The 55435-nt window shown below is 65.8% G+C and carries 57 protein-coding genes, 1 pseudogene and 1 riboswitch (2 of these 59 only partly in view); of the genes and pseudogenes, 29 read left to right on the top strand and 29 right to left on the bottom strand.

What is annotated here, in order from left to right; translation table 11 throughout:
• Window positions 1-458, bottom strand: partial view of a universal stress protein gene (locus tag ACETK3_RS10450; protein WP_236819619.1) — the 5' portion only. It extends 394 nt beyond the left edge of the window; only the first 458 of its 852 coding nucleotides appear in the window; it begins with the start codon at window positions 456-458; the stop codon falls past the left edge of the window.
• Window positions 459-559: 101 nt separating this feature from the next.
• On the opposite strand from ACETK3_RS10450, the gene ACETK3_RS10445 reads away from it, so the two are divergent.
• Complete coding sequence (locus ACETK3_RS10445) at window positions 560-1999, top strand: DUF5129 domain-containing protein (protein WP_373992844.1); 1440 nt, start codon at window positions 560-562, stop codon at window positions 1997-1999.
• Window positions 2000-2165: 166 nt separating this feature from the next.
• Here the strand turns inward: ACETK3_RS10445 and ACETK3_RS10440 are convergent, their stop codons facing one another.
• Window positions 2166-2438, bottom strand: a complete 273-nt coding sequence (locus ACETK3_RS10440; RefSeq protein WP_236819615.1) for a YegP family protein — start codon at window positions 2436-2438, stop codon at window positions 2166-2168.
• A gap of 182 nt (window positions 2439-2620) precedes the next feature.
• Complete coding sequence (locus ACETK3_RS10435) at window positions 2621-3328, bottom strand: DUF4386 family protein (RefSeq protein ID WP_236798536.1); 708 nt, start codon at window positions 3326-3328, stop codon at window positions 2621-2623.
• Window positions 3329-3487: 159 nt separating this feature from the next.
• Between ACETK3_RS10435 and ACETK3_RS10430 the strand changes: the two genes are divergently transcribed.
• Window positions 3488-3847 (top strand): hypothetical protein, encoded by a 360-nt coding sequence (locus ACETK3_RS10430; RefSeq protein ID WP_373992843.1) that lies wholly within the window; start codon window positions 3488-3490, stop codon window positions 3845-3847.
• Window positions 3848-3947: 100 nt separating this feature from the next.
• Here the strand turns inward: ACETK3_RS10430 and ACETK3_RS10425 are convergent, their stop codons facing one another.
• From ACETK3_RS10425 to ACETK3_RS10400, 6 genes are all read right to left on the bottom strand, one after another.
• Window positions 3948-4337, bottom strand: coding sequence for an STAS/SEC14 domain-containing protein (locus ACETK3_RS10425; RefSeq protein WP_373992842.1), 390 nt, complete (start codon window positions 4335-4337; stop codon window positions 3948-3950).
• A 154-nt stretch (window positions 4338-4491) separates the two neighbouring features.
• Window positions 4492-5196: a DUF998 domain-containing protein gene (locus ACETK3_RS10420; protein ID WP_373992841.1), complete on the bottom strand. Its 705-nt coding sequence runs from the start codon at window positions 5194-5196 to the stop codon at window positions 4492-4494.
• Window positions 5197-5323: 127 nt separating this feature from the next.
• Window positions 5324-5638, bottom strand: coding sequence for a hypothetical protein (locus ACETK3_RS10415; RefSeq protein WP_373992840.1), 315 nt, complete (start codon window positions 5636-5638; stop codon window positions 5324-5326).
• A 9-nt stretch (window positions 5639-5647) separates the two neighbouring features.
• Window positions 5648-6319: a hypothetical protein gene (locus ACETK3_RS10410; protein WP_373992839.1), complete on the bottom strand. Its 672-nt coding sequence runs from the start codon at window positions 6317-6319 to the stop codon at window positions 5648-5650.
• A 91-nt stretch (window positions 6320-6410) separates the two neighbouring features.
• A complete protein-coding gene (locus ACETK3_RS10405) occupies window positions 6411-6881 on the bottom strand; it encodes a GyrI-like domain-containing protein (protein ID WP_236798530.1) in 471 nt (156 codons plus the stop codon).
• 55 nt (window positions 6882-6936) lie between these two features.
• Window positions 6937-7305 (bottom strand): DUF5655 domain-containing protein, encoded by a 369-nt coding sequence (locus ACETK3_RS10400; RefSeq protein WP_236798529.1) that lies wholly within the window; start codon window positions 7303-7305, stop codon window positions 6937-6939.
• Window positions 7306-7545: 240 nt separating this feature from the next.
• Between ACETK3_RS10400 and ACETK3_RS10395 the strand changes: the two genes are divergently transcribed.
• The 4 genes and pseudogenes from ACETK3_RS10395 to ppsA all read left to right on the top strand — a co-directional run bounded on the left by ACETK3_RS10395 (window position 7546) and on the right by ppsA (window position 14916).
• A complete protein-coding gene (locus tag ACETK3_RS10395) occupies window positions 7546-9378 on the top strand; it encodes a heavy metal translocating P-type ATPase (RefSeq protein WP_373992838.1) in 1833 nt (610 codons plus the stop codon).
• 46 nt (window positions 9379-9424) lie between these two features.
• A complete protein-coding gene (locus ACETK3_RS10390) occupies window positions 9425-9886 on the top strand; it encodes a universal stress protein (RefSeq protein ID WP_236798527.1) in 462 nt (153 codons plus the stop codon).
• On the top strand, window positions 9883-12444 hold the full coding sequence (locus ACETK3_RS10385) for a cation-translocating P-type ATPase (protein WP_373992837.1): 2562 nt from the start codon (window positions 9883-9885) through the stop codon (window positions 12442-12444). The genes ACETK3_RS10390 and ACETK3_RS10385 overlap by 4 nt, the downstream gene beginning before the upstream one ends.
• 40 nt (window positions 12445-12484) lie before the next feature.
• Window positions 12485-14916 (top strand): annotated as a pseudogene (ppsA, locus tag ACETK3_RS10380) (phosphoenolpyruvate synthase).
• A gap of 41 nt (window positions 14917-14957) precedes the next feature.
• On the opposite strand, the gene ACETK3_RS10375 reads toward ppsA, so the two are convergent.
• The 4 genes from ACETK3_RS10375 to ACETK3_RS10360 all read right to left on the bottom strand — a co-directional run bounded on the left by ACETK3_RS10375 (window position 14958) and on the right by ACETK3_RS10360 (window position 19333).
• Window positions 14958-15380 carry an Hsp20/alpha crystallin family protein gene (locus ACETK3_RS10375; RefSeq protein ID WP_272910793.1) on the bottom strand — a complete coding sequence of 141 codons (423 nt, stop codon included), beginning with the start codon at window positions 15378-15380 and terminating at the stop codon, window positions 14958-14960.
• A 13-nt stretch (window positions 15381-15393) separates the two neighbouring features.
• The gene (locus tag ACETK3_RS10370; protein ID WP_373992836.1) at window positions 15394-17913 is read right to left on the bottom strand and encodes an HAD-IC family P-type ATPase; all 2520 of its coding nucleotides are present in this window, start codon (window positions 17911-17913) and stop codon (window positions 15394-15396) included.
• 24 nt (window positions 17914-17937) lie between these two features.
• Window positions 17938-18804, bottom strand: coding sequence for a universal stress protein (locus tag ACETK3_RS10365; protein WP_236798523.1), 867 nt, complete (start codon window positions 18802-18804; stop codon window positions 17938-17940).
• 70 nt (window positions 18805-18874) lie between these two features.
• Entirely contained in the window at window positions 18875-19333 is a 459-nt protein-coding gene (locus ACETK3_RS10360; RefSeq protein WP_373992835.1) for a pyridoxamine 5'-phosphate oxidase family protein, read from the bottom strand.
• Window positions 19334-19603: 270 nt separating this feature from the next.
• On the opposite strand from ACETK3_RS10360, the gene ACETK3_RS10355 reads away from it, so the two are divergent.
• Window positions 19604-21334: a GAF domain-containing protein gene (locus ACETK3_RS10355; RefSeq protein WP_373992851.1), complete on the top strand. Its 1731-nt coding sequence runs from the start codon at window positions 19604-19606 to the stop codon at window positions 21332-21334.
• 9 nt (window positions 21335-21343) lie between these two features.
• Here ACETK3_RS10355 and ACETK3_RS10350 read toward each other — a convergent pair whose 3' ends face one another.
• A complete protein-coding gene (locus ACETK3_RS10350; protein ID WP_373992850.1) occupies window positions 21344-21967 on the bottom strand; it encodes a response regulator in 624 nt (207 codons plus the stop codon).
• Window positions 21968-22314: 347 nt separating this feature from the next.
• Between ACETK3_RS10350 and ACETK3_RS10345 the strand changes: the two genes are divergently transcribed.
• Window positions 22315-22815, top strand: coding sequence for a universal stress protein (locus ACETK3_RS10345; protein WP_373992834.1), 501 nt, complete (start codon window positions 22315-22317; stop codon window positions 22813-22815).
• A gap of 91 nt (window positions 22816-22906) precedes the next feature.
• Here the strand turns inward: ACETK3_RS10345 and ACETK3_RS10340 are convergent, their stop codons facing one another.
• Genes ACETK3_RS10340 through ACETK3_RS10330 form a run of 3 tightly spaced genes read right to left on the bottom strand, consistent with a single transcriptional unit; the run spans window position 22907 to window position 24023 of the window.
• A complete protein-coding gene (locus ACETK3_RS10340; RefSeq protein WP_373992833.1) occupies window positions 22907-23413 on the bottom strand; it encodes a hemerythrin domain-containing protein in 507 nt (168 codons plus the stop codon).
• Window positions 23410-23727 (bottom strand): DUF3040 domain-containing protein, encoded by a 318-nt coding sequence (locus ACETK3_RS10335; RefSeq protein ID WP_373992832.1) that lies wholly within the window; start codon window positions 23725-23727, stop codon window positions 23410-23412. Before ACETK3_RS10335 ends, ACETK3_RS10340 begins: the two co-directional genes overlap by 4 nt.
• Before the next feature lie 41 nt (window positions 23728-23768).
• Window positions 23769-24023: an SHOCT domain-containing protein gene (locus ACETK3_RS10330; protein ID WP_236819604.1), complete on the bottom strand. Its 255-nt coding sequence runs from the start codon at window positions 24021-24023 to the stop codon at window positions 23769-23771.
• A 239-nt stretch (window positions 24024-24262) separates the two neighbouring features.
• Between ACETK3_RS10330 and ACETK3_RS10325 the strand changes: the two genes are divergently transcribed.
• On the top strand, window positions 24263-24925 hold the full coding sequence (locus ACETK3_RS10325) for a hypothetical protein (RefSeq protein ID WP_236798517.1): 663 nt from the start codon (window positions 24263-24265) through the stop codon (window positions 24923-24925).
• A gap of 26 nt (window positions 24926-24951) precedes the next feature.
• Here the strand turns inward: ACETK3_RS10325 and ACETK3_RS10320 are convergent, their stop codons facing one another.
• The 5 genes from ACETK3_RS10320 to ACETK3_RS10300 all read right to left on the bottom strand — a co-directional run bounded on the left by ACETK3_RS10320 (window position 24952) and on the right by ACETK3_RS10300 (window position 32089).
• A complete protein-coding gene (locus tag ACETK3_RS10320) occupies window positions 24952-27723 on the bottom strand; it encodes a cation-translocating P-type ATPase (protein ID WP_373992849.1) in 2772 nt (923 codons plus the stop codon).
• Between the two features lie 94 nt (window positions 27724-27817).
• Window positions 27818-28285 carry a universal stress protein gene (locus ACETK3_RS10315; protein WP_237428260.1) on the bottom strand — a complete coding sequence of 156 codons (468 nt, stop codon included), beginning with the start codon at window positions 28283-28285 and terminating at the stop codon, window positions 27818-27820.
• Between the two features lie 88 nt (window positions 28286-28373).
• A complete protein-coding gene (locus ACETK3_RS10310) occupies window positions 28374-29909 on the bottom strand; it encodes a DUF4389 domain-containing protein (RefSeq protein WP_373992831.1) in 1536 nt (511 codons plus the stop codon).
• Window positions 29910-29972: 63 nt separating this feature from the next.
• Window positions 29973-30836 (bottom strand): universal stress protein, encoded by an 864-nt coding sequence (locus ACETK3_RS10305; protein ID WP_373992830.1) that lies wholly within the window; start codon window positions 30834-30836, stop codon window positions 29973-29975.
• 107 nt (window positions 30837-30943) lie between these two features.
• Window positions 30944-32089 carry an AI-2E family transporter gene (locus tag ACETK3_RS10300; protein ID WP_237428257.1) on the bottom strand — a complete coding sequence of 382 codons (1146 nt, stop codon included), beginning with the start codon at window positions 32087-32089 and terminating at the stop codon, window positions 30944-30946.
• A gap of 131 nt (window positions 32090-32220) precedes the next feature.
• Here ACETK3_RS10300 and ACETK3_RS10295 point away from each other — a divergent pair, with 131 nt between their 5' ends.
• The 4 genes from ACETK3_RS10295 (at window position 32221) to ACETK3_RS10280 (ending at window position 35619) form a co-directional block, all read left to right on the top strand.
• Window positions 32221-32652 carry a hypothetical protein gene (locus ACETK3_RS10295; protein WP_237428256.1) on the top strand — a complete coding sequence of 144 codons (432 nt, stop codon included), beginning with the start codon at window positions 32221-32223 and terminating at the stop codon, window positions 32650-32652.
• Between the two features lie 63 nt (window positions 32653-32715).
• Window positions 32716-33225, top strand: a complete 510-nt coding sequence (locus ACETK3_RS10290; RefSeq protein ID WP_237430512.1) for a DUF664 domain-containing protein — start codon at window positions 32716-32718, stop codon at window positions 33223-33225.
• Complete coding sequence (locus ACETK3_RS10285; RefSeq protein ID WP_237428255.1) at window positions 33218-34153, top strand: ribonuclease Z; 936 nt, start codon at window positions 33218-33220, stop codon at window positions 34151-34153. The genes ACETK3_RS10290 and ACETK3_RS10285 overlap by 8 nt, the downstream gene beginning before the upstream one ends.
• Complete coding sequence (locus ACETK3_RS10280) at window positions 34150-35619, top strand: YdiU family protein (RefSeq protein ID WP_237428254.1); 1470 nt, start codon at window positions 34150-34152, stop codon at window positions 35617-35619. Before ACETK3_RS10285 ends, ACETK3_RS10280 begins: the two co-directional genes overlap by 4 nt.
• Window positions 35620-35728: 109 nt before the next feature.
• Here the strand turns inward: ACETK3_RS10280 and ACETK3_RS10275 are convergent, their stop codons facing one another.
• Window positions 35729-36568 (bottom strand): LysM peptidoglycan-binding domain-containing protein, encoded by an 840-nt coding sequence (locus ACETK3_RS10275; RefSeq protein ID WP_236798507.1) that lies wholly within the window; start codon window positions 36566-36568, stop codon window positions 35729-35731.
• 3 nt (window positions 36569-36571) lie between these two features.
• Window positions 36572-36772, bottom strand: a riboswitch (cyclic di-AMP (ydaO/yuaA leader).
• Between the two features lie 260 nt (window positions 36773-37032).
• On the opposite strand from ACETK3_RS10275, the gene ACETK3_RS10270 reads away from it, so the two are divergent.
• Genes ACETK3_RS10270 through ACETK3_RS10260 form a run of 3 tightly spaced genes read left to right on the top strand, consistent with a single transcriptional unit; the run spans window position 37033 to window position 38384 of the window.
• Window positions 37033-37392 (top strand): TraR/DksA C4-type zinc finger protein, encoded by a 360-nt coding sequence (locus ACETK3_RS10270; protein ID WP_237428253.1) that lies wholly within the window; start codon window positions 37033-37035, stop codon window positions 37390-37392.
• Window positions 37389-37919 (top strand): DNA alkylation repair protein, encoded by a 531-nt coding sequence (locus ACETK3_RS10265; RefSeq protein WP_373992829.1) that lies wholly within the window; start codon window positions 37389-37391, stop codon window positions 37917-37919. Before ACETK3_RS10270 ends, ACETK3_RS10265 begins: the two co-directional genes overlap by 4 nt.
• Window positions 37920-37940: 21 nt before the next feature.
• The gene (locus ACETK3_RS10260) at window positions 37941-38384 is read left to right on the top strand and encodes a DUF1810 domain-containing protein (protein ID WP_237428251.1); all 444 of its coding nucleotides are present in this window, start codon (window positions 37941-37943) and stop codon (window positions 38382-38384) included.
• A 37-nt stretch (window positions 38385-38421) separates the two neighbouring features.
• On the opposite strand, the gene ACETK3_RS10255 is transcribed toward ACETK3_RS10260, so the two are convergent.
• Entirely contained in the window at window positions 38422-39315 is an 894-nt protein-coding gene (locus ACETK3_RS10255) for a glucose 1-dehydrogenase (protein WP_373992828.1), read from the bottom strand.
• A 164-nt stretch (window positions 39316-39479) separates the two neighbouring features.
• Window positions 39480-39986: a metallophosphoesterase gene (locus tag ACETK3_RS10250; RefSeq protein WP_237428250.1), complete on the bottom strand. Its 507-nt coding sequence runs from the start codon at window positions 39984-39986 to the stop codon at window positions 39480-39482.
• Between the two features lie 72 nt (window positions 39987-40058).
• Between ACETK3_RS10250 and ACETK3_RS10245 the strand changes: the two genes are divergently transcribed.
• On the top strand, window positions 40059-40250 hold the full coding sequence (locus ACETK3_RS10245) for a DUF1918 domain-containing protein (RefSeq protein WP_142133702.1): 192 nt from the start codon (window positions 40059-40061) through the stop codon (window positions 40248-40250).
• A 53-nt stretch (window positions 40251-40303) separates the two neighbouring features.
• The gene (locus tag ACETK3_RS10240) at window positions 40304-40819 is read left to right on the top strand and encodes an NUDIX domain-containing protein (protein ID WP_237428249.1); all 516 of its coding nucleotides are present in this window, start codon (window positions 40304-40306) and stop codon (window positions 40817-40819) included.
• Window positions 40820-40872: 53 nt separating this feature from the next.
• Here ACETK3_RS10240 and ACETK3_RS10235 read toward each other — a convergent pair whose 3' ends face one another.
• The gene (locus tag ACETK3_RS10235) at window positions 40873-41550 is read right to left on the bottom strand and encodes an endonuclease/exonuclease/phosphatase family protein (protein WP_236798500.1); all 678 of its coding nucleotides are present in this window, start codon (window positions 41548-41550) and stop codon (window positions 40873-40875) included.
• A 157-nt stretch (window positions 41551-41707) separates the two neighbouring features.
• Between ACETK3_RS10235 and ACETK3_RS10230 the strand changes: the two genes are divergently transcribed.
• From ACETK3_RS10230 to ACETK3_RS10215, 4 genes are all read left to right on the top strand, one after another.
• Window positions 41708-42511, top strand: a complete 804-nt coding sequence (locus ACETK3_RS10230) for a thioesterase family protein (protein ID WP_236798499.1) — start codon at window positions 41708-41710, stop codon at window positions 42509-42511.
• Between the two features lie 75 nt (window positions 42512-42586).
• On the top strand, window positions 42587-43129 hold the full coding sequence (locus ACETK3_RS10225) for a PadR family transcriptional regulator (protein WP_237428248.1): 543 nt from the start codon (window positions 42587-42589) through the stop codon (window positions 43127-43129).
• An 8-nt stretch (window positions 43130-43137) separates the two neighbouring features.
• Complete coding sequence (locus ACETK3_RS10220; RefSeq protein WP_237428247.1) at window positions 43138-44853, top strand: AarF/ABC1/UbiB kinase family protein; 1716 nt, start codon at window positions 43138-43140, stop codon at window positions 44851-44853.
• 106 nt (window positions 44854-44959) lie between these two features.
• Window positions 44960-45709, top strand: a complete 750-nt coding sequence (locus ACETK3_RS10215) for a lipoate--protein ligase family protein (protein WP_236798497.1) — start codon at window positions 44960-44962, stop codon at window positions 45707-45709.
• Window positions 45710-45755: 46 nt separating this feature from the next.
• Here the strand turns inward: ACETK3_RS10215 and ACETK3_RS10210 are convergent, their stop codons facing one another.
• Window positions 45756-46013, bottom strand: a complete 258-nt coding sequence (locus ACETK3_RS10210; RefSeq protein ID WP_236798496.1) for a mycoredoxin — start codon at window positions 46011-46013, stop codon at window positions 45756-45758.
• Window positions 46014-46145: 132 nt separating this feature from the next.
• Here ACETK3_RS10210 and ACETK3_RS10205 point away from each other — a divergent pair, with 132 nt between their 5' ends.
• Window positions 46146-46919: an SOS response-associated peptidase gene (locus ACETK3_RS10205; RefSeq protein ID WP_306969139.1), complete on the top strand. Its 774-nt coding sequence runs from the start codon at window positions 46146-46148 to the stop codon at window positions 46917-46919.
• A 13-nt stretch (window positions 46920-46932) separates the two neighbouring features.
• Here ACETK3_RS10205 and ACETK3_RS10200 read toward each other — a convergent pair whose 3' ends face one another.
• Window positions 46933-47355, bottom strand: a complete 423-nt coding sequence (locus ACETK3_RS10200) for a VOC family protein (RefSeq protein WP_373992827.1) — start codon at window positions 47353-47355, stop codon at window positions 46933-46935.
• Between the two features lie 19 nt (window positions 47356-47374).
• Between ACETK3_RS10200 and ACETK3_RS10195 the strand changes: the two genes are divergently transcribed.
• Window positions 47375-47695: a chorismate mutase gene (locus ACETK3_RS10195; RefSeq protein WP_373992826.1), complete on the top strand. Its 321-nt coding sequence runs from the start codon at window positions 47375-47377 to the stop codon at window positions 47693-47695.
• A gap of 24 nt (window positions 47696-47719) precedes the next feature.
• On the opposite strand, the gene ACETK3_RS10190 is transcribed toward ACETK3_RS10195, so the two are convergent.
• On the bottom strand, window positions 47720-48109 hold the full coding sequence (locus ACETK3_RS10190; RefSeq protein ID WP_236798494.1) for a hypothetical protein: 390 nt from the start codon (window positions 48107-48109) through the stop codon (window positions 47720-47722).
• Window positions 48110-48240: 131 nt separating this feature from the next.
• On the opposite strand from ACETK3_RS10190, the gene ACETK3_RS10185 reads away from it, so the two are divergent.
• The 5 genes from ACETK3_RS10185 to pgsA all read left to right on the top strand — a co-directional run.
• Window positions 48241-48591, top strand: coding sequence for a hypothetical protein (locus ACETK3_RS10185; protein WP_236798493.1), 351 nt, complete (start codon window positions 48241-48243; stop codon window positions 48589-48591).
• Between the two features lie 11 nt (window positions 48592-48602).
• A complete protein-coding gene (locus ACETK3_RS10180) occupies window positions 48603-52094 on the top strand; it encodes a DNA polymerase III subunit alpha (protein WP_306969135.1) in 3492 nt (1163 codons plus the stop codon).
• A gap of 138 nt (window positions 52095-52232) precedes the next feature.
• Complete coding sequence (gene thrS / locus ACETK3_RS10175; RefSeq protein WP_236798491.1) at window positions 52233-54242, top strand: threonine--tRNA ligase; 2010 nt, start codon at window positions 52233-52235, stop codon at window positions 54240-54242.
• A gap of 18 nt (window positions 54243-54260) precedes the next feature.
• Window positions 54261-54848, top strand: coding sequence for an HIT domain-containing protein (locus ACETK3_RS10170; RefSeq protein ID WP_306969134.1), 588 nt, complete (start codon window positions 54261-54263; stop codon window positions 54846-54848).
• A protein-coding gene (gene pgsA, locus ACETK3_RS10165) for a phosphatidylinositol phosphate synthase (protein WP_236798489.1) crosses the window boundary here: on the top strand, window positions 54838-55435 show its 5' portion. 26 nt of this gene lie beyond the right edge of the window; the window shows 598 of its 624 coding nt (coding positions 1-598); the start codon lies at window positions 54838-54840; its stop codon lies off the right edge, out of view. Before ACETK3_RS10170 ends, pgsA begins: the two co-directional genes overlap by 11 nt.

Here is a 55435-nt window from a genome sequence, read left to right as displayed (position 1 = left end):
ACGACCGGCCCGTCCGGGTGGAGGTCCTGCCGGATCACGGCGACGGGGCAGGCAGCGGTGGCTGCCAACTCCAGGCTCACGGAACCCACGAGCAGGCCCAGGAAACCGCCCAGGCCGCGGCTGCCGACAACCAGAAGTTCTTCTCCCCTGGAAACACGGGCCAGAAGCTGTGCAGGCACTCCGTGAAGCAATGTGCTCCTGACCTGAAGGCCTGGAACCTCTGCTGCCGCCTGTGCCACGCCCTCTTCCAGGACGGCCTGGGCTGACTGTTCCAGGCCACTGCCTGACACGCCCGGAACCGGACCCAGGTGCCTGGTGAGCAGCGGCCATAGTGAACAATGCACCACGTGGAGCCGGCGGTTCACCGCCCGGGCGTGCCTGGCTGCCCAACGGACAGCGGCCGCGGCCTCATCCGATCCGTCATAGCCGACCACCACGGCTCCGGGTTCCTGCGTCATGTGACTCCGCTCCCATCAGACCGAGCCTCACCAGCGGGACCTTCGGCCCTTTGGCGGCCCTGCACGTTGGCCCATCCTGATTCTAAATATTGGGGAGGGATATGGGCAGCGTGGTCAGCCGGATTGCCGCGATGATGCTTGCCCTGGCTGCCCTGCTCCTGGGGTTCGCTGTCCCAGGCAGCGCAGTGGCACCCGTGGCTGTCATTGTGGAGGACACCGCAGGGGTGCTTGACCAGAACACGCTGCTGCCCGCCGTCGAACGCATCCAGTTCTACGAGCCCACCCGCGTTGCCGTCTTCACCTACAACGGAAAAGCGGAGGACAACCTCAACGAAGAAGTGCTGAAGTTTGCCCGGTCCAGGCATCCCGAATGGATCAGTGCCGACGGCCAAAAATGGGCCGACGGGCTGTTCATTTTCGCGCTGGACCCTGTGGGCCGCCACGTGGGGACCTACATGGGCGAGGACCGGAAGGTGTCGCTGGAACAGCGCAGCGACATCCAGGACGCGTCGAAGGAACTGTTCCGGGACGCCCAATGGACCGAAGGAACGGTGGCAGGCATTCGACGTGGCGCCGAGCTGATCAACCAGCCGTGGTACAGGTCCGCCGCGTTCACGATCACGGCGTGGGTCACCGGCGGCATTGCGGTGCTCGGTGCCGCCGCATGGCTGATCGTCCGGGCCGTGACCAGAAGCACCTGCCGGAAACACATCGAACGCGGGGACCGCAGCTACTCCAACGTCAGTATGGACCTGGACGTGACGGAACTGAATAGCGGGACCATCCCGGAATCGTCCCGCTATGGGAGCCAGGTCCTGGAGAAACACCGCACCTTCCTGAGCCGGTACGCCGCCGTCACAGAGCTGTCCAACCAGGTGCACGCAATGGGCAGGCGATCCTTGAGTAGCCGGAAGAACCTCAAGCTTGCCCGCCAGTTCGCGGACAGCGCCGCCGAACTGGATGCGCTGGATGACGTCATCGCGGACAGCAACGCCCTGCTGAACCGCGCCGACACGTGGCCCACCGCCTGGGACCGGCAGCTTGCCCCGTTCCGCAGGGACTTGGCCGGACTCGAGCAGCTCCTGGCCAAGCGGCACGGACAGGGGGACTCCGCAACGGCCGCCGCGTTGCGGTCCTTCCGCGACGAAAGCCTGCGGGAGATCGAGCGGTGGACCGCAGAACTGGCAGACGGACGGATCTCGCCGGAGGAGGCCCTGGACCGGCTGTACAAAGCACGTACCCGGCTCTCCGAGTTGCTGGAGAACCACGCGGAAACGGTGATCGAGGGCTTTGCCAGGAATGAGCGGGAGGCACACCTGATGCGGGAGCAAATGGAAACCGCCCACGAAGGCCGGGACCACCATAAACAGGGGCTTATGAACCAAGCATCCTGGGGAGGTCTACCCGTCGTACCAGTTTTTCTCCGTCGCCACCTTCAACTCCGGATTCAACACAGGGGTCAGCAGCGTCAATTCGGCCAGGGGCGGCGGCAGCACCACCGGTTACGGCAGCAGCGGCGGAAGCTTTTCCGGCTCCGGTAGTTCGTCCGGCTTCTAGATTCCCCTGGGGGTAGTGGACGCCCGCTCGGCTTTGGCGCCGCGTGGCCGGCAGCAGACGCACAGGAGTGGGGCCCATCGTCAGCGATGGGCCCCACCGGTCTTCCTGGTCAAAGGGCCGTCCGCCCTGAGGCCTTGGACGGCGCTTATCTTATGCTGCCCCGACAGAGTTGAGCAGGCGGGTCCCGCGGCGTACCGCATATCGCGGATGCGGTACCGAAGCATGGAGAACGCCCGGCGGAGGCGGCGCCACATCCCGGATCAGGCCGGTGCCTGCGCATTCACGTACCTCTTCGATGGCGGCGGCCGCCGCCTGCTTGTCGGTGAACTGTCCGGAAACCGCCAATACATGTCCATCGGGCATCACTAGCCGGAACCGAATCTGCGAATCATCATCGACAAACAGTTCGAACGTACCTGCCATAAGCCTGGTTCTCCTCCATCGTCCTGCCTCCGTTGGTGAGGCTACGTCCTGCGCCGGTATCCGGCGCAGCGAAATGCTGGTGCACAACCACGGCGTTGTGCACCGTTCGACCTGAACAACCATCCCAGAAGCCCGGTCCGGCTTTTAGGGACCAAGGTCCCGGATTGCAAAGGTGGGGGATGCTAGGCAGCCAGGCGCGAAAGGCGGATCAACACAATCCCTGTGGCAATGAACCACACCCAGAGCAGGATGCCGTAGCCCCAGTAGAAGTCCGGGACAGCCTGCCGAAGGACCTCACTGACCACTCCCAAAGCACCGGTGCCGATGCCGAACCACGCCAGGAACTGCGGGAAGGGCGCCCTCGCCGTCACCATCGCCAGTCCCATCAGGAGGATCCCGAAGGCGGAGAGGACGCCCACGATGGCAGGTGTGTTGTTCTCGGCGATGATTGCTTCAGCAGCGGTAGCGTAAGCGCGGCGTTCCTCGTCCCTCCCGGTGGCCATGTAGCGGTCGCTGAGGTAGACGAGGTTGAGGGAGCCCCTGCTGGTGACCGGGACGGCAAGCAGGAGCGCCCAGGGCAGGGCGCCAAAGATCAGCGCGATCAAGGGCAAACTCTTCCGGAAGGGCATAAGCGCCACGAAGAGTCCTGTGAAAACAAGCACCGGGAGGATGTTCGGCAGGATCCACAGGACCTGCTCGGCCACGTAGTTCGCCTTATTCGCCGCAATGAACTCCAGGGTGGCGGCTCCGCCGTGCACCGGCGGAGGCGCCAGGAAGTCAAGCACCAGCGCGGCTACCAACAACAGGACGAACAGGATCGATGATGCCCCCGCCGTGAGATAGAGGAGCCCCCATTCCCGCTGGGCCCGGGGAGCGCCGTGCCGTTTCATCCCTGGAGCCTGCCATCCGTAGGGCGCGTCCGGTAGTGCCGATGGGCCCGGTAGACGGGGCACCATTGCTGCCACCGGTGACCAACGGCCCTGTTCCGCCATGCCAGTCCTTGGCAAACTGCCTTTTTGAATACCGATTACGTTCGCCGGGAGTGAGACATGTCCGTAAATGAGCCGCACACAGGCAACGGCACGGAGGAGCATCTGCGGATAGAACTGGAGGACGCCGCATCGGTGAAATGGTGGGTACGAATCCTCTCCACCCTTGGCTCGCAGTACGGACGCACCCAGCTTCGGTTCGTTGGCAGGACGGAGGACGGCCGCAGGCTTTATGTCAGTGACACGTTCCCCGGGCCGCCCCTGAACGCCACCCCTCCCGCAGAAGCCTGGGCTCCAGGCCTGGAGGCGAGCCTCAGCCAGTTGCGCGGGGAAATTGCCCGCGACGGTTGGTCGGAGACCAGCCAGGGGGCGCAGCCGTGGGAGTTAACCTATGTCCGCCGCAAGGGCTTGTTATCTTGACTCTTCTCCCATGGAGGAATTGTGTGTCCCGGCGGCGCAGGTGCGCCGGACCAGGCGTCCAAGGCGCGAAGACCAGATCCCGGCATGGATAAGTTGGGGGTTACCGGGTGCCGCCGAGCAACGTTCCAGCCTCGTCCGAGGGTTTCAGCAGCCAGTCCCGCGCCTTGTCAGCGGACGTGAAGTACCGTATCGGGAACCCGGCAGAGATCAGGGACAGGCGGAACATGGCGATGACGCGGTCAACGGGTGAGGTTCCCAGAAGTGCCATGCGCGAGATGCTGGATGCATCGGGGAAGAGTTTCCGGGCGGCCGCGGAGTGGGTGACGCCCTGAATTTCGACCAGCATTCGCAGCCTGGCGCCCCGCGTCAGGGTGGAGATGGCTTCCAGGGCGGCCTTGGCGACGTCGATGCCGATGTAGACTCCCGGATTCCAGCGCAAGTGCAGGACCCCATCGGACAGCTCCACCGTGCCCTTGCCTTTGATCTCCACCGCGCTCCTCCCTCCCTTGTCCTGACCCGAATCCAGCCTTGACGGTAGCCGAACCGAACGGCACCTGCACCGGGACACTCCCGAACGTCGTCGGGCCGGAGACCTTTCATCTGCTCATATAGCCTAGGTGCAGCGCTCATGGGGGTAACAGGAATCAGTGCTTCCCGCGTCGAGCGCGACTGTCGCCCAACCCTGTTTTGCGCTGTGTCGCAGGGCGGATGAGCAGCAGCGCGAGCACCACGACCCACGCAAGGGTCGTCATGATGTTGACGCGCTCCCAGAGCCCCGCCCACGGCGTCGGCAGGTTGGCTTGGAGAGCCGGGGCATCCCCGGCGGTGAGTACGCCGAAACCGATGAGAAGCAGGATTGTGGCTGTGGTGTACAGACGGAACCACAGGTTCAATGCAACGGCTGCGGAGATCATTGCCGCCATCATCAGCGCACTGGTCACCGACACGATGATCAAATGCGCTGTGTCGGCCGCAGTGGCGCCGCCGGCGGCCAGTACTTCGCGGGTGTGCATCGAGGCGAACGGGTAGGCCAGTCCGGCCAGCACGTAGGCGGCCAGGAGGATGGCGGACACGCGAAGCGACTGGCGTCGGCTTCCGGACTGCCAGACGCCGGCTGCGAACGCAGCCATCAGGGCGCTCCACAGCAACCCCAGCCATACCCACAGGGTCCTGGTGGGGACATCCCATGCCGAGAGCTCGCTGACCGTCTGCGAGATGGGGTCGTACCCGGGATACCGAATCAGCCAGATCATGACTCCGTAGAGCACAGAGGCAGCAGGTCCGCACAACAGCAACGACCTCCGCCGGGTAGCGGTCGCGAGCAGGGAGTGCTGGCCTGAACTGTACATGCCTACCTCCGGGCCTCGGCCTCGGTGTTAATGAACCTTGTGAATTTCCTGCCTGAGCCACTGCCGCCGGCACGCCTCTTTTTCGGTGCGTTTGATTTCATTGGTGGAGGCCCTGCCATGTGTCCTGCTACTGGTACCCAGCGACAGCGGAATACATGATCACGCCCGCCGCTACCGCCGCGGCAAGGGCGGCCGAGGTGGTGAGCCAAATCAGGACCGAGCGTTCCTTGTAGTGAATGATGCTGACGAGCCCGAGTGCCGCTGCTGCGGCTGCGGGTCCCGCGAAGGCCTGCCCAAGGGCGTGCCACACCCAAGTGGCAGACGGGAAGCCCATCATGGGCAGCAGAACGATCCATGCAAGGAGGGTCGCCAGCACGGTGATGGCAGCGAAGAGCAGGCTCCGGCGCCCGGCTGCCGACTTTGGTGTGATTGCGGGTGACATGTCTTCTGCTTACGGGTGCGGTGTGAACATGCTGATGAAGAAGGCGAGGTCAAAGACGGCCAGCTGCGCCGGGCCGGCGACCAGTGCGGTAGCTGCCAGCACCAAGCAGTCCCGGTAACTGATGATTCCGGCCAGCGCGAGGGCCGGACCAGCCCCTGCCACCGGTGTCAGGACGGCCCACGGGCTATATGAGAGAACCAGACCGACCGCCAGGAAGGCCGCGGCCCACCACCCTGCCGGTGTCGTCGGCAGGAATCGGATCCTATCCCGGTCAGCCCGGAACGCCGCGAGGATGAACAGCACGGCCGCCACAGTGAGGGCATAGGACGCGCCGGAGATCAACACGTCCGGGGTCACAGGCAACTGCGTGCCCGGCGTGAAAACTATCGAGGCAGCAGCCATGATCACGCCCGAGAGGATGAGAAAAGCCAGGGCCCAGTAGCCCAGCCGCGTGCGGACCACGCCGTGTTTCCGCACCTGCGCTGCGATCCCTGCAACAGCGCTGAGGAAGAAACCGCCGACGACGACGCTTGCCCAGACAACCTGTCCCGTTGGGGGCTCCCCAAAGGGTATCGACGCCACGGTCAGGGCCACGATGAAAAGCACAACGGCCGTTCGCGAAAGCCAGATCACCGGCAGAGCGGCCCGGTGGGGAATTGTCGATTGGATCGGAATTGCCATCGAAGGCTCCAAATGGGTTTGCGTGCTGGCGGGGTCAGGAGTGTCGAAGCGGGACCTCAGCTCCGCGTTCCCGGGTTCTCAGCCCACAGCCTCAGGCGACCGGCCACACCACCCTGGTCTGCCACGTCGCAGGATCCGGTTGCTGTTCCGGATCGGTCAGGTAGTACTCCCACATCGTGTCCGAGGGGGCGGCACCATCGGCCTCCATCCGTTGCCGGATGGCATCGTAGGTGGTACCCAAGGTGTCATAAGGGCCGGTATGGACAGCTTCGAACGCGTCCGTATCGGGCAGTGTTCCGCTGGCCACTTCGCCTGTCCCCCGGAAGTTCCCGGCGATAGGGAACCCCGCTTCAACATCCACAGTTTCGCCGGGCATCCCGTGGTACAGCGCGAACGGCGGCCCCGCCGGCCTGGCTCCCTGCATCTGGACTGCCGCCATCACGGCGCCGAAAGCGCGGCCGAAGAAGCCTGTCAGCGCGTCCATGGGGACCCTTTCGCGCACCACGGCAACGGGTTGTTCGGGAACATGGATCTTTCGGGGCTGCTGGCCATCTTCAGTCATGGCATCAGCTTTGACCTGCCGGCAACAGCGCGACAGGGCCAGAGGACTCTAACTGTCAGCCCGCAGCGCCGTACGCTTCCTGCATCCACGTCCGGACCTCGGCATCGAGTTGGGTGCTGTCAGTGAGCTCCAGGTGGTGCATCCAGGTTTGGGCCGAAGGATGCACGATCTGCTTGAAGCGCGGTGAACCCAGGTCCCGCGGCAGGGCCAAAGACAGGACAAGCGGAACCGCGGATTTCACATAAAGACCGGGCCGCCAGAGGTACGCGAACCCGCGGCGCCGGCGAAAGGAAATCTGGCTCTTGCCCACCCTTATCCCAAAGGGTCCCAGGCCCGCCGCCATTCGCTCCACCGCTTCGTAGAGGCCAAGCGCGGTGGGCGCCCCGTCGAAGAACTGTTCCACCGTCCGTAACTGCACCGACATTGCCGCCCTATGGCTCACTGGTGCTGATCGTTACGGCTTGCATGTGGGCTCCGGTCTGCGTCGGCGGCAGGTCTTCCCCCAACGTTGCCGAGACGCCCGGAGCCGTGGACAGGGCCGAAGGTCACATCGGCGGTAACAGAAGGCGGGCTGGGGCCAAATGCCCTAGCCCGCCTGACGGCAGCAGGGTAGGTTCAGTTCCATGTGCGATGACCTTCACCGCCTCGTGCCGAAGGGTCCTGGATGAGGAAGCAGGCGTCCCCAACCATGGCAACCGGCCCTGGTCCGGGCAGCCTTGATGCCGGTGAACCTGCCGGCTCGCCCATGGAAAAGGCCCGGGTCTTTCTCAGGCGGTATCCCGTCGTCGCACTGACTTTGCTGGTGCTCCTGGCCACGTTGGTGCTGGTTCAGTTCGGCCTGGAACTGCAGGTCCGCATCCTGGCGTCGGCTTACGCGGCCGTTATCGTGGTGGCGCGCGCGGCCGGCATGGTCCGGTCGCTGCGTGAAGGCCGCTGGGGCATCGACCTTTTGGCGCTGATGGCCATTGCCAGCACCGTGGCGGTGGGCGAATACCTCGCGGCCCTGGTGGTGATCCTGATGCTCACCGGCGGGGAGGCGCTGGAGAATTTTGCCCAGGGCCGCGCAGCGCGGGAACTGGTACCCGTTGACGGTGAACTCCTGTCCGATTCAGCCAGCCTGGATGAGTCGTCGCTGACGGGCGAAAGCCTGCCGGTGGAACGCACCCGGGGGCAGCAGCTGCTCAGCGGCGCCGTCAACGGCGTGGCGGCCATCCGGATGCGGGCAGCGGCCACCGCGGCAGACTCACAGTACAGCCGCATCATCGCCCTGGTGGAGGAGGCTTCCAACAGCCGCGCTCCCGTGGTCCGGCTGGCCGACCGCTACGCAGTGCCCTTCACCCTCCTCGCCCTGGCCATGGCAGGTACGGCATGGCTGTTGTCCGGTGAGCCGCTGCGCTTTGCCCAGGTCCTGGTGGTGGCCACGCCGTGCCCGCTGCTGATCGCGGCGCCGGTGGCGTTCCTGGCCGGCACCAGCCAGGCCGCCCACAAGGGAATCATCATCAAGAACACCAGGACCCTTGAACAGCTGGCGAAGGCGCAATCAGCGGTCTTCGACAAAACCGGAACCCTCACGTCGGGACGTCCCGTCCTCGATGAGATCAGGGTGTCGCCCGGTCACGGGGAAACACTGGGCAGCAGGAAGCTCCTGCAGCTTGCAGCCTCCGCGGAACAGTACTCCTCGCATGTGCTGGCAGCTTCGGTGATCGAAGCCGCCAAGGCGGCCGGCATGGGACTCCTGCCCGTGACGCAGGCGACCGAAAACGCCACGCACGGTGTGGAGGCCATCTGTGACGATCAGCAGGTGGTGGTCGGAAAAGCGGGCCTGGTCCGCAGTTCATCCACCGGGTTCCGGGAGGCTGCAGTCCGCAGCGGCCAGCTTGCCGTCCATGTGGCCGTCAACGGCGGGTACGCCGGTGCCTTGATCATGAAGGATCCATTGCGCGGCAACGCCGTGGATACCCTGGCGCGTCTGCGCAGCCTCGGCGTGCAGAACACGATGCTCCTGACCGGTGACGCCAAGGCCACGGCCGCGCACATTGCCGAGGAAGCCGGGATTGACCGCGTCCAGGCGGAATGCCTGCCTGAGGACAAGGTCAATACTGTGGCCGCGTTGGCGGAACGGCCGGTCCTGATGGTGGGCGACGGCGTGAACGACGCTCCCGTCCTGGCCGCTGCGGATGTTGGCATCGCGATGGGGGCCAAGGGCGCCACGGCGGCGAGCGAATCCGCGGACGTGGTGATCATGCTCGATGACCTGTCCAAAGTGGCCCAGGCCGTGGCCATCGGAAAGCGCACGGTGGGTGTTGCCCTGGTGAGCATCTGGACGGGCATAGGACTCAGCATCGTCCTGATGGCCATTGCCATGACCGGATACATTCCCGCCGTCGCCGGCGCACTCCTCCAGGAACTGGTTGACCTGGCCACCATCCTGAACGGCCTTAGGGCACTGCACGGTGCCGATAGGAAATCCGGTCCACGGAGGCCGCCGGCGGCATGACTTTTGGCCCTTCCCAGCTCAACCCGCAGCCGGGATCGTGGTGACCATGAACGCAGAAACAGGAGCCAAGCCGGTCATCGTGGGTGTGGACGGGTCCGAATACTCCTCCGCAGCCCTCCGCTACGCGGGCACGCTGGCAGCCCGCCTGGGCACACGGCTCGAAGTCATCTCATGCATCGGGATGCCGGACTACCTGGTGATGTCACGCCTCGAGGGGGCCGACCGGCAGTTCACCGCCAGGTTGGAGGACGCTGCCGGGCGCCTGGTGGAGGATGCCCTTGGCCGGGCGTTTTCCGCTGAACGGCCGGAAAACATCGACGTGACCATCAAGTTCGGATCACCGGCGAAGGTGCTGGTGGACGAGAGCCGGCGGGCACAAATGCTGGTGGTTGGACGGCACGGCGAAGGCGGCCTGCTCAAGTCGTCCATGGGCTCCGTCAGCAAGGCCTGCGCTGCCCACTCCAACTGTCCCGTGCTCCTGGTTGGTCAGGAGGCGGACGCTGTGTGAGGACCGCGGAGGGCCTGACCTCTGAACAGGCCGCGCAGCTCCTGAAACAGGCGGGCCCTAACCAGCTTCCCGCGGAGAAACCCGTTCCGCAGTGGCGGAAGCTCTGGGGCGAAATGACTCACTTCTTCGCCCTCATGCTGTGGTGCGCCGCCGGGCTGGCTTTCATCGCGGACATGCCGCAGCTCGCCGTGGCGATCATCGTCGTCGTCATTGTCAACGGAGTCTTTGCGCACATCCAGCAGGAACGTGCCCAGCACGCCGCCGCCCGGCTGCGTGGCCTGCTGCCCGCCGACGTGGTGGTCCGGCGGGACGGGAAGGTGCGCAAGGTCCACGCCAGTGAGCTGGTGGTCGGCGACGTGGTGCTGCTTGCCGCCGGCGACCGCGTCCCCGCGGACTTGGTGCTGCTGTCAGCGTCTGCCTGCGCAGTGGACGAATCCATGTTAACGGGCGAAAGCGCCCCTGTGCCCAAAATCGCGGGTGACCCGGCTTGGGGCGGCACGTTCCTGGTCAACGGCTACGCGGAAGCAGCGGTTTCCGCGACAGGTGCCGGGACCAGGCTGGCCGGCATCGCTGCCCTGACCAGCGGGGCGGTTTCTCCGCCTACACCGCTGTCCCAGGAACTGCGCCGGATCGTCCGCGTTACCGCCGGCATGGCGCTGGGCATCGCTGCGGTCTTCTTCCTGGCGTCGCTGCTGGTGGGCTTCCAATGGCGGGACTCGTTCCTGTTCTCCATTGGCGTTGCCGTGGCGCTGGTCCCGGAAGGCCTCCTCCCCACGGTCACGCTGTCGCTGGCCATGGGGGCCCAGCGGATGGCTTCGCGCAGCGGGTTGGTCCGGAACCTCGAGGCAGTGGAAACGCTGGGTTCAACCACTTTTATCTGCACCGACAAAACCGGGACCCTGACGCAGAACCGGATGAACGCCGTCGAAGTCTTCACAGCGGCTGGTCCCGTCCACCTGACGGGCCAGGGATACGCTCCCGACGGCGACGTGCAGGGAAGCGGGGTGGAAGAGGCAGCCGCGGCGGCGCTGGCAGCGCGTACCGCTTCCCAGGGCCGCGCCGAGTTCCACAACGGGCAGTGGCGGGCGCAGGGCGACCCCATGGAAGCGGCCATGGACGTCCTGGCCCGCAGGCTCACAGGCACCGAGGCCGGCCCTGCCCCCTGGCGCCGGTTGCCGTTTGATCCCGTGCGGCGGCGCGAATCCGCCCTCCTGGGAACCGATCTTTTCTGCAAAGGTGCCCCCGAAACCGTGCTGCCGGTCTGTGAAGCCGTGCCCGGCCCAGTCAAGGAACAGGTGGAGGTGATGGCCGCACGCGGGCTGCGCGTCATCGCGGTTGCGAGGCGCCGGCTCGGCGGAGCGCCTGCTGCGTGGCAGTCCACTCCAGCCTTGGAACTCGAAACGGGCATGGAACTCCTGGGCCTGATCGGACTGCAGGACCCGCCCCGGGAGGATGTGGGGGACGTGATCCGCGCGGCCCGGCAGGCAGGCCTCAGGATCGCCATGATCACCGGAGACCACCCCGCCACGGCAGCGGCGATTGCCCGCCAGATCGGCCTGACCGGGAGTCCCGAACTTGTGTTGGAAGGCGCGGACCTGCCGGAGGACGACCAGATACTGGGCGCACTCCTGGACCGCGACGGCGTGGTGGTCAGCAGGGTCTCACCGGAGCAAAAGCTCCGCGTGGCCAAGGCGCTGCAGGCCCGCGGGCATGTGGTGGCGATGACCGGCGACGGCGTTAACGACGGCCCTGCCCTCCGTGAAGCGGACATCGGTGTGGCTATGGGCCTCAGTGGAACAGACGTGGCACGTGAGGCCTCGGACCTGGTCCTCCTTGACGACCATTTCGGCACCATCGTGGCCGCCATCGAACAAGGCAGGGCCACCTACGCCAACGTCCACCGGTTCCTCACCTACCACCTCACAGACAACGTGGCGGAACTGACCCCCTTTGTGATCTGGGCACTGTCCGGCGGGCAGTTCCCGCTGGCCCTGGGGGTCCTGCAAATTCTCGCCCTGGACATCGGAACCGATTTGCTTCCGGCCCTGGCCCTTGGCGCAGAACCGCCCGGCAGGCGCATTCTGGCCCGGCCGCCCGAACGACGGCACCTGATGGACCGGCAGTTGATTATCCGGGTCTTCTGCATCCTGGGTCCCGTGGAGGCTGCAATGGAAATGGCAGTGTTCTCCGCTGTCCTGGCCGGCGGCGGATGGAGCCGGGGCCAGGTTCCCGGGGCAGGGCTGCTGATGGCGGCCTCCGGTGCCGCTTTCACCACCGTGGTCCTGGGACAGGTAGCTAACGCTTTCGCCTGCAGGAGCGCCACGTTGCCGCCCTGGAAGCTGGGCTGGGCGACCAACAGGCTTCTGGTATGGGCCGTCCTGGCTGAACTGGCCATCCTTGCAGCCTGCCTGTACGTGCCCTACCTCGCCACGCTGCTGGGCCAGGCACCGCCAACACCGGCGGGCTTCCTGCTGGCGCTCCTTGCGGCACCTGCTGTCCTCCTGGCGGACTGGATCCACAAAACGGCGCGCGGGCGGCTGCGGCGGAGCAGGACCTAAGACTCTGCATGCCCCGGTTGGTGGAGTCCAGAATCAAGCCATGAGTGCCGCCGCAGACACGTCCCTGGCCAACGCCAACGTCAAATGGATCGAGGACACCGGGATCGCGGACATCCCATCCGTGGGAGGGAAGAACGCCTCGCTGGGCGAATTGAGCCGTGCACTGCAGTCCGCGGGGGTCAGGGTACCCGAGGGGTTCGCCACCACAGCTGCCGCCTACCGGGCGTTCCTTGCTGCGAACGGCCTGGAGCCGCTGATCAGGAAGCACATGGAGGACCAGCGAGCCGGAACGTCCACGCTTCGCCAGGCCGGGGCCGCGATCCGTGAGCTGTTCCTGCAGGCCACCTTCCCTGAAGACATTGCCGCGGACATCCAGGAACACTACCGGGCCCTGTGCCAGCGGGCCGGGCAGACCCAGGTTGCCGTTGCGGTCCGCAGCAGCGCCACTGCGGAGGACCTCCCGGACGCCAGCTTCGCCGGCCAGCAGGAAACCTTCCTGAACGTGGCAGGCGGCCGCGCGGTGTTGGACGCTTGCCGGCGCTGCTATGCCTCCCTGTTCACGGACCGCGCCATCAGCTACCGCGAAATGAAGGGATATGACCACCTGGACGTCGCCCTGTCCGTGGGTGTGCAGCGGATGGTCCGCTCAGACCTGGGCGCGTCAGGGGTGATGTTCTCGATCGACACCGAGTCCGGTTTTCCAGGCGTGGTGGTGATCAGCGCAGCCTGGGGCTGGGAGAGACGGTGGTCCAGGGGACCATCAACCCGGACAAGTACCAGGTGTTTAAGCCGCTCCTGGCAGAGGAACGCTTCAGCCCCGTGATCGAGCGCGAGCTCGGTGCGAAGGAACGCAAAATGGTGTACAGCCAGGGCGGGGACGCGCGGACGAGGATGGTCGAGACCTCGGAGCGGGAGCAGCGCTCGCTGGTGCTGGATGACCGGGAGGTTGTCCTCCTGGCCCGCTGGGCCGTTGCCGTGGAGGAGCACTACGGGCGCCCGATGGATATGGAGTGGGCCAAGGACGGGATCACCGGAGAACTCTTCATGGTGCAGGCAAGGCCGGAAACCGTGCAGGCCCGCAGGAGCACAAGCACGTTCCGGACCTACCACCTTGCACAGCCCGGCAAGGTCCTGGTCTCCGGCGCCGCGATTGGCGACGCCATTGCCCGGGGCCAGGCCTGCGTGGTGCGGGATGCGAAGGAAATTGAATCCTTCGTGGACGGGTCCGTGCTGGTCACCCGGATGACGGACCCGGACTGGGTGCCCGTGATGAAGCGTGCCGCTGGCATCATCACGGACCACGGCGGCCCGACCAGCCACGCGGCCATCGTCAGCCGCGAACTGGGCGTGCCCGCCGTCGTGGGCACGCGCAACGCCACCGAAGCATTGTCCGACGGCGTCCCGGTCACCTTGTCCTGCGCCGAAGGCGAGGAGGGCCGCGTCTACGAAGGACTGCTGGAGTTCTCAGTGGAAGAAGTGGACATGCAGACACTTCCGGCCACCCGCACGGCCGTGATGATCAACATCGCCAGCCCGGCTGCCGCCTTCAAATGGTGGCGGCTGCCCGCCGCCGGCGTGGGCCTGGCCCGGATGGAGTTCATCATCAACAACCTGATCCGCATCCATCCCATGGCCCTGGTCCACCCGGAGAAGGTGACTGACCCGGAGGAGGCTGCGCTCATCCGGCAGCTGACCCGCGGCTATGAGGACCCGCAGGAGTATTTCGTCGACGTGCTGGCAACCGGGATCGCCAAGATTGCCGCTCCCTTCCATCCCAAGCCCGTCATCGTCAGGTTGAGCGATTTCAAGACCAACGAGTACGGCCACCTGATCGGCGGCAGCGCCTTCGAACGCCCGGAGGAAAACCCCATGCTCGGGTTCCGCGGGGCCTCCCGCTACTACAGCAGCCACTACCGCGAAGGATTCGCCCTGGAGTGCAAAGCCCTGAAACGCGTGCGCGAGCAGGCGGGGTTCGGCAACGTCATCGTCATGGTTCCCTTCTGCCGTACCGTGCGGGAAGCAGACCAGGTGATCGCGGCCATGGAGGAACAGGGATTGGTCCGCGGCAGGGAAGGGCTCCAGCTCTACATGATGTGCGAGATTCCGTCGAACGTGGTCATGGCAGCGGAATTTGCCAAGCGCTTTGACGGCTTCTCCATCGGGTCCAACGACCTCACGCAGCTGGTGCTGGGCGTGGACCGCGACTCGGAGGAACTTGCGGGGCTGTTCGACGAGCGGGACCCGGCAGTGATGGCCATGATTGCCGAGGCGATCAGCAAGGCCCACGCGGCCGGCATCAAGATCGGGATCTGCGGGCAGGGGCCCAGCAACCATCCGGACTTCGCAGAGTTCCTGGTCGGCCTGGGCATCGATTCCGTGTCCCTGAACCCTGACACCTACGTGCGGACGCTCCCTGTCATTGCCGCGGCGGAGGCACGGGCGTACGAAAGTGCCTGGCAGCCCGAGGGGTGATCCCCGGGAAGCCAGGCACCGGCGTCGTACTTAAACTGTCCTTAACCCCTGCTGATGGGGATCTTTGACGCCGCAGCTTCCTGCCCCTGGTCCGGCATCGGAGCCCGGACTTCGAGGAGGCCGTCCTTGTACGAGGCAGTGATGTCGCCTTGCTGGACGCCGCTGGGGAGGGGAATCCGACGCATGAAGGAGCCGTAGCGGAATTCGGACCGGTAGCTGTCCTTGTCCTTGTGCTCTTTCTTTTCCTGCCGCTCCGCCTTGATCGACAACACGCCGTCGGCAATCGTGACGTCAACGTCCTTTTCCGGATCTATGCCGGGCAGCTCGGCCCGCACCACGAGCGTGTTGCCGTCCATCATCTCCTCAACCCGAATGGCCGAGGAACCCATGTCGCCGTCGAACAGCCTCTCGATAACATCCATCGGGGAGCGCCGGGTGTCGAACCATCTCATCAGGTCAGTCATTCTTGCCTCCTGCTCATGTGGAAGCCGGACCATCGCGTTGCCCGGCAGTTCCACCTTCCCCTTCCCGGGTGGCCGCTTCCAGAGTCAAAGGTCCCAGCCCGCCTTTGTGGCCGCGCAAGGATGGCCGCCGCGTAAAACGCCCCACCAGCTCAATAGCCACGCAACCTGCTGCGGCAACGGCGGTGGAAAGGATCAGCAGGGCGGGAGGCGGCCAGTCCACGCGGAAGAAGTCCCGCGCCACCGGGACGGTGAACAACAGGACCAGCCCTGCGTACATTCCGGCAAGGATCAGGACCTTGGTTGGGCTGAGGGGGCGCGATGCCATCACCAGGATCCACGCGGCCACCAGGCCCAGGGTCAGGGTGGCCGCAGACTGCGCAGACTCTTCGCTGTATCCGCCCCATGTCTGGGCATAGCCACTGACGGCAAGGACGCACAGGGCGGCGCAGATGCCGGCCGGAACAGCGAAGGCGAGGGAACGCCGGAGGAACCCCGGAGCGTAGCGCTGCCCGCCGGGCTGCAGGGCCAGGAAGAACGACGGCAGGCCAATGGTCAAACCATCCAGGGCCGACAGCTGCCGGGGCAGGAACGGAAAGGCCAGCAACAGGATGCCGGACACCACGGAAATGATGGTGGCGTAGACGGTCTTGCTCAGGAACACCAGGGAAACGCGCTCAATGTTGCTGATGGCCCGCCGTCCCTCGTCCACTACGGCCGGCAGCCGTTCGAAGCGACCGTCCAGCAGGACCAGGCGGGCCACTGCCTTGGTTGCCGGGGAGGCCGAGTCCATGGCAATCCCCAGGTCGGCCTCTTTGAGCGCCAGGACATCATTCACCCCGTCACCGGTCATTGCCACGGTGTGCCCCCGCCGTCTCAGTGCCTCGATCAGGTCCCGCTTCTGGGAAGGTGTCACACTCCCGAAGAGGCTGTTAGCCTCCACCGTTTCCTCCAGTTCGACGGGATCGTCAGGAAGCCGGCGTGCGTCACAGGCAACACCGGTCCCAAACCCCACACGGCGGGCCAGCGCCCCCACCGTGCGGGGGTCGTCTCCGGAGATGATCTTGACGGTTACCCCCTGCCGCCGGAAATAGTCCAGGGTCGACGCTGCGTCCCGGCGGATGCTTTCGCGGAACGTCAGCAGCATGACCGGAACCAGGTCCGGCGGGATTCCCGCGCCTGCGGCATCCCGGGGCAACGGCCCGTCCAGGTACACCAGGGCCAGGGTCCGAAGGCCCGTTGCGGCGAGGGTTGCGGCGCTGCCGTGCGCCGCCTCGCAGCCGCGGCCACTGAGTACTGCGTCGGGGGCACCGAGGATCCATGTGCCGGCAGCGGCGGAGCCCGGCGCAAACGTCACCGAGCTCCACTTGCGGGCAGAGGAGAAGGGGACCGAGTCCTGCTCCTGCGGGGGGACCGGCGCAGGGAAGGCCTTCCCGATGGCTGCGGCGGTGCTGCTGCTGTCTGCGTTGAAACCGAACCACTCCAGCGCCTGCTGCCACCCAGGGGCAGGAACAGTCCCGGCGTGATGGACGGCGTCGAACACCATTGAGCCGGAGGACAACGTGCCGGTCTTATCCAGGCAGAGGACGTCCACCCTTGCCAGCACCTCCACGGCGGCAAGTTCCTGGATCAGCACCTTTTGGCGGGCAAGCCGGAGCCCTCCCACGGCGAAAGCCACGCTGCTCATCAGGAGCAGGCCCAACGGAATCATGGCCATGATGCCCGCAACCGAACCCACGGCCGCAGGCACCCAACGCCCTGATCCCATGGCTCCGGCCCACCCGCCCTGCTCCTGCATTTGGGCATTCGTGAGCAGCAGGGCGGTGGGAAGAAGCAGCCACGTGATGACGGCAAAGACTTTTTCCAGGCCCCGCCGGATCTCTGACGTCACCAGGGAAAACCGGCGCGCCTCAGCTGCCAGCCCGTAGGCGAACGTGTCGGGTCCGACCCGGAGCACGTTTGCGCGCCCGTTACCGGCAAGGATCAGGGACCCGGAGAGCAGCACGGCGCCGCCCTGCTTGGGCACGGGTTCGGATTCGCCGGTCAGCAACGACTCATCCACCTCAAGCGGGTTCCCGTCCAGCAGCATCAGGTCCGCCGTGACCTGGTCTCCGGCGTTGAGTACCACCAGGTCGTCAGGCACCAACTCCTCGGAGGAGATGGTTTCCCGGGCCCCGTTCCTGACCACCGTGCTCCTGGCGGCATGCAATATCGCAAGCTGGTCCAGCGAGCGCTTGGCCCGGTATTCCTGGATGATGCCAATCAGGGAATTGCTGATGGCGGACAACCCGAACAGCGCGTCCCGCCACTGGCCAAGGACCAGCAGCAGGATGAAGCACCCTCCGACAACGCCGTTGAAAAGCGTGAAGACGTTGGCCTGGACAATCTCTCCGACGCTCCTGCTGGTAGCCGTCGGCACGCTGTTGATACGGCCGGCGGCAGTGCGCTCCCGAACTTCGGCAGTGGAGAGCCCGTCCCGGGCATGGCCGATGTCCAGGCCCGGGACCGCGGCCCCGTTGTCCCCGGCTACCGTCATGACGTGGCCAGGCTGCTGACCCGGTCAGTCGTGGTGCTGCTGCCTGTGCACGCGGGTGATGACCGTAGGGCAGGGCGGCTGGGTAAGCACCGCGTGTGCCGTGGACCCCAGGAGGAGCCTTTCGAAGCCACCCCTGCCACGGCTGCCCAGCACCAGCAGACGGGCACCGGCAGCTGCGCGGAGCAAAGCGTCTGCAGGTTCCAGGACGGTCTCCATCACGGTTTGCACCCTGAGGTCCGGGTAGTCCTGCCGGAGGCCTGCCTCCGTTTCGGACAATACGATCTGCTCCTCCTCCACCACATGGGTGGCGAAACTGCTTTGCGGCAGTCCGGCGGAGATCCAGCGGTTGGGGCCGGTGAACGCGTAGAGGACGGTCAGGTCCTCCCCGAGGGCGTCAGCTTCGGCCGCCGCAAAGGCAACAGCCTGCGTTGATTCCCGTGATCCATCAACACCCACCACGATGCCGCGGCCCGGTTCCTGGGCGTCGCCGATGACGGCCACGGGGCATTCGGCCGTGGCAGCCGCCTGCAGGGCCCGGTCCGTGAGGGCACCGCGTGTGTGGCCGCTGGTCCCAAGCACCAGCATGCTGGCATTTTTCGAGTAATCGCCCAGGGCGGCCCCTACGCCGCCCTCCAGGAGCTGGAGGGTCACCTGCAGGCCGGGCTCGGCAGCGGTGGCCTTCTCACCGGCTTCCTTCAGCAGGCCCAGCCCCGATTCGCGCAGGACTTCAAGATAGGGCAGGACTTCGGCGGCCATCCACCGGTCGTCCACCACATTCACGACGGCGAGGGGAAGCTTGAGCCTGTTGGCCCGGGCTGCTGCCCACAACAGGGCGGCATTGGACGCCGAGGAATCAGTGATGCCGACGGCGATTGGCTTGGCAGGTGCCATGGGGGACCATCCTTTGCGGGTTCTTGTGGCGGGGTGTGGTGCAGGAGCAGGGGAGTGTTCGTGTGCCGACCTAATCCGCGCTCGGTTCGCGCGGCGGCCACCAGTGGGTTGGCGCGGCGATGACGAACCTGCGCCCACTGATTTCCTGCGGCGTGATCCGGAACAGGACGTTCTTTTGGCCGGGTTGCCATGGGGAAAGCCCTGCATCCATGGCGTCCTGCGTTTCCTCGGCATCGGTAACGATCAGCGCGTGCCCCTTGAGGATGACGCTCCAGGCGATGGTGCCGTACTGGTTCATTCCGTCCGCCTCGACGGCCACTGCCTTATGTTCGGCGAGGGAGGCAAGCTTGGTTCCTTCCCCCGTCCGGATGAGCAGGGTGCCGTTGGTGGGGACAAAGTTCACGGGATAGTTCTCAACAATGTCCCCGTCCGTGAAGGCGATCCTGCAAAGGGACGTTGAACGAAGGTATCGCCAGCAATCGTGGACGCCCAGTTCCTTGATTTCCGGTTCAGTCGCTGCGGTGTTCATGGCCGTAGCCTAGAGCCGGGTACAGCCCCCGGCTAGGGAAGAAGGTCCCGCGCCCCCTAGCGCCCCTATTCGGGGACCATTGGGGGTATTTTTACCCCTGCGCTCCTAGAATTAATCGGGAAGCGCCTTCATATTCAGGTGAAGGTGGAATTGGGGGCGGAGGCCGGCACTTCCGTTTCGAACACTTGGACCGCGCCAGGGACCCGCAGCGCCGCAGCTTCCTGCCGCAGGAGGTGGCACGTGAGCACTGACCAGCCCTGGCGCTCGCCGATGAGGGACAGAGTTGAAGACCTGGTACGGGACTTTACGGCCCGCGGGGACGAATTGCTGGATACGCAGGAACGGATCAACGGCCTGTTGGCGGCGGTGGTGGCCCTTGCCGAGGACCTGAGCCTCGAGGCCGTGCTTGACCGGCTCGTGCGGTCTGCGTGTGCCCTGGTCGGCGCGAGGTACGGTGCTTTGGGGGTCATCGGCGAGGACCGGAGGCTAAGCCACTTCATCACGGTGGGAATTGATGAAGAGGGTATCCGTTCCATCGGCGACCTTCCCACCGGCCATGGAGTGCTGGGTCTGTTGATCCGCGAGCCGCGGCCCCTGCGCCTGCATGACCTTGGCCAGCACCCGATCGCTTCGGGTTTCCCTGCAAACCACCCGCCCATGCGGACCTTCCTGGGCGTACCGGTCCGCCTCCGGGACGAAGTCTTCGGCAACCTCTACCTGACGGAGAAACAGGGCGGGGAGGACTTCACAGCTGAAGATGAAGATCTTGCCGTGGCCCTGGCGGCTGCGGCCGGAGTGGCAATCCAGAATGCCCGCCTCTTCGAAGACAGCAGCCGGCGGCAGAAGTGGCTGGAAGCAGGTATGGAGCTGAGCAGCAAATTGATCATGACGTCCCACCCGGGGGATGGGGACAACCTGGATGTTGTTGCCGACACCGCCCTCAAGGTGTCGGACTCGGTGCTTGCGGTCGTGGCCGTGCCGGCCGGTGACGGCTCGCTTCGCTGCCGGTCCTGCCTGGGGGTGCAGGGAATCCAGGCAGGCCAGGAGTTGATGGTTTCACGGGCGGTATCGGGCGTCCTTGAGGGCGGCGGGTCGTTGGTGGTGAAGGATCCGCGGCAGGTGTTCGAGGACGGTGTAGCGGAGAAGCTTGGTTCCGTGCTCGTGTGCTCGCTCGGGCACAGCTCCAGTGACAACGGCGTCCTGCTGCTGGCGCGCGGACAAGGAACTGCCGTGTTCAACCAGGCTGAGGCCGAATCCAGTGCCATCTTCGGAAGCCGGATCGGACTGGCGCTCGACCTGGCCCGCGTGAATGCACTTCGCGAACAAAACCTTCTTTTCACGGACCGGGAACGGATTGCCAGGGACCTGCATGACCTGGTCATCCAGCGCTTGTTTGCTGCCGGGCTGAGCATCCAGAGCCTGCGGCGGTACACCTTGGATCCGGTGGCGCATGAGCGTATCGCCGCCGTGACCACGGAGCTCGATGACACCATCCGTAAGCTGCGGGACACGATCTACTCGCTCCGCACGGCAGATGAGGAACGTGAACCGCTGACGGGCCGGATCCTGCGGGTGGTCCGGGAGAATTCGCGCAGCTACGCCCTGACCCCAAAGGTATCCCTGGACGGAGCGGTGGATTCTATTCGTGAGGATGTGGCAGTGCACTTGTTGTCAGTGCTGTCGGAAGGGCTCAGCAATGCGCTGCGTCATTCCGGCGCCGACGATATCGAGGTGACCGTTGCCGTAGGGAACGGCGACGCTTCGGGCAGGGACGTTCACCGCGGGAACCCTGATGGCAGGAATGCCAGTGCCGGGAGCGCCAATGCCAGGAATGAGGTCCAGCTCCTCATCCACGACAATGGCCGGGGGTTCGCCGAGCCCGGCCAGGTAAGCGGACTGGCGAACATGCGCCACCGCGCTGAGCTGTTGAAGGGCAGCTGCGTCATCGACAGCGTCCCGGGGCAGGGTACGTCCGTGCGGTGGTCGGCGCCACTGGCCTGACCTGTCCGGTCAGGCGGAGTCCGGTGAACCCTTGGTGACGTAGACCGCCGCCTGCGTCCTGCGCTCGAACCCCAGCTTGGCCAGGATGGACGAAACGTAGTTCTTGACGGTCTTTTCGGCCAGGAACAGCTCGTCGCCGATTTGGCGGTTGGTCAGCCCCTGGCCGATCAACGCCAGCACCTTCTTCTCCTGCGCGCTCAGGCCCTCCAAACGGGGATCTGTAGGCGCCGTGGAAAGCCCGGTAATGATCTGCTGCTCCACCCCAGGATCAAAAAGCGATTCTCCGGCAGCGGCCCTGCGGATCCCGGCCAGCAGGTCGTCACTCCTGATCTGTTTCAGGATGTAGCCGGAGGCACCTGCCAGGACCGCCCCGCGCAGGGCCTGTTCGTCGTCGTAGCTGGTGAGGATCAGGCAGCGCAGGCGGGGATCCAGCGAACGCACGTCCCGGCACACTTCGATTCCCGTGCCGTCAGGAAGCCGCCCGTCAAGGATGGCGATGTCCGGGTGCAGGGCGGGGATGCGGCGGGTGGCTTCGGCTGCGGACCCGCTTTCGCCTACGACAAGGAATCCTTCGCCTTCCAGCAGGTCCTTCAGCCCCTGCCGGACAAGCTCATGGTCATCGAGGATGAACACCCGGACCTGCCCCAAAGATCCTGTTGGCCCATCAGTCCCTGCTTCATGCTTGTACACCGAACGCTCCCAATGTCTTCAGGATCAAGGCCCCGCTGCAGACGGGGTAGCCCCCGGGGAGGGCCTGGTCCCATTGTTACCCGGGGAGCCGGTGGCGGGAAGGGACCAAAGTCCACCTCACCGGACCTGGGCCGGGCAACGGGCCCCTCGGCTTGCAAGGACGTGATGACCTTCGGCCCTTCCACGCAGAGCGTTTGTGGTCCATTCTGGGACCGAGCCAAAGGATGGCACCCGGCCACAGGAAAGCATATGGCAGGGCAGCACTTGGCAGGACAGTGATGGGAGCCGGCATGGATGGCCTTGAACCGCACCCGAGGATCATCGTCGGGGTGGATGGATCCGAAGCCTCCGTCGCCGCGCTCCGGGTGGCCCGGGCGATGGCGGAACCAATGTCGGCCAAGGTTGAAGCCTGGGCGTGCTGGGACGTTCCGGCCGGCTACGGCGTGTACCTCGCCGTCGGAATCGAGGGGTTCAAGTATGCCGCGGAACAAGTGCTCCAGCAGGCGCTGGCAGACGCTTTCGATGAACTGCCTCCGTTCGTGCACCCCCGGCTCGTCAGGGGCAAGCCCGGTCCAGCGCTGATTGACGCGAGCCGCAACGCGTCCCTGCTGATTGTTGGAAGGCGGGGGCACGGGAGCTTCGTCCCCGGTTCGGTGAGTTCGGCATGCGTGAGCCACGCGCACTGCCCGGTGCTGGTGGTCCACGCCCCGGAGACAAAAGACCCGGAAGAAGGGGCAGAAGCGGAGGCCGCAGTGGGGGGTGCACACCCCCGCACCGCTGTGGTGCCCTGACCGTTCACCTGGCTGTCCAGCAGTTTCAGCGCCCAGTCAGTGCACATGCGGCCCAGTCAGTGCACATGCGCCTCAATGCAGTTGCGCCCGCTCAATGCTTGGGATGATGTGCTGCGCCTTCTCCCACCAGTTCGTGCAGTCCTTCCACTGCACGGGCGAGCGACAGTGCGGGGGATTGGATGACGAAAGGCATCAGGAGGCGGTTCTCTTTGTCCAGGTGCAGGGCGAAGATCCGCTGGATGGCACCGGCCGCCACAGCCGCGGCCACCCCGTCAGCCGTCCTGAGCTCCTCGATCAGGCCCACGATGACCTGGTGCTCGGCCAGCATGCCGTCCACCAGCAGCTTGGCCTCCGGCATGCCGTGCGGCCCGCTGTAGAGCGGCCCTTCCTCGGCCAGGGCGTGAGGCACCAGCTCCTTGTCACACCAGTCAAGGAGGGTGGCCTGCGCTGCCTGGGCGGCGCCGGCATCCCCAGCCTCCACGGTCTCCGTCAGCAGGCCCACCAGCACGTTCAAGTGCCGCAGCATATCCGCATGGTGGGTTTCCACCGCCTGCAGCGCCTGCCGTTCGGACGAAAGGTCCTTGCCGTTCCCGTTCATTCGTTGTTGCCTTCCACTTGGGTAACGCGCCGGTTCCTGCTCCGCACGGACCACCGGAGGTCCTTGATGGCCCAGTAGCCGCCCCCGTTCATGAGGGCAAACCCTGCGATGCCCACGGGGGGCACCCGCATCACCAGGCCCAGGAGGAGGACGCAGACACCTGCCGCGAAAACGACCAATCCGCGGCTGATCCGGGCCCTGCGGGACAGCGCGGCGCTGTCCCTGCTGAGCATGTCGGCGAGCCGGGGATCGTCCTCTTCCAGTCCGTGGCCGATCAGTTCAAGTTCGCGTTTCTCGAATTCAGAGAGTGGCATCGTTGCACCCCCGCGGTTCGTTGCCTGTAGGACCCGGGAACTCAGGCACCCGGCTGGCCGCGCAGGACGGACAGCCTGTTCTGGTATTCCAGCGCGTCGATCTCGCCGCGGGCAAACCGCTCGGCAAGCACGTCCTCTGCCGGCCGCGGGGACTGCTGCAGCGGGTGCGGAGACGGCGCCCGCAGGGAGCGGGCCAGCAGGACAATACCGGTGATGATTGCTCCCCAGACCACCACCATGCTGATGCTCATCAGGACATAGCCCCACAGGCCCATGCCGTCATTCCAGCCGTACACTTCCACGACCTCCGGGTTCTGAAAGGCGGGCGCCAGCCGTCTGCCTTCCCTTTCAGTATTGGGCGCCCAGGGTGCGGAAGGGAGAGCCATTGGTCCTGTTCCAGCGGCGTGCACCACCGCTTTGGCCGGCTTGCCCAACGGGGCTTTTGACACTGGCGCAGGTGGTGCAGGCCCGGGACCCTGAAGCACGGCGTGATTCTGGAATCGCGGACAACCCGCGGAAGCAGGGAGAGGAGCGCATGGCCTCCAGGGAAAAAGCCGCCGACGGCGTGACGCCGCAGCATGCGTTCCTCGCTGCTTGGGTGGGCTGGGTAAGCCTCGGTGAGAGCATTGGGTTCCTTGCCCCGGCCCTTGCCCAGTTCCTTGCCGCAACTGTCTGGCCCGGCGCGGATTTTGGGCTTCTGGTCCTGGCCGGGTTGGCTGAAGGTGCTGTCCTGGGCTGGTCCCAGGCCCATGTCCTGCGATCGCGGCTGCCGCGCATTTCCACTTCACGATGGATTCTGTTGACCGCGGCGGGTGCGGCCTTCGCCTGGTCCGTGGGAATGCTGCCGTCGGCCTTCGAGACATGGCAGGATTGGCCGCCGGCGGCCTGGATAGGGGCCGGCGGTGTGGCAGCCATCCTGCTGCTCGGGTCCATTGGAACTGCCCAATGGTTCGAGCTGCGCCGCCATACCTTCCGGGCATGGCGCTGGGTCGTCGGGAGTTCTGCGGCGTGGGCCGCGGGTCTGTCGGTCTTCATGCTTGTGGCCCCTCCTCTATGGCAGCCGGGGCAGCCTGCCTGGCTGATCGCTGCCATCGGGGTGGCGGCAGCAGTTCTGATGGCAGTAGTGATGGCCCTGGTCACCGGCCTGGTGCTGATACGCCTTCTGCAGGTGACCCGGACGGCCGGGGCAGGACGTTGAAGCGCGGAGCCTTGATGCCCGCGGAATTAAAAGCCACGGCGCCGGAAGCGCTTGTCCAGGGCGACGACGAGGGAGGCCAACAGCGCCAGGCCGAAGATCCGCAACCACGCCTCTGCGCTGATGGGGGCGGTGTGGAAGAGTTCGTTCATCAGCGGGACGTAGGTGAGGGCCAGTTGGCCGGCTGTCTGGACCATGACGCCGAGGAGCAGCCAGCGGTTGCCGAAGGGCATTATCCGCCAGGCGGGGCGGGTCAAGGACCGGCAGCTGAAGAGGTAGAACACCTCCACCGCCACGAAGAGGTTCACTGCGGAGGTGCGGGCCTGCGCCACCGATGCGCCGACGGCCGCTTCGTGTTCGAAGAGCCACCAGGCCCCGGCCACCAGCAGGGCCGACACGAGCAGGATCCTAACGGTGAGCGCCCACGTCAGGAGGGGGCGGTCCGGTGCCCTGGGCGGTCGGGACATCAGGCCTTGCTCCTTCGGCTCGAAGGCGAGCATCAGTCCAAGGGCGACGGCGGTGGTCATGTTGATCCAGAGGATCTGGGTGGGCAGGATGGGCAGCGTAGCGCCCAGCAGGATGGCCACGAGGATCACCAATCCCTCGGCCATGTTGGTGGGGAGGGTCCAGACGATGAACTTGGTCAGGTTGTCGAAGACATTCCGGCCCTCTTCGACCGCTGCTTCAATGGTGGCGAAGTCGTCGTCAGTCAGGACGATGTCCGAGGCCTCCTTGGCCACCTCGGTTCCGGTGCGTCCCATCGCGATGCCCACGTTCGCCTGCCGCAGGGCGGGGGCGTCGTTCACGCCGTCGCCGGTCATGGCGGCCACGTGCCCGCGGGATTGCAGGGCATCGATAAGGCGAAGCTTCTGTTCAGGCGAAACCCGTGCAAAAACCGTGGCGCGCTCCACGGCATCCGGGAACCGGTCTGCCGGGATGTCGTCCAGCTGGGCCCCCGTCAGGGCAGTTCCGGCATCATGGTCTGCGGCCAGCCCCACCGCCGCGGCCACGGTCACCGCCGTCCGTATGTGGTCTCCCGTGATCATCTTGACGCCCACGCCGGCACGCCGGCAGGCCGCAACGGAGGCCGCGGCGGCCGGCCGCGGTGGGTCATGCATGCCCTGGAGTCCGGTAAAGGTCATCCGGCCCCGCAATTCCATGGTGGAAAGGGGACCGCCGGTAGCGGGGAGGCGCATCATGGCAGTGGCCAGCACCCGCAGCCCGGTGTCTGCGAGCGCGTGTGCGGCGCTGAGCACCGAATGCCTGTGGAGGGGACTGGCGCCGCCGTCGGTGTCCATTTCGTGGCCGCAGAGTTCCAGGACCCGTTCCACGGCGCCCTTGACGAACACCGTTCCGCCGCCGTGGGGGAGCGTTGAAGTGTGCAGTGTTGCCATGAACTGCCGCTCGGAGGTGAACGGCTGCTCGGCCTGCCGCGGGTTGGCGGCCAGGAATTCCCGGACCCGGATGCCGCCTTTCCCTGCCGCCACCAACATCGCCGCCTCGGTAGGGTCACCCCGAACCTGCCATCCGGACCCCTCGGGCCGGATGGTTGCGTCGTTGCAGGCGGCACCACCCAGGAGGGACCAGTACAGGGCAGCATCCCGGTCTGCCGGCCGCGTTGCCGCGCCGGGTGCCTGTCCGCCGGTGCCGTCTCCGGCTGAAGGGATGATGAGGCCCTCCGGTCCGTAGCCGGAACCCGTGACGTCGTACCTGCCCGAGGGCGTCCAGAGCGCCCGGACTGTCATCTGGTTCTCCGTGAAGGTGCCTGTCTTGTCGGAGCAGATGACCGTGGTGCTGCCCAGCGTTTCCACCACTGGAAGCCGGCGGACCACGGCACGGCGGCGGGCCATCCGGCGCACGCCGATGGCAAGCGTTACCGTGACGGCGGCGGGAAGACCCTCCGGAATGGCGCCCACGGCCAGCGCGACGGCGGCGGTGAACATCTGTCCCGGGCGTTCCCCATGTGCCAGGCCGGCGAGGAAGGCTACGGCAGCGAGGGTAAGGATGGCGATGGTGAGCGTGGTGCTGAAGCGTGCCAGCTTCAGGGTCAAAGGTGTGGCCACGGGGCGGACGGCGCCCATGAGGCGGTGGATCTCGCCGAGTTCGGTTTCACCGCCGACGGCGACGACGATTCCTGCGCCGGTGCCGGCGGTCACCAGTGTGCCGCTGTACAGCATGTTCCTCCGGTCGGCCACGGGCGTGACCTGGGGGAGTACCACCTCGTCCTTGGCCACAGGGTCCGATTCTCCCGTGAGCGCGGATTCGTCCACCCGGAGGGCGGACAGGCGCACCAGGCGCAGGTCGGCGGGTACCTTGTCTCCCGCCTCGAGCAGCACAAGGTCGCCGGGGACCAGGTCTTCGGAGGGGACCTGCATCCGTTCGCCGCCACGCATTACGGTGGCATGTGTGCGGACCAGCGAATGGAGGGCATCCAAGGCTGCTTCTGCCCGCACCTCCTGGACGAAACCGATCAGCGTGTTAACCAGGACCACGGCGAGGATGACTGCAGAGTCCAGGAATTCGCCAAGGAACACGGTAACCACGGCGGCGGCCAACAGGACATAGACCAGCGGGTTGTTGAACTGGCGTCCCAGTTTGCGGGCAATGCCTCCACTGTGTGACCGCGGTAGCTCGTTTCTCCCGAATTGGGCGCGTCGGCGCTCTACCTCGCCATGGCCCAGGCCCCTGGCGGCGTCCGTTCCAAGCAGGATCACCACTTCGTGGACCGGGAGACCGTGGTGGGCAGGATCCGGAGGGCCGTCCTGCCTCCGGCGGCCGGATCCAGGCTCCGGGCTCCTCAACCGCCCCTTCCCGGTGGTCCGCCGTCGTACTTCACCGGCCGGCACCGCGCTCACCCGCCCCGGACGTTAATTACCGTCTTCGCAGCTGTCCTGGTCAGTGGTTTCCGGCGTCTTCGGAGTGCTCCTCTGGTGTGTGCACCACCAGGACCGGGCAATGGGCGTGGGCCACGATGGCGGAACTTACGGAGCCCAGGAGCAGGCCACCGAACCCGCCGTGCCCGCGGCGCCCCACCACGATCATGTCCGCGTCGCGGCTGGCATCGATCAGCGCTTCACGGGGGTGGCTCCGGATCAACGACGAGGTGACATTTGCCGGCGTCTCCGCTCCGAACGCCTGCACCACGGCCTCGTCCAGGACCTTTCTGGCGCCCTCCTCGAAGCCCTCGATGCCCATCATGACGTAGCCGCTGTACATCTGCGGGTACTCCCAGCAGGCCACTGCCTGGACCTTTGCGCCCAGGGGAGTGGCGAGCCGCTGCGCCTGGCGAAGGGCCTCCACGGATGCTTCCGATCCGTCAACGCCCACCACGATCCTGGCTATTGGTGCCCCGGCAATGCTCATTTCCGCTCCCTTGGTCCGCCCGCTTGCTTTAACCCGCGCTGTCACGCCTATCTTGCCTGCACAAGTGGGACCGGGCCAGGGTCCAAGGTCACGGCGCCCCGGCAGGGGGCACACCGGCCGGCGGAATGGCCACCCCGGACCGTGCCGGTTCGGTTGCGCCCTGGTCCAGCCGGAACGGCGGATATTCGTCCCGCATCAGTGCGGTGTACACCAGGACCCGGTAGATCCAGCGGTCAACGCCGAGGATGAAATCGAACAGCGGGCGCTGGTAGCGGCCCGTGAACAGCAGGATCACTGCCGCTATCAGGACCAGCAGCCCCAGCAGGGACGGGCCCGCTTCCTGGACATATGTCGTCCCGCCGAAGTTGTTTTCCGCCCGCCACCGCCACGTGGTGTTGGTAAAGGCAGCGACCACCAGCAGGTGCGGGATCGACAGCAGCCACCATTTCACCAGGACCAGGCCGCGGGACAGCCGCTCCGGGTAGTCGACGTCAAAGTCGGCGGGGTAATTGGTGCGCTTCAGTGTGAACGGCGGGTACAGGTCCGTGCCGACGGCGGCGTAGGCGTAGAACGCCACCCGCCAGTTCCACCGCATGACGCCCACGTTGAAGTCGAACAGTGCCCGCGGGTAGCGGCCGGTGAACAGGATGCCGAACCCGGCCACGATGGTGGTGATGACGAAGGCGAACCAGAGGAAGAAGAGCAGGATGAAATGCGGAATCGCCAGGAACCACTTCACCAGCCACATCCACCGCGACAGGGCCGGGTCGATGTCCCCGAAGAGCCTTGCGGGGTAGCCGGGGGCACCTGGCACCGGGGTGAAGGTTTCAGAGGGCGGCGCGGCCCCGGGTGCCGGGGGTGCTCCGACCACCGGCGCCGGGTACACAGGTGCGCCTTCCGCCGGCCCGCTGTAGGGAGGCTCACCGGCAGGTGGTCCTGCGGAAGGATGCGCGGCGTGCCGTCCAAGGCCGGACGCCCCCAGGATGATGAGGGGAATGCCGATCACCAAGGCAATGATCCCGCCTACCAGCAGGCCCGTTGCTGCCGGCTGGAAGAGGTCCGAGTGGAAGCCTGCCTGCAGCCGCACATCCACCCCTTGGGAGGCATCGGCGTTCATCACCACCACTTCCCAGGCGCCGGGCGCGATGTTCCAGGTGAGCTCCTGCTGCCCGGATCCTGTTGCGGAGGCGCTCCAGAAGCGCTGGTCGGCAGGCGGGGATGCAGGATTGTTGCCCGGAACGTCGCGGTAGTCCGCACGGAAGGGCTGCTGCCGGATGTTCAGCAGCTCCGAGTGATGCACGCCTGACAGGTACTGCTCCACGTCGGCCTGCCGGCCAATGCCAATGAACACGGGCTTGTCCGGCGTTACTGATGCAGCCCGCAGCCTCAGCTTTCCGATGTCAAAGGGCAGCCTGCCGGGAACGTCCTCGCCGATGGCGTCGGCCCGAGGCGAGGTGAGGGCAAAGGAATTGACGGAAAACCGTGACGTACCGGACGTCAGGTAGCCGTCGCCCTGGATGGTTCCCACCGCTGAGGCCACGGCTCCGCCCGCCAGTGCGGCCAAACCGGGGAGCGTGATGAGGATCCCGAGGATCAGCATGATGATGGCAGCGGGCTTTTTCATGGCGTCGAACCTTCGGCGTACGGAATACGGAGTGCCGGCAGGAGGACCGGCAGGCGGTGCAGCCTACATCGTGCGGGCAGCGTCAGTCCGGGTGATGATCACGGGGCACGGAAGGTGCTTGAGGACGCCGTGAGCGGTGGAACCGAGCAGGAGGCGTTTAAAGGCGCCCCGGCCGCGGCTGCCCACCACCAGCAGCCTTGCCCCGGCTGCGGCCTCCACCAGGGCGTCCACCGCGCGCCGTTCGGTATCAAGGCGCTGGTGCACCATCAGGTCCGGGTAGTCTTCCTTGAGCCCTGCCACCGCTTCGGACAGCACCACGCGTTCCTCGTCAGCGATGAGGTCCGCCATGGCTGCGGGCGACAGGCCGGCGTCGATGACAGGATCCGGGACATCAACGGCATAAACGACAGTGAGTTCGTCGCCTTCGCGGTCTGCCTCCGCGGCCGCAAAGGCGACGGCCTGGGTCGACTCGGGGGATCCGTCGATGCCGACCACCACTCCGGCCCTGCCTTCAAGGTCCTGGGTTCCGACGACGGCGACAGGGACCTTGGCGGCTGTGGCCACCTGGAGTGCGCGGTCGGCAAGGGTGCCGCCGAAGTGGCCGCTGCCCGAACCGATTACCATCATCGAGGTCCTCTTGGAGTACTTGGCAAGGGACCCGCCCACGCTGCCGGTCAACAACTCCGTTTCAGGGGTAACTGTAACCGTTCCTTCGAGGCGTCCGGCGGCTGTTTTCAGGAGTTCCTCCCCGGCCTGCTGAAGCGTTCCAAACCACGGATACGGTTCGGCAACCCACCGGTCGTCCACCACATGGAGGATTACCAGCGGCAGGTCCGCACGGTGGGCGCGGCGGGCGGCCCACACGACGGCGGCCTGGCTTTGTGCTGAGTCGTTGGTGCCCACAGCGATGGGTTTCCGGGATGTCATGGCCGCACTTCCTGCCTGTCGTGAACTGGCTTCTGCCATTCAAGACTGGCCCGGGTTCCGCCGGCTCTCTAGGGCCGAAAGTCACGGAAGCGCTGTTCAGGGGCGCTTCACGCCCCGGGCGCGGCCGGAGCAATAGGCTCCGGGCCGGGTGTGTCCCTGTCGGCCAGCGTCTTGTAGATGGTCCAGCCGACGGCGGTCAGCGGCACGGCCAGCAGCGCACCGATGACGCCGGCCAGCGTTGCCCCCGCGGCCAGTGCCAGGATGATCACCAGCCCGTGGATCCTCAGGACCCGGCCCATGAAGAGGGGCTGGAGGAGGTGGTGTTCCAGTTGGTTGGCAGCAACGAGGATCACCAGGACCACCAGCGCGGGAACCGGTCCGTTCTCCACCAGGGCCACCAGCACCGCCAGGCTGCCGGCGGTGGTTGCGCCGATAATCGGTATGAAACCACCCAGGAAGACCACTGCGGCGAGGGGGACCGCCAACGGAACCCGCAGGATCAGGAGCCCGGTAAGGACGATGACGGCGTCAATGGCTGCGATAATGAGTGTCCCCCGGACGTAGCCGCCCAGCACCACGATGCTGCGTTCGGCCGCCAAATGTGCCTTGCCCTGGCGGGTCCCCGGGAGGAATCCGATCAGGAACCCCCGGATCTTCTCGCCGTCCTTGAGGAAAAAGAACAGGATCACGGCTGTCAGGACTGAACCTGCCACAATCTCCCCGGCCGTCCGCAGGCCCGTCAGCGCGTCGGCGCCCAGGGTTCCTCCAGCCAAAAACTTCTGGAACTCGCCGCGGGCTGCGTCGATCTGGTCACTGGTAAGGGCCACAGGGCCGGTGGTGATGAATTGCTGCAGCTGGCCAATGCCTGCTTCTGCCCGGGCAGCCAGGACGGAGGCCTGCTGCCTCACCAGGGCGATGATTCCACCCACCACTCCGGCCGCCACCGCCAGGATCACCAGGAAGGAAGACAGCACCGCCAAGGCGCGGGGCCAGCCCCGAGCCGCGAGCCAGCGGACGGCAGGAGCCATTGCCGACGCCAGGATTAACGCAACCAGCACCGGGATGGTGACCAGCGGGACACGGATGGCGGCCGTCACCGCCACCCAGGCAAGTGCCAGGACGGACAGTGCCTGGATGGCCCGGATGCCGGCCCGGCCCAATGCGTCGGTCCATAGGAGGGACATCCGGGCGGCGAAGGACTGGGGCCGGGGCGGCTGTGCCGGGGGCCCGTCGGGGGACATTTTGGGTTCCATGCGATTCTCCTTGCTGGCCATCACGTTTTCTGCCCCATTTGCCTGTTCCTTACCCAGGACGGTTCACATCCAAGCCAGTTCGTCAGTATGCTTACTATTGTCCGCTGAACGGCAACAGGAAAGGCATCATCATGACTGAGCAGAACGTCCCCGACGATGAGCTGGAAGTTGTGGAGGAGGACGATGTGCTTCTCGACGAAACTCCCGGCGCGGCATCGTCGCTGGAACTGGACCCTGTGATGGGGGAACCCGACAGCTACCCGGGCGCTGCGGAGAACAATCCGGAACGCTGGCAGGAAGACCCCCTGTTGCAGAATGAGGCCGTCTCGGGAGAAGAAGAGGACTTCCTGAGCGAGCAGACGCTGCGGGACGAAAGCGCGCAGGCCCGCTACCGCTCCGGCGATGAACAGGTGCCCCCCGGTACGCCCACGCTGGGGGAGGCTGCGGCCGACGTCGATTTCGGCGAAAACCCCACAGGTCCCGAAGCGGACGCCAGCGACGACGAGGAAAACTTCGGCGGCTCCCCGCTCAGCCAATTTGAGCCGGACGACCTGGAACGATAGCGGTCCAAGGGTCCGGGCCCGCGGGGCCCGGACCGCGGGAAGGAAAGAGATGCACTCCAAAAACTGCTGCTGGAGGCCTTCGACCGGCTTCCTTCACTTGTCCGCCAGGCACTGGAAGGGCTGGACGAGGCGGACCTGCAGCGCCGTCCTGCCGGTAACGGCAATTCCATCGGCTGGCTGATCTGGCATACGGGCCGGGTGGAAGATGCACAGGTGGCCTCCGCCTCCGGGCTGGAGCAGGTTTGGACGGGAGAAGGCTTTGTATCCCGTTTCGGGCTCCCGCTTGCGGAACGGGACACGGGCTACGGCCACTCCAGTGAACAGGTGGACGCAGTCAGGGCGCCCCGCGGGCTCCTGCAGGAATACTACGAGGCGGTCCACCGGCAGACCGCCAAGGTCCTGCAGGGTATTGATGATCCGGACCTGGACCGCGTGGTCGACGAACATTGGGATCCGCCGGTAACCCTCGGAGTGCGGCTGGTCAGCATCCTGGGGGACTGCCTCCAGCACCTCGGCCAGGCAGCATATGCCAAAGGGCTGCACGCGGAGCCGGCAGACGCCCCAAGTGCGTGAACTCGTGGTGCTGGGCACGGCTTCCCAGGTTCCCACCCGCACACGGAACCACAACGGGTACTTCCTGCGCTGGGACGGCGAAGGACTCTTGTTCGACCCCGGCGAGGGCACCCAGCGCCAAATGATCCATGCCGGGGTGGCGGCAAGCCAGATCACCAGGATCTGCCTCACCCACGTGCACGGAGACCACTGCTACGGCCTGCCGGGGGTCCTGTCCCGAATGGCCCTGGACGGTGCTTCACACCCCGTTCACCTTCACTATCCTGCCTCCGGCGAACAGATTGTCCAGGCCCTCGTGGCTGTCAGTTCGCCCGGTATCGACCTGCGGCTCCATCCGCACTCCGGCGCCGGACCCGTGGCGGACGGCCTGGAGATCCGGCCGCTGAGGCACCGCATCGAGACGTACGGATACCTGCTCACCGAGCCTGACGGCCGCACCTTCCTTCCGGAACGGCTCCGGGCGGCAGGAATCGAAGGGCCTGACGTGGGCCGACTGCAGCGCCAAGGCTTCTTCGGCGCAGTCGCGTTGGAGGACGTAAGCGTCCCCAGGCCCGGCCAGCGCTTCGCGTTCATCATGGACACCGCGCCGTGCGCCGGCGCGGAGGAACTGGCCGAGGGCACGGACCTTCTGGTCAGCGAATCGACATTCAGCAACGACGACGGCGGGCTGGCGCACCAGTACTTGCACCTGACCGCCGGGCAGGCAGGGGAGCTGGCGGCGTCCGGAAAGTCCCGGACGCTGGTGCTCACCCATTTTTCCGCACGGTATGGCGACGACATGTCCCTGCTTGCGGAGCAGGCGCAGGCACGTGCTGCAGGGACCACGGTCATCGCAGCCCATGACCTGCAGCGCATAGCCGTGCCTCCGCGGCGGCACCAGGTGCGGGAATCAGCGGACCATTATGACGGCGATAGGGTTAAACCATGACGGCAGCAGCTGAATCCATGGTGGCTTTTGACGGCCGCTTCGCGCGTGAACTGTCGGAACTCGCTGTTCCCTGGCAGGCCGAGGAGGCCCCCAGCCCCGGCCTCCTTGTCCTCAACGAGAAACTGGCGCGTGACTTGGGCCTGGACGCGGAGTACCTGCGCAGTCCCGAAGGCGTGCGGCTCCTGGTGGGAAATCACGTTCCTCCTGGCGCCACACCGGTGGCGCAGGCTTACGCCGGCCACCAGTTCGGCGGATACTCGCCCCTGCTCGGTGACGGGCGGGCGCTTCTGCTGGGCGAGGTCACGGACCGGAGCGGACGACTCCTGGACATCCACCTCAAAGGCTCTGGACGCACGCCTTTCGCCCGCGCGGGGGACGGCAGGGCCGTCGTCGGGCCCATGCTGCGCGAATACCTCGTCAGCGAGGCTATGTACGCCCTGCACATTCCCACCACCAGGGCACTCGCCGTCGTGGGCACGGGCCGCCAGGTCCGGCGCGACGGTATGCTGCCGGGCGCCGTCCTGGCCAGGGTGGCAAGCAGCCACCTGCGCGTGGGCAGCTTCCAATATGCGCGTGCCACCGAGAACCTCGACCTTCTGAAGCGCTTGGCGGACCATGCCATCAGCAGGCACTACCCCCAGGCCGCGGAAGCCGAAAACCCCTACCTGGCACTGTTCGGGTCGGTCGTCTCCGCGCAGGCGGAACTGGTGGCCCGCTGGATGCTGGTGGGATTCGTCCACGGGGTCATGAACACGGACAACATGACCATCTCAGGGGAAACCATCGACTACGGCCCCTGTGCGTTCATGGATGCCTTCAATCCTGCGGCCGTCTACAGTTCAATCGACGTCAGCGGCCGCTACGCCTACGCCAACCAGCCGGTTCTGGCCGAATGGAACCTTGCCCGGCTGGCGGAGGCGATGCTGCCGCTTATCCACGAAGACCAGGAGCAGGCGGTTGCGCCCGCAGTGGAGGTGCTCGGCGGCTTCCGGGGCCACTACAGCAGGGCGTGGACCGGTGGCATGAATGCCAAGCTCGGCCTTGGCAGCCGCGGGGGAAGTGACGAGGAAACCACGTCCGCTTTGGTGGACGGCGCCCTTGCCATCCTGAAGGACGGTCCCGTGGACTACACCCTCTTCTTCCGTAACCTGGGCAAGGCCGCCCGTGGCGACCTTCGTCCGGTGCGCGGCATGGTTCTTGATCTGGCTGCGTTTGATTCCTGGGCGGAGCGGTGGCAGGCACTCGAACCGGACGCGGAGCTGATGGACAACGTCAACCCGGCGTACATTCCCAGGAACCACCTCGTGGAGGAGGCATTGGCCGCTGCCACGGCCGGAGACCTGTCACCCTTGCAGCAGCTTTTGGAGGCAGTCAGTGACCCCTTCACCGAGCGGCCCGGGCTGGAACGCTACGCCGAAGGCGCCCCCGAGGACTTCGGCAACTATATGACCTTCTGCGGGACCTGACGGCTGCGGGGGCAGGCGGCGGATGCGACAGGAGGGCGGCAGCCGGATGACCGGCTGCCGCCCTCCTGTCTAATGCCTGCGCTGTTGGGCGCCTGCGGTGATGCGAAGACTAGGCGACGCGGACCGCTGAGTAGCCGCCGAGCCAGCTGATGGAGTGCACCTGGGTGTCGTAGCCGTTCACGCCACCGCTGACAACCTGGCCGTTGCCGGCGTAAACGCCAACGTGGCCGGAGGTGATGATCAGGTCGCCGGGCGCAGGAGCGCCGACCACGGTGCCGTACTGGAAGAACTGGGTGGGGGCAAGATCGCCAACGGACTTGCCCACCGAGCGCAGCGCCTTCTCAACCATGGCAGTGCAGTCCTGCTTGATGCCCAGCTGGCCGTAGGCGTTTGCCAGGATGGCAGCGCCGGTGCCGCTGCCGGTGGGGGCGGACACGGGGGTGGCCGAGGCGTAGGACATGTTCATGCCGGTGTTGGCCGGAGCGGCGGCTGCGGTCTGCACGGGTGCTGCTGCAGGGGCCGGAGCCGGTGCCGGTGCCGCGGTGTAGCCGGCGGCGGGGATCTGGATCTGGTCGCCCGGGTAGATGATCGAGGACAGGCCCAGTCCGTTGGCGGACAGGACGCTGTTCAGGCTGACGCCATTAGCAGACGCAATGGCACCCAGGGTATCGCCGGAAACTACGGTGTGGACGCTGCCTGCTGCCGCTGCCGGGGCCGCAACAGGTGCGGAGTACGCCTGCACGTTGGTCTTTTCCGTGGTGTCAGGGCCGGTGACACCGGCGTGGGCCGGGGCGCCGACGCCGAAGGCAATGCCGGACGCTGCAGCAACTGCGAGCGCGGGGCGGCCCAGCGAGCGGGCCTGGGACTTGGCTGTCACGGCGAGGCCCTCGAGAACAATGGAGCGGGCCGGAGTTGCGCGGTGACGGGCAGTGGTGGAATTTTTTGACACGGTTGATCGCCTCTCCCATGCCTGCGGGGTGAGCTGTCGGGTTCGGGCTGGAGATACCCGGCCGGAAGCAACCCCGTAATGGACGGAGGCGCTATCGACTTAACCCCAAGGCCACAAGTGGCCGCGGAAACTTGGTTCCCCCGTCCCTGCCAGCTGGAGCGGTTGTATCCCATGATCAGTGGCAGGGCTCGGCATACTGATGGGAATGTCCCGTCTGAGAGGGACACCTGAAGACCATAACCCACATGCGGTGGCATTGTCACATTTGGATAACATACGAGGTTTCCCTCTCGAATTCCGCAAACGTTTGGACGTTACGGCTGTTATCGGTGTCGACCTCGGCTAATAGCCGGGCTTGCAGGACAGGTAACGGCCCGGACACGGACACGGGATGTTTGCCGCGGCTCCATGGAACTGGCCGTTTCCATTCAGGCGCTCCGCGATCCGACCGCTAGGCTGTTTGCATGCCAGATTTCGACCGGTTCCGGGTACTGCTCGAAGAGGAGCGGGCGCGGCGCCTGGAGTTGCTGCCGGCGCTGCGGGCTGACATCCAGGCAGCGAATTCGGCCCGGCAGGACTCCAATGTCGATGACGAGCACGACCCCGAAGGGGCCACGATCGCGTTTGAGCTCTCGCAGGCTTCGGCGCTCCTGAAGCAGAGCTCGGCCGGCCTGGACCAGATTGACGCGGCGCTGGCCCGCCTGGCAGCGGGGACCTATGGAACCTGCGCCGTGTGCGGGGAGCCCATTGCGGAGGGCAGGCTGGAAGCGCGGCCCTGGACACCGTTTTGTATCCGCCACGCCTCGTCCGGTCGGGGACGATGACTGGCCCTGCGGATGTGGTGTCCGCGGCGGCGGAGTTCGTTGACCGGACCCTCCAGAACGAGGGCGCCTGGTACCGGGCGGACGACGTCGGGAACCGGCTTGGCTGGGTGCTGGACTCTTACGGTTCCTCCATCGGAGCGGTGCGCGGCACGGTGCGCGATGCCCTGCGCAAATTCAAGGACCTGGACCACGACACCACGGTGATGCTTGCGTCCACCCTGTGGGGACAGCCCCGGCCCGGCTCCCGCCCCGTGTTTGAGCGCCGGTTGGCGGCCGTGGTGCTGCTGCAGTCACGGGTGCGGCTGCTCAGGCACTCGGACCTGACCCGGCTGGAAGGCTTCCTTCGTTCTGCCCAGGCTGCAGACCTGATCCAGCCCCTCCTGGGCGACGTCCTGGTGCCGCTGCTGTCCGGCCTCGGGGAGCGCGAGCGGCAGCGGGCCAACGCGGTCCTGGCCCGGTGGCGGGACGACCCCGACCCGCAGCTTCAGGCGGCGGCAGCCGCCCTTGAAAAAGATTTGACCCTTTGACCTCGAAACCGGGAGATCCGCATGAATGAGCACTTTGACCTTGACCGTTTTGTTGCCGCGCAAAACAGCGGCGGCACCTATGACCAGGCGCTGGGGGAGCTGCAGGTCGGCAGGAAGTCCGGCCACTGGATGTGGTTCATCTTCCCGCAGATCTCCGGGTTGGGGCAGAGCGCAATGTCCCGCAAATACGCCATCTCCTCACTCGCAGAGGCCCGTGCCTACCTGGATCATGAGGTACTGGGGCCGCGGCTCCTGGAGTGCGCCCTGGTCCTGGCCAACCATGCAGACCAGTCCGCGGAGGACATCTTCGGCGGCATTGATGCCAGGAAGCTGCGGTCGTCCATGACACTGTTTCTCCGGGCGGCACCCGGAGAAACAGTGTTCAAGACTGTCCTGGCCCAGTTCTTCGACGGCGAGCCTGACCCTGCCACCGATGAGATCCTGGCTGGCCACGCCGCTGGCTGACGCCGGGTTGGCGGATCAGCCAGGCCCGGGGAACCGGCTAGGGCGTGGGGCTGCCGCCGTTGACGTTCAGTGGTTCCCCTACCACGTAGCTGGACTCGGGTGAAGCCAGGAAGACGTAGGCGGGTGCCAGCTCCGCGGGCTGTCCTGCCCGGCCCAGGGGAGTCGACTGGCCGAATTCCGGCAGCTGCTCCTTGGGCTGGCCACTGCTGACCTGCAATGGCGTCCAGATGGGACCCGGGGCCACGGCATTCACCCGGATTCCCTTGGGTGCCAGCTGCTGTGCCAGTCCCTTGGTGAAGTTGTTGATGCTGGCCTTGGTGGTGGCGTAGTCCACCAGGGTGGGGGACGGGTTGTACGCCTGGATGGAGGTGGTGTTGATGATGGTTGAGCCGGCCGGCATGTGCGGGACGGCGGCCTTGGTCAACCAGAACATCGCATACACGTTGGTCTTGAGGGTGTGGTCGAACTGCTCGTCGGTGATGTCCTGCAGGTCCTCCTGGGCCACCTGCTTCCCGGCGTTGTTGACCAGGATGTCCACCCCGCCCAGCACGGCAACCGCCGTATCAACGACTTCCCGGCATGTGGCGGAATCCTTGAGGTCGCCCGGCACCTTGACGGCCTTGCGGCCCGCAGCCTCGATGATCCCGGCGATGCGGGAGGCGTCCTCCTCTTCCTGGGGCAGGTAGGAAAGGACGACGTCGGCGCCTTCCCTTGCAAAGGCAATGGCAGTTGCGGCGCCGATGCCTGAGTCCGCGCCGGTCACGATGGCGCGGCGGCCTTCCAGCCGTCCCGTTCCGCGGTACGTTTCTTCGCCCAGGTCAGCCTTGGGCGTCAATTCGGCGTCGAGGCCCGGCTCGGGCTGGTGCTGCTTGGGCGGGGAAATCTTTTCGTAGGCAGTCACGGGATTACGGAAGGTGTACTGGTCAGTCATGGTGGTCCTCCTGTTCGTGCGGACTCGGGCTGGTTCGTCGCCCCGGAAATTGAAGCAGCCTGCGATTAATGGATCACAGCAAGCCAAAAAGCTAAGCATGCTTACGGTTCCCAGCCTAGGCAATGAAACCCCGCCCTGCCAAGCGGTCCTTCGGCGTGGCCGCGTCAGTCCCGCCGTACTTCCACCAGCCTGACCTCCGCCAACCGCCCGCCGTCGACCTTCGCTTCCATGAATGTGCAGGAGGGCTGCCGGCGGCGGTCCGTGGGCGACCCGGGATTCAGCAGCCGCAGCCCGTTCGGCGACGCGGTGTCCCAGGGAATGTGGCTGTGCCCGAACACCAGGACATCGGCTTGCGGATACAACGCTTCGCACCGCAGTTCGCGGCCCTTCGCCTGCCCTGTCTCGTGGACCATCGAAAACCGGACGCCCTCCAAGGTCGCGCTGGCCGTTTCAGGAAGGCGGCGGCGCAGCTCCGCGCCGTCATTGTTCCCATACACGCCCAGCAGACGCCTGCTTCGGCGCTCGAATTCGTCCAGCAGCGCTGCGTCCACCCAGTCACCGGCGTGGAGCACCACATCGGCATTTTCAACGGCCCGCCACACCTGGGCGGGAAGGTCTTTGGCGCGTTTTGGCACGTGGGTATCGGCGATGAGGACAAGGTTCAAGGGCATATCCGCATCCTGCCATGAAGCTCTGTTCCCGCGCCCGCCGCAGTCGTACTCTGGGGCTGGGAGGTGATTGCCATGGAGGCAGCCCAAGGCGACCGCATCGTCGTGCACGGAAGGACCGTAGGGTCCTCGGACCGGCACGGGGTGATCCTGGAAGTCCGCGGCGAAGGCGGAAGCCCGCCCTATGTTGTCCGCTTTGACGACGGGCACGAAACGGTCATGTATCCCGGCGGCGATTTCGCCGTCGACCGCGCACACAACACCTGACCGGCGGTGCAAGCGGGACTGCGCCCCGCCGCTCCACCTGTCAGACTGGACGAATGGACCACTTTCCGTACTCCAGCACGTCATCCACCCCACCGCCCCGCTCCGGTCCGCGCGACCCGGGTGACGCCTGGGTGGAAGGGGACCGGGGCCGGTACTGGGGCAGGTTCGGTGCGGCCGGCGTCCTGGCCTACGACCCTGCCAAGGGGGTGCTCCTGCAGCACCGCGCCGTCTGGAGCCACAACGGGGGAACCTGGGGCCTTCCCGGCGGGGCGCTGCATGAGGGCGAAGAAGCGGTGGACGGCGCGCTCCGCGAGGCCTACGAGGAGGCGGCCGTCCCGTCGGAGAGCGTGGAAGTGCTGTTCACCTCGGTCCTGGACCACGGCTACTGGTCCTATACCACCGTGGTGGTGCGGGTGCTGGAGTCCTTCGAGCCCGTTATCAGCGATCCCGAAAGCATTGCGCTGCTCTGGATCCCGGTAGCCGAGGTGGACGCCCTGGAGCTGCATCCGGGTTTCGCGGCGGCCTGGCCGGAACTGCTGGCGCGGCTGGACTCCGGAGAGTCCTGGTAAACGGGGAGTCCTGGTGAACGGGGAACGCTGCTGAACCCCGGCCTGCGCCGCTGCTAGTAGCCTTCGCCGTACTCGGCCGTCACCAGGATGGGCAGGTGGTCCGAATTGCCGCGCGGCAGCGTCTCCACACTGGCGATGTCCAGGCCCAGTGACGTGGCGAAGTCGAAGTGGCCCTTGAACACCTTGTACCTGGTGTAGGTCCGCCTGTTGCTGAGGGACAGGGCGTATCCGGAGTTCTTCATATGCATGTCAAGGTTCTTGGTGAAGAACGGGTAGTTGAAGTCACCCACCATCAGGGTCATCAGGCCCTTGCCCATGCTCAGCAGCTCGGCGTGCGCTGCGTGGATCTGCTTGCGCCGCAACGAGTTGGAGGCAGTGAGCGGGGCTGCATGGAAGGAGCCGATCACCAGCTCATGCTGGGTTTCGTTGTCCATCACCCTGGTGCCGATCAGCCGCTCATGGGCCGGGGCCAGCACCCTGTCATGCATGGACTTCTTCAACGCGAAGGACTGGGTGTCCAGTGCAGTGAAGCGGCTGGTGCGGTAATAGATGGCCAGGCCCAACCGGTTGCCCTTGGTGGCATCGGCAAGGTGCAGGGGGCCCAGGGTTTCGGGAAGGTCGCTGGCATCCACTTCCTGGAGGCACAGCGCATCGATGTCATGGTTCCGTGCCAGGGCGAGGAGCTCGCCGCTGGCATTGTGCTTGCGGAGGTTGTAGCTGATGACGCGCATGAAACACCTCTTTTGAGGGTTGCTGACAGGACCAGTTCCTTACTCTAGTCCGATTGCCGCCCCCACCCTCCAACATTTCGCCGGCCGTCCCGGCGCGCCGTTCCCGTGAAGGATAGAGTTAGTGGCAATTCACTGAACGTTTCGTAAGGGGCCAGCCTTGACTGCAGACCTGCCCGAACTTGCCGGGGGCAACTTTTACTACCAGGACCTGGGGGAGGGAGCGTTCCGGTCCACCATCCATGCCCAGGGAGCGTGGAATGTCCATGAACAGCACATGGCACCGGCGTCCGGCCTTCTGGCGGACCGGCTGGAACGGCACGAGCCGCGCGAAGACATGCGGATGGCGCGAATCAGCTATGAGATCCTTGGCCTGATCCCGGGCGGTGAGTTCAGGATCGACACCACCACGCTGCGGCCCGGCAGGACAATCGAACTTGTGCAGGCCGAGCTGGTAGCAGGCGGCAGGACGGCGATCCGCGCCACCGGGTGGCGGATGCTGACCAGTGACACGGGTGAGGTGGCCGCCGTCGAGGACGCCGCCATACCCGGCCCTGACGAATGCAAGCCCTATGACGGCTCAGCCGTCTGGCCCGGCGGTTACATCCGGTCCCTGGAAATGCGGGTCGCCGAAGGACACCGGCCGGGCGCAGGGAAAGTGTGGCTGCGCACGGAACATCCACTCACCGACCGCGCCGACAGCGGGGATTTCGCACGGCTGATGGGGATGGTGGACACCGCTAACGGCATCGCCGCCCGGGTCCCACCGGGCAAGGACAGCTACGCGTTTCCCAATCTGGACCTGCAGATCCACATGTACCGCAGGCCCGAGGGGGAGTGGCTGGGGCTGGACAACGCTGTGTCGTTCGGCCGCGACGGGATCGGCCTCACATCCACCGTGCTGCACGACCGGCAGGGTCCCTTCGGCCGCGCGGAACAGATCCTGACGCTTCGCAGGACGTGACCTGCCCAGCTATGGTGCCCGCCTGTATCGCTGAGTATCGTTGTATATCGTTCGCGATTGACAAAGGAGTTCATCATGCGTTCGTCATACCCTGCAGGCGGATTCGGTCCCGGTAATTTCGATGGGATGTGGCAGGCCGTCGAAGAGCTGAGGTCGCGGTTCGAAAAGCGGACGGGAACCCGTGCCGGGAAAGGCGAGGTGCGGGCGGCGGTCCTGGCCCTGCTCGCGGAGCGGCCCATGCACGGTTACCAGATCATCCGTGAAATCGAGGAGCGCAGCGGCGGCAGCTGGAAGCCCAGCGCAGGTTCTGTCTATCCCACCCTGCAGCTGCTGGCCGATGAAGGAACAATCAGCGCCGAGGAATCCAACGGCCGGAAGATCTACTCGCTTACCGAAGCTGGGCGCGAGGAGGTGGCGGCCCGCCACGGTGCTGCGCCCTGGGATCCTGCAGGTCCCCAATCCGGAACCGCAATTGCTTCGCTCCCCAAAGCCGGCATCGAGCTGGCCCAGGCGGCAGCCCAGGTGGCCCGGACCGGATCGCCGGAGCAGGTGCAGCAGGCCGTAGCAGCGCTGGACGAGGCCCGGCGCCGGCTCTACGCCATCCTCGCCCAGGACTGACCCGGGTGGTGGCGTCGACCGTCCAGGACAAAGCCGCAGACCCCTCGCTGCCCGTGCGCGAGCACCGGGGGCGCTACCGGCGGATCCTGCGCTTCGCCGCCTGGAACCTCGCCGCCACGTGGTGGTTCGAACTGTTCCTGCCGAGGATCGGGCTGGGACGGATCTCCACGCGCACCCGCTCCAGGCGGATGCGACGCTTCGCGCAGCGGTTCCACGACCTGGCCGTGGAACTTGGGGGACTAATGATCAAGGTGGGCCAGTTCCTGTCCTCCCGGCTCGATGTCCTTCCACCGGAGATCACCAAGGAGTTGGAGGGGCTGCAGGACGAAGTGCCGCCGGTCGCGTTCCCGGCCATCTCTGCCCTGGCGGCACAGGAACTGGGGACACCGCTGGCAGGTGTTTTCGCGTCCGTGGACCAAACGCCCATCGCCGCTGCATCCCTGGGCCAGGCCCACCGGGCCCGCCTCAATGACGTTGACGCGGGGGACACCGGGCTCGACGCCGTGGTTTTGAAAGTGCAGCGCCCGGGTATCGGAGCCATCGTGGACGTCGACCTCGCCGCCCTCCGCAAGGTGGCCGGCTGGCTCAGCCACATCCGGCTCGTATCCCGCAGGGCCGACATGCCGGCCCTGGTGGAGGAATTCGCCCAGACCAGCCTCCTGGAAATCGACTACCTGCACGAGGCCGTGAATGCAGAGCGTTTCGCCGCCGATTTCGCCGGCGATGACCGCGTGGAGGTTCCTGGCGTGGTGTGGGAGCGGACCACCCGCCGCGTGCTGACCCTCGAGGACGTCACGGCCATCAAGATCACCGACGTCCGGGCGCTCCGCGCCGCCGGCATCGACCCCGCCGAGGTTGCGCCGGTGTTCGCCTCCATCATGTTCGACCAGCTCTTCACCAACGGCTTCTTCCACGCCGACCCGCACCCGGGAAACATCTTCGTCACCCCGGTCCCGCCAGGCACCGGGGAGCATCCCTGGAAGCTGACCTTCATCGACTTCGGCATGATGGGGGAAGTAACAGCCTCAACCCGCAGCGGGCTGCGGAAGCTGCTCATCGCGGCGGCCGCGCGCGACGGCAAAGGACTTGTGGCGGCCATCAACGACGTGGGCGTCCTGATGCCGTCAGCGGACAGCGTGGGCCTGGAACGGGCCATGACGCAGCTCTTTGCCCGTTTCGGCGGCATGGGGTTTGCCGAACTGCGTGAGGTGGACCCGCGGGAGTTCCGGGACTTCGCCGTGGAGTTCGGTGACGTGGTCCGCTCGCTGCCGTTCCAGCTGCCGGAGAACTTCCTGCTGATCATCCGTGCCATGTCCCTGACGTCGGGGGTGTGCAGTGCCCTCGACGAGCGGTTCAACCTGTGGGACTCGGTGGAACCCTACGCAGCACAGCTGCTGCGGGACGAGCGCGGCAACGTGGTGCAGGATGTGGCCCGGCAGGCCATCGATGCCGCCGCCGTGGCCTTCCGCCTGCCAGGCCGGCTTGACGCGTTGGCCGGCCGGCTCGAAGAGGGATCACTGGAGGTGGCCGTTCCCCGGCTGGAGCGGCAGGGGGCCCGGCTGGAAAGGGCCGTGCGCCGCTCGGCCTCCGCCGTGGTCTTCGGCGCCGTGCTGATCGCCGGCGCCATCGCCCGCGCCGACGACCTGGTACTGGGCAACGTGCTGATGGCAGCATCGGCAGTTCCACTGCTGCACGCACTGTGGGTGGGGCGCCGGGGGCGTTAAGTCGCGTGCCGCCGTCGGGCGTACCCTAGGGATGGCCCGTCCGGCCGCTGCCAATGAACCTGTCGCCACCAATACCCGTCGACGCCAAAGCCCAGGGAGCTTCGCCATGCACCATACCGCTACCGGACTCCGCCCGCTCACCGTGGTGCGGCAGGACGTGTCCCTCGGCGCGGGCCGCGACCTCGAATTTGGCCTGGAACTGTTGGCCAGGGCCAGGAGTGGCGGGATAGGGCCCACCCTGCGGCTGTACCGACCAGCTCCCACTGTGGCGTTCGGGCAGCGGGACACCCGGCTGCCGGGTTTCGACGCGGCCGCCCGCGCCTGCCGGGAGAACGGCTTTGAGCCCCTGGTCCGCAGGGCAGGCGGACGCGCTGCCGCATACCACCAGGGCACGCTGGTGGTGGACCATATCGAACCGGATGCGGATGCCGTCGCGGGCTCCAAGGCACGGTTCGGCTACTTCGGCGAACTCTTTGCGACGGCCTTGCGCAGCGTGGGGGTGCAGGCGGCTGTGGGCGAGATCCCGGGGGAGTACTGCCCCGGTGAGTTCAGCGTGCACGGCACCGACCCGCAGGACAGCTCGCGGCGGCTGAAGCTGGTGGGGACTGCCCAGCGGGTGGTCTCCGGCGGGTGGCTGTTCAGCTCCGTGATTGTGGTGGAGGACTCAGCCCCTATCCGTAAGGTCCTCACGGACAGCTACGCGGCGCTGGGCCTGGACTGGGACCCTGCCACCGCCGGTGCAGCCAATGACCTGGTCCCCGGCCTGGACGTGGCAGCCGTTGAGCAGGCCCTGCTGGAAACGTATGCGGGCCATGCCGTCCTGGAATCTGCTTCATTCAGCAGCCTGGGGGCATGACCCGCAAACAGTGGTGCGGCCGGCGCCGCATGGGATGGTGGCCGGATCAGGCGGCCAGGCGGCTCTTGACCTCGGCAGCCGACGGGTTGGTGGCTGCGGTGCCGTCCGGGAAGAGGACGGTGGGAACGGTCCGGTTGCCGCCGTTCAGCTGCTCCACGAGCTCGGCGGTACCCTCCACCTCTTCGATGTTGATTTCGTTGTAGCCGATGCCCTGCGCATCGAGCTGCTTCTTCAGCCGGTTGCAGTAGCCGCACCAGGTGGTGGAAAACATGGTGATGGTGCCGGATTCGGGAGTGAAGTCCACAGGGAGCTCCTATACGTCGCTTGGAAGGTTTCCTTACATTCAACCGTAGCGCGGCGGCCGGTATTCCCCGGTACGGCATTGCGTGGGCGGGGCTGGATGACAGTTTGTGGCGGGCGGTGGCAAGGTGGTGCCATGTGTGGACGCTACGTAATGGCCCGTGCCGTGGGGGACCTCCTGGCTGAGTTCGACGCCGAGCTGGAGGACGAGGTGAGCGTTCCGCCGTCGTGGAATGTAGCTCCCACCGACGCCGTCCCCATCGTGCTGGAGCGCCTGAAGGAGGACAACGCCGGGCCCAGGCAGGTGCGCCAGCTGCACGTGGCACGCTGGGGCCTGGTCCCGTCCTGGGCGAAGGACCTGAAAATCGGGTCCAGCATGATCAATGCCCGCAGCGAATCGGTGCTGGAGAAACCGGCATTCCGGAAAGCCGTAAAGTCACGGCGCTGCGCAGTCCCGGCGGACGGCTACTACGAATGGAAGCAGGGCCCCGGGAAGTCCAAGCAGCCGTATTACGTGCACCCGGTCCAGGGCAATGGGCTGGTTTTCGCCGGCCTCTACGAATGGTGGAAGGACCTGTCCGTGCCTGTAGGGCAGCCGGGGCGGTGGCTGCTGTCCACGTCCATCCTCACCGCTGACACGCCTCCGCCGGGGACGGAATCCACCATCTTTGGGAAGCTGGCGGAACTGCACGACAGGGTGCCCCTGCCCATGGACAAGGCCACGATGGAAGCCTGGCTGGACCCCCGGGCCGATGACGCAGCCGGGCTGGTGGACCTGGTGCGGTCACGGGTCAAGGATGCCGCCGCTGACTGGCAGGTGGATTCGGTGGGCAAGGACGTGGGCAATGTCCGGAACAACGGCCCGGAACTGATCCGCCCGGCGGAGGCACTGTTCCAGCAGCCCCTCTGAAGGTGCCCGGCCTTCACACCGTGACGGTGCCGGCGTCGTCCACTGCCCAAGTGGGGTTATAGGCCACTTCCCAGCGGAAGCCGTCGGGGTCGGCGAAGTAGCCCGTGTAGCCGCCCCAGGGCTGGGTGACCGGCTCGGCGATGATGGCAGCGCCCGCCCCCGCCGCCTCCTCCAGGACCCTGTCCACATCCGCCGGGCTTTCCACGTTGTGGCTGAGGGTGATGCAGGGGACGCCGGTCGGCGGATTGGTGCCGGCTTCGGCCTGCATCTGGCGTGCGTCCCACAGGGAGAGCATCAGGCCGTGGTTCACCTGGATGAACAGCACCTCCCCTGCAACCTCCCGGTGGACCGGCCAGCCAAGGCCGTCAATATAGAAGACGCGTGAATCCGCAACGTTGCGGACACCGAGGGAGATAAAGTCGACTCTGGGCTCCATGCTTCGATACTGTCAGACGATGGCGACAATTCAAGGAAACGATAGGGATGCCCGGGCCGACAAGGAACAGCTCGCTGCGGTCCGGATTGCCGTTGACGAGGTGGATGAGCAGATTGTCACCCTCATCGCCCGCCGTGAACGGCTGATCAGGATCGCCGGAACCCTCAAGGGTGATGACGCCGAGATGCGCGCCCCGGGCCGGGTGGAGCGCATTATCGAGCACGTGCGCTCAGCGGCTGAGAAAAAGGACATTGACCCTGACATTGTGGAGTCAACGTACCGGGCCATGATCTCTGCGTTCATCGAACTTGAACTGCGGATCCACAAAGAAAACAGCTGACTTTAAAGTGTTGGTGGAGGTGGCCTACAGGGCCTCCTCCACCGGCACGCCGTGCTGGAACTCCCGTCCGTCCGCCTCGCTGAAGGCGGAAATGACGTGCCCCTGTCCCAGCCCGTTGAGGGCTGACAGGGGAAAGCTCCCGGTAATGGTGTTCTCCGAGTGGGACACCCCGGACAGGTCGTAATCCTCCTCGACGCCCTGGTCCCGGTTGAACGAGTAGCAGGCGATTGCCTTCCCGTTCATGAACTCAATGCACAGCCGCCGCTGGAATGAATAGTCCGGCGAGGCCCCCATCAACCCCACCACGTAGGCGCCGGATTCCGGAATGGCGCCGTCGATATCGAACGTGGCAAGGATCGTGGAATCCTGGGCCTTGATGCTTGCCTGCTTGAGGAGTGCGTCATCGGTACTCATGCCAACATCCTGCTCCCTGCCGCACGCTCCGTCCACCCCCGCCTATGTTTTGCTCCCGACGCGGCGTAGACTGGCATTATTCGAATACGTGTTCGAATAACGATTCCAGTTTTACCGTCCGGGGAGGCGCCATGGGCATGTTCAGCGAGTCCGTTGACGTGGTGTGCTCCGCTGCAGGCCAACCGGAATCCCTCACCTGGGCAGGAAAGTCTTACGCAGTCTGCGCCGACCCTGTCCGCTGGTTTGAACGCCGTCAATGGTGGGCGGAGGACGCCAGGGCTCCCTTGGGAAGCGGGCAGGGCGTGGTGGACCACGAAATCTGGCGCATCCAGGTGCTGCCCGTCCGGAAGCCACCCCGTTCCGGGGAATCCGGAGAATCTGACGGCACAGAACCCCTCACCCTTGACCTGTCCCGCCACATCCCCAGCGGCCGGTGGCGGCTGCTGCGGATCCATGACGCACTGCGCCCCAGAACTGCTTGAAACAGAACAGCATGAGCTTCACCCACCTTCACGTGTCCACAGCATTCAGCGCCCACTACGGCGTCTCCTGGCCGGAGGAACTGGCCATGGCAGCCGCCGCTGACGGGGCCACTGCCCTGGCCTGCACCGACAGGGACGGCCTGTACGGCACCATCAAGCACCTCAAGGCCTGCATGGCAGCCGGCATCGATCCCATCGTCGGAGTGGATTTGGCAGTCTTTGACGACGACGGCGATCACCGCACGCAGGTATCCGGCAGGGTGGTGGTGCTGGCCAGGGGCAACAACAACGGAGCCGGATACCGTGCGCTCTGCCGGCTGGTCTCCGACGCCCACGCCAGGACTTCCGGGAAAGCCGGGGGAGCAGTGCCCGCGGCAGTCACCCGCGCCGAACTCGCCTCCCGCACCCTGGACCCCCAAACCCTCAAACCCGTGCTGACCGTCCTGCTCGGCCCCGACTCCGACGTCGGAAGGTCCATGGGCGGGCGTCGCTACCTGCGCCCCCGGACCTTGTTCAAGCAATGGATCGATGCCATGCCCGCGGGAACGGTCGTAGCGGAAATCGTCTCCCAGCTCAGCGCCCCGGGTACCCCGTTCAGCACGGCCCATGCTGTCCGCATGCTCAGGCTTGCCGAGGAATACCATGTACCCGCCATCCTCACCAATGCCGTCCGCTACTGCGCCGCCGATGGAGCCCCCACTGCCGACGTCCTGGACTCAGCCAGGACCCTGAAGTCCCTGCCGGAGCTGGCAGGGGAGCCGCTCCTGCAGCCAACCGGACAGGGGTGGCTGAAATCCGGGGAGCAGATGCTGGCCCTGGGAAAGGAGATCATTTCCGCGGCCGGTTATGGCGCCGCGGACCTCAAGCAGCTGATGGCCCAGACCGAGGCGCTCGCCGACCTCTGCAGGATTGACCCCACCGCCGATATGGGGTGGAAGCAGCCGGTGGTCCCGGAAGCATCAGTCATTGGCATCAACCAGGATCCGCACGCCGAACTTCTCCAGCGCTGCCATGCAGGAATCGGGAGGCGGTTCCCCGGTGTCAGCGGCAAGGCTGAGAAGGACATGCTGCTTCGGCTGGACCATGAGCTCAGGATCATCAACAGCCTCGGTTTCTCCTCCTACTTCCTGACAGTGGCGGAGGTGTCGCGGATGATCCAGGACATGGGGGTCAGGGCGGCCGCCAGGGGGTCGGGGGCCTCCAGCCTGGTCAACTACCTGATTGACGTCAGCCATGTGAATCCCCTCCAGCACGATCTCATTTTTGAACGGTTCCTTTCCAACGACCGCGCCACCCTTCCGGACATCGACATCGACGTCGAAAGCGCAGAACGGCACAACGTCTACCGGCGGATCTTCGAACGGTTCGGGTCCGAGCGGGTCACCCTCATGAGTATGCAGAACGGGTACCGGGCACGGGGGGCAGTGCGCGACGCCGGGCTGGCGCTGGGGATGGACGACGGCGAGGTGGGGGAGATCGCCAAGCAGCTGTGGCGGTTCTCGGCGCGCAAGTTCCGTGAGGCGCTGCAGGAGAAGCCCGAGCTGCGGGAGTTTGCCGGCAGGGTTGAACAGCGCGATGCCGATGGCAACCAGCAGCTTGACCTGCTGGTGGACCTGACCGAACGCCTGGACCGGCTTCCCCGCCACATCTCAATGCACCCGTGCGGCGTGATCCTGGGCGATGCAACGCTCCTGGACCGCACCCCGGTCCAGCCAAGCGGGCTTGGCCTGCCCATGAGCCAATTCGATAAACACGACATGGACCCCATGGGCATGCTCAAACTCGATGTCCTGGGTGTCCGCATGCAAAGCGCCATGGCTTTCGCTGTCAGGGAGATCATCCGCATCCACCCCACCAAGAAGGAAGTGGTGGCAGCGGGGCGGCACCCACTGGGACCTGACGGCACCGGGCCGGATTACATTGCCGGAGATGGCCGGATCGACCTGAACGCCGTCCCCCTGGACGATGAACCAACCTACGAACTGATCAGGAGCACGCACACCCTGGGCTGCTTCCAGATTGAATCCCCCGGGCAGCGGGAACTGATCGGCAAGATGGCGCCACGTGAATTCAACGACCTCATCATTGATATCTCCCTGTTCCGCCCAGGACCGATGAAATCGGATATGGTGCGGCCCTTCCTGGAACACCGCCACGGTTTTGCCCCTGAGGTGTATCCGCACCCGGACCTCAAACCCGTGCTGCAGGAAACCCACGGGGTCACGGTCTTCCACGAACAGATCCTGAAAACCCTCAACATCATGACCGGTTGCGGGCTTGCCAAGGCCGACGAGTTCCGCAGGGCGTTGAGCAACGAGGTCGGGGAAGCGCAGGTAGAGGAATACTTCCGGCGCAACGCCAAGGCCAGGGGATATACCCCCGAGGTAGTGGAAAAGGTATGGGGGACGTTAAAGTCCTTTGCCAGTTTCGGCTTCTGCAAAGCCCATGGCGCTGCTTTCGCCGTTCCCACCTACCAGTCCGCCTGGCTGAAGGCACACCATCCCGAAGCCTTCCTGGCGGGCCTGTGGGAGCACGATCCCGGAATGTATCCCAAACGGCTTTTGGTTTCCGAAGCCCGGCGGCTGGGCATCCCCATCCTTCCCCTGGACATCAACAGGAGCAAGGCCGAATACAGGGTGGAGCGGATCGAATCCGGCAAGGACACTGGAAAGCTGGGAATCCGGCTCAGCCTGAACGGGATCTACGGGCTGTCTGCGGCCGAATTGAAACGGATCGTAGCCGGACAGCCCTATGACTCGCTGGCCGACCTCCGGGCGCGCTCGCGGCTCAGCAAGCCCAGCATCCGGCGCCTGGCCCAGCTGGGTGCCTTCGATTCCCTGCATCGGGAAGCAGGTGGCCCGGCCAACCGCGCGGACCTGGTGCACCATCTGCAGCAGTTCCAAACCGCCAACGGAACGCGCAAAGGCCTGGAGGTGCTGGAAGGGCAGCTGGCACTTCCCCTGGGCGACATCGAACTGCGGAACATCAAGCCTGGGCTTCCCGCCCCCACCCTGGTGGAAAACGTCAGGGCAGAACTGGACCTTATGGCCGTCGATGTCAGCACCCACCTGATGGACAGCCACCGGCCGCTGCTGGAAAAGCTGGGCGTCACCACAGCGGATAAGCTCCTCAGCCTGCGCAACGGCACTGAAGTGCTGGTGGCAGGAGTGCGCGTGGCCACCCAAACGCCACCCATGCGCGGCGGCAGGAGGGTGGTGTTCATCAGCATTGACGACGGCACCGGCTGCGTGGATTCTGTCTTCTTCCACGAGGCCCAGGAAAGCGCCGGCCCGCTCCTGTTCGGCACCCGCCTGCTGCTGATCCGCGGCACCACCCGCAGGACCGGACCCCGGGGCATCAGCATCAGCGCGAGCATGGCGTGGGACCTGCGCCGGACGGACACCTTGCCCTTCCCGGAAAACACGACGGCGGGCGGCGGGGACGTGCCCCATCCCCTGGATGGCATCAGCAGGACACTGGCGATCACCGGTTTCAACGGGTGAGCCTGCAGTTTTTGTCCGCTGCACCTGCCGTGCGCCGCGTTGGTCGGCCCTGACCGGAACCGATAGCATTGACGATGGCTGGCTGTGGTCCCCGTATGCCACAAGCTATGAAGCCTCAACTTTGAATAGGAGACACCCGTGTCAGATGCCCAGCAGATCACCCTTCTCGTCGATGGCGAAGAGACCAAGGTGACTACCGGGACAACCGGTGCGGAACTCTTCTTTGAGCGCCGTGACGTTGTCGTTGCCCGCGTTAACGGCGAACTGAAGGACCTGGACCAGGAACTTCCCGAAGGCGCCGAGGTGGAGGGTGTCACCATTGATTCCCCCGACGGCCTGAACGTCCTGCGCCACTCCACGGCCCACGTCATGGCCCAGGCCGTGCAGCAGCTGCGTCCCGACGCCAAGCTCGGCATCGGCCCCTACATCACCGACGGCTTCTACTTCGACTTCGACGTTGCCGAGCCGTTCACCCCCGAGGACCTCAAAACCCTCGAAAAGATGATGCAGAAGATCATCAACCAGAACCAGAAGTTCGTCCGCCGCGTCGTCACCGAGGACCAGGCACGCGAAGCGATGAAAAACGAGCCCTACAAGCTCGAACTGCTGGGCAGGAAGAACGACGCCGCCGAGGCCGGGGAAGGCGTAAACGTCGAGGTCGGTGCCGGCGACATCACCATCTACGACAACGTAGAACGCAAGGAAGGCACCACCGTCTGGTGCGACCTCTGCCGCGGCCCGCACCTGCCCAATACCAAGTTCATCTCCAACGCCTTCGCCCTGACCCGCTCGTCGTCGGCCTACTGGCTGGGCAACCAGAAGAACCAGCAGCTGCAGCGCATCTACGGCACGGCCTGGCCCACCAAGGAAGCGCTGAAGGCCTACCAGGAACGCATCGCCGAGGCCGAACGCCGCGACCACCGCAAGCTGGGCTCCGAACTGGACCTGTTTTCCTTCCCGGACGAACTGGGCTCTGGCCTGCCCGTCTTCCATCCCAAGGGCGGCATCATCCGCAAGGAGATGGAGGACTACTCCCGCCAGCGCCACGTCGAGGCCGGCTACGAGTTCGTCTACACCCCGCACATCACCAAGGGGCACCTGTACGAGGTCTCAGGCCACCTGGACTGGTACAAGGACGGCATGTTCCCCGCCATGCACGTGGACGCCGAACTCAACGAGGACGGCACCGTCCGCAAGCCCGGCCAGGACTACTACCTGAAGCCGATGAACTGCCCCATGCACAACCTCATCTTCCGCTCCCGCGGCCGGTCCTACCGTGAACTGCCACTGCGGCTGTTCGAATTCGGTTCGGTCTACCGGTACGAGAAGTCCGGTGTGGTGCACGGCCTCACCCGCGTCCGGGGCATGACACAGGACGACGCCCACATCTACTGCACCCGCGAGCAGATGAAGGACGAACTCACCAAGACCCTCAACTTCGTCCTGGACCTGCTCAAGGACTACGGCCTGAACGACTTCTACCTGGAACTGTCCACCAAGGACCCGGAAAAGTACGTCGGCGACGACGCTACCTGGGAAGAAGCCACCAGGACCCTTTCCGAGGTGGCCCAGGAGTCCGGACTGGAGCTTGTGCCGGACCCGGGTGGAGCTGCGTTCTACGGTCCCAAGATTTCCGTGCAGGCCAAGGACGCGCTGGGCCGCACCTGGCAGATGTCCACCATCCAGTTGGACTTCAACCTGCCGGAACGCTTCGAGCTGGAGTTCCAGGCCGCCGACGGCAGCCGCCAGCGCCCCGTGATGATCCACCGCGCGCTGTTCGGCTCCGTGGAGCGCTTCATGGGTGTCCTCACCGAGCACTACGCCGGTGCGTTCCCCGCATGGCTGGCGCCGGTCCAGGTGGTGGGCATTCCGGTCGCCGAAGCGTTCAACGAGTACATGTTCGACGTCGTCGATCAACTTAAGGCAGCGGGTATCCGTGCCGAGGTGGACACGTCCTCCGACCGGTTCCCCAAGAAGATCCGCACCGCCAGCAAGGACAAGATCCCGTTCGTGCTCATCGCCGGCGGCGACGATGCGGAAGCAGGCGCGGTGTCGTTCCGCTTCCGCGACGGAAGTCAGGACAACGGCGTGCCGGTGGAGGAAGCCGTCAAACGGATCACCGACGCCGTCCGCAACCGGACCAGCTAGCCGAACGGAAGCAACACAGTGCAGGAGAACACATGCGCAGGTTATCCAGGCGATGCCGGCGTTACCGACGATTTTGCCCTCGCCGGTGTCCCGGACGCCTTCCAGCGCCTGTGGACTCCGCACCGCATGGCCTACATCAAGGGCGGTCAGCACCAGTTCAAGAACGAGAATGATTGCCCGTTCTGCGTGGGCCCCGGCCGCACCGACGAAGAGGCCCTCATCGTCCACCGCGGCCGCACCTGCTACGTGGTGCTCAACCTCTTCCCCTACAACCCAGGCCACCTGCTGGTCTGCCCGTACCGGCACATCCCGGACTACACGGATCTTACGGTTGACGAAACAGCAGAATTCGCCGACCTGACCCAGACAGCCATGCGGGTCCTGCGCAAGGTTTCCAATCCCGGTGGCTTCAACCTGGGCATGAACCAGGGAGTTGTGGGCGGTGCCGGGATCTCGGCGCACCTGCACCAGCACATCGTTCCGCGGTGGGGCGGGGACGGCAATTTCTTCCCCATCATCGCCCAGACCAAGGCCATCACTCAGACCCTTGACGAGGTCCGGCAGTTGGTGGCCGACGCCTGGCCCGGGGAGTCGGATGCTGAATAAGCATGCCCGCGGTTTCTTCACCGCCCTGTTTACCCCATTGGCCCGCTGGCTTCTGAAGATGGGTGTTTCCCCGGATGCGGTCACCATCCTTGGCACAGCAGGGGTTGCGGCGGGTGCCCTCGTGTTCTACCCGTTGGGCCAGCTCTTCTGGGGGACCCTCTTCATCACGGCGTTCATCTTCTCAGATGTCCTGGACGGCATCATGGCCAGAATGCAGGAGGTCAAGAGCCGCTGGGGGAACTTCCTCGATTCCACCTTGGACCGGATCGCCGACGGCGCCCTCTTCGCCGGTGTTTCCGTCTGGTTCTTCACCGGCGGCAACAACCCGCCCATCGCCGTCGCCGCCCTGCTGTGCCTTGTCCTGGGCATGGTGGTTTCCTACGCCAGGGCCAAGGCCGAGTCCCTGGGATTCACCGCCAACGTGGGAATCGCGGAGCGTGCAGAGCGCCTGGTATCCGTGCTGGTTGTCACCGGCCTGACCGGCCTTGGACTCCCGCCAGTGGTGCTCCTGGTCACGCTGGTGCTTCTGGCGCTGGCCAGCCTCATTACCGTGGTGCAGCGTGTACTCTCGGTGCACCGGCAGGCCT

Origin of the sequence: Arthrobacter sp. E44 (assembly GCF_041877125.1) — a bacterium.
Taxonomy (GTDB): domain Bacteria; phylum Actinomycetota; class Actinomycetes; order Actinomycetales; family Micrococcaceae; genus Arthrobacter.
This window is presented reverse-complemented; position numbering and strand designations above follow the sequence as displayed.

Coding starts and splice junctions, on each gene's coding strand:
- ACETK3_RS10445 (WP_373992844.1), top strand. CDS start 560: ATGGGCAGCGTGGTCAGCCGGATTGCCGCGATGATGCTTGCCCTGGCT.
- ACETK3_RS10440 (WP_236819615.1), bottom strand. CDS start 2,438: ATGGCAGGTACGTTCGAACTGTTTGTCGATGATGATTCGCAGATTCGG.
- ACETK3_RS10435 (WP_236798536.1), bottom strand. CDS start 3,328: ATGAAACGGCACGGCGCTCCCCGGGCCCAGCGGGAATGGGGGCTCCTC.
- ACETK3_RS10430 (WP_373992843.1), top strand. CDS start 3,488: ATGTCCGTAAATGAGCCGCACACAGGCAACGGCACGGAGGAGCATCTG.
- ACETK3_RS10420 (WP_373992841.1), bottom strand. CDS start 5,196: ATGTACAGTTCAGGCCAGCACTCCCTGCTCGCGACCGCTACCCGGCGG.
- ACETK3_RS10415 (WP_373992840.1), bottom strand. CDS start 5,638: ATGTCACCCGCAATCACACCAAAGTCGGCAGCCGGGCGCCGGAGCCTG.
- ACETK3_RS10410 (WP_373992839.1), bottom strand. CDS start 6,319: ATGGCAATTCCGATCCAATCGACAATTCCCCACCGGGCCGCTCTGCCG.
- ACETK3_RS10405 (WP_236798530.1), bottom strand. CDS start 6,881: ATGACTGAAGATGGCCAGCAGCCCCGAAAGATCCATGTTCCCGAACAA.
- ACETK3_RS10400 (WP_236798529.1), bottom strand. CDS start 7,305: ATGTCGGTGCAGTTACGGACGGTGGAACAGTTCTTCGACGGGGCGCCC.
- ACETK3_RS10395 (WP_373992838.1), top strand. CDS start 7,546: ATGAGGAAGCAGGCGTCCCCAACCATGGCAACCGGCCCTGGTCCGGGC.
- ACETK3_RS10390 (WP_236798527.1), top strand. CDS start 9,425: ATGAACGCAGAAACAGGAGCCAAGCCGGTCATCGTGGGTGTGGACGGG.
- ACETK3_RS10375 (WP_272910793.1), bottom strand. CDS start 15,380: ATGACTGACCTGATGAGATGGTTCGACACCCGGCGCTCCCCGATGGAT.
- ACETK3_RS10370 (WP_373992836.1), bottom strand. CDS start 17,913: ATGACGGTAGCCGGGGACAACGGGGCCGCGGTCCCGGGCCTGGACATC.
- ACETK3_RS10365 (WP_236798523.1), bottom strand. CDS start 18,804: ATGGCACCTGCCAAGCCAATCGCCGTCGGCATCACTGATTCCTCGGCG.
- ACETK3_RS10360 (WP_373992835.1), bottom strand. CDS start 19,333: ATGAACACCGCAGCGACTGAACCGGAAATCAAGGAACTGGGCGTCCAC.
- ACETK3_RS10355 (WP_373992851.1), top strand. CDS start 19,604: ATGAGGGACAGAGTTGAAGACCTGGTACGGGACTTTACGGCCCGCGGG.
- ACETK3_RS10345 (WP_373992834.1), top strand. CDS start 22,315: ATGGATGGCCTTGAACCGCACCCGAGGATCATCGTCGGGGTGGATGGA.
- ACETK3_RS10340 (WP_373992833.1), bottom strand. CDS start 23,413: ATGAACGGGAACGGCAAGGACCTTTCGTCCGAACGGCAGGCGCTGCAG.
- ACETK3_RS10335 (WP_373992832.1), bottom strand. CDS start 23,727: ATGCCACTCTCTGAATTCGAGAAACGCGAACTTGAACTGATCGGCCAC.
- ACETK3_RS10325 (WP_236798517.1), top strand. CDS start 24,263: ATGGCCTCCAGGGAAAAAGCCGCCGACGGCGTGACGCCGCAGCATGCG.
- ACETK3_RS10315 (WP_237428260.1), bottom strand. CDS start 28,285: ATGAGCATTGCCGGGGCACCAATAGCCAGGATCGTGGTGGGCGTTGAC.
- ACETK3_RS10310 (WP_373992831.1), bottom strand. CDS start 29,909: ATGAAAAAGCCCGCTGCCATCATCATGCTGATCCTCGGGATCCTCATC.
- ACETK3_RS10305 (WP_373992830.1), bottom strand. CDS start 30,836: ATGACATCCCGGAAACCCATCGCTGTGGGCACCAACGACTCAGCACAA.
- ACETK3_RS10300 (WP_237428257.1), bottom strand. CDS start 32,089: ATGGAACCCAAAATGTCCCCCGACGGGCCCCCGGCACAGCCGCCCCGG.
- ACETK3_RS10295 (WP_237428256.1), top strand. CDS start 32,221: ATGACTGAGCAGAACGTCCCCGACGATGAGCTGGAAGTTGTGGAGGAG.
- ACETK3_RS10280 (WP_237428254.1), top strand. CDS start 34,150: ATGACGGCAGCAGCTGAATCCATGGTGGCTTTTGACGGCCGCTTCGCG.
- ACETK3_RS10270 (WP_237428253.1), top strand. CDS start 37,033: ATGCCAGATTTCGACCGGTTCCGGGTACTGCTCGAAGAGGAGCGGGCG.
- ACETK3_RS10265 (WP_373992829.1), top strand. CDS start 37,389: ATGACTGGCCCTGCGGATGTGGTGTCCGCGGCGGCGGAGTTCGTTGAC.
- ACETK3_RS10260 (WP_237428251.1), top strand. CDS start 37,941: ATGAATGAGCACTTTGACCTTGACCGTTTTGTTGCCGCGCAAAACAGC.
- ACETK3_RS10255 (WP_373992828.1), bottom strand. CDS start 39,315: ATGACTGACCAGTACACCTTCCGTAATCCCGTGACTGCCTACGAAAAG.
- ACETK3_RS10250 (WP_237428250.1), bottom strand. CDS start 39,986: ATGCCCTTGAACCTTGTCCTCATCGCCGATACCCACGTGCCAAAACGC.
- ACETK3_RS10245 (WP_142133702.1), top strand. CDS start 40,059: ATGGAGGCAGCCCAAGGCGACCGCATCGTCGTGCACGGAAGGACCGTA.
- ACETK3_RS10240 (WP_237428249.1), top strand. CDS start 40,304: ATGGACCACTTTCCGTACTCCAGCACGTCATCCACCCCACCGCCCCGC.
- ACETK3_RS10235 (WP_236798500.1), bottom strand. CDS start 41,550: ATGCGCGTCATCAGCTACAACCTCCGCAAGCACAATGCCAGCGGCGAG.
- ACETK3_RS10225 (WP_237428248.1), top strand. CDS start 42,587: ATGCGTTCGTCATACCCTGCAGGCGGATTCGGTCCCGGTAATTTCGAT.
- ACETK3_RS10215 (WP_236798497.1), top strand. CDS start 44,960: ATGCACCATACCGCTACCGGACTCCGCCCGCTCACCGTGGTGCGGCAG.
- ACETK3_RS10205 (WP_306969139.1), top strand. CDS start 46,146: ATGTGTGGACGCTACGTAATGGCCCGTGCCGTGGGGGACCTCCTGGCT.
- ACETK3_RS10200 (WP_373992827.1), bottom strand. CDS start 47,355: ATGGAGCCCAGAGTCGACTTTATCTCCCTCGGTGTCCGCAACGTTGCG.
- ACETK3_RS10195 (WP_373992826.1), top strand. CDS start 47,375: ATGGCGACAATTCAAGGAAACGATAGGGATGCCCGGGCCGACAAGGAA.
- ACETK3_RS10190 (WP_236798494.1), bottom strand. CDS start 48,109: ATGAGTACCGATGACGCACTCCTCAAGCAGGCAAGCATCAAGGCCCAG.
- ACETK3_RS10185 (WP_236798493.1), top strand. CDS start 48,241: ATGGGCATGTTCAGCGAGTCCGTTGACGTGGTGTGCTCCGCTGCAGGC.
- ACETK3_RS10180 (WP_306969135.1), top strand. CDS start 48,603: ATGAGCTTCACCCACCTTCACGTGTCCACAGCATTCAGCGCCCACTAC.